Consider the following 55,266-nt stretch of genomic DNA (forward strand, 5'->3'; position numbering starts at 1 on the left):
GCTCACACCCGGGCGGGTGCTCGACGTCGGCTGCGGCGAGGGCGCGGACGCGCTCTGGCTCGCGCGCGGCGGCTGGCACGTCACCGCGCTCGAGGTCTCGAGCGTGGCGCTGGAGCGGGCGGCCGGGCACGCGCGGGATGCAGGCCTCGCCATTCACTGGGTGCACGCCGAAATGGCGCACGCGGCCCTCCCGCCGGCCTCCTTCGACCTGGTCTCCGCGCAGTACCCGGCGCTGCTGCGCACCCCCGACGCCGCAGCCGAGCGAGCGCTGCTCGCGGCCGTCGCACCCGGCGGCACACTGCTGCTCGTGCACCACGCGGGGATGGACACCCAGCACGCGGACGACAGCGGCTTCGACCCGGCCGACTACGTCTGGCCCCAGATGGTGGCCGCGATGCTTGACGACGACTGGGAGGTGGAGGTCGACGAGCAGCGCCCACGCCTTGCACCCGACGGCGGCGCCGGCGCCCACCACACCGACGACCTGGTCCTGCGCGCACGCCGACTGCGCTGAGGCCGCTCGTGCACGCTATCCGGCCCCTGACTTCAGCGACGTGCGCCAGGAACGCGGTTGCCGGTCGGACGGTTCGGGGGAGACTGGTGATGACTCGTGTCGGAAGGAGGAGTTGGCATGGGCAGGACGTACCTGCACGCAGTGGCCTCACTGGACGGCTACATTGCCGATGAGCGCGACGACGTGGGGCCGCTCCACGACTGGTATTTCAAGGGCGACCATCCCCTCGTCGACGAAGACCATGCCGATGTTCACGGTGCGCCGTTCCGGGTCTCAGCGGCCTCGGCCGACTACGTGCGCGGCATGTGGTCGCGCCAGAAGGTCCTGGTTATCGGGCGGCACCAATTCGACCTGACCAACGGCTGGGAGGGCCACCCGCCGGCGAGCGACCACGTCGTGGTCGTGTCTCACCGCCCGCGGCCGGCGGGCTGGCACCCCGAGGCGTCGTACCACTTCACCACCTCGGTGGAGGAGGGAATCGCCCGAGCACAGGAGTTGGCCGGCGAGGGCGAGATCGGTGTGGGCGCGGGTGAGGTCGGCGGGCAGGCGCTGTCGCTGGGGCTCATCGACCACGTGGCGATCGACCTCGTGCCGGTTGTCTTCGGCCGGGGGAAGCCGTACTTCGGGACGCTCGCCAACGGCCACCTGATGCTCGCGGATCCCGACGTGGTCATCCAAGGCGACAGGGTGCTCCATTTGCGTTATCCGGTGCATCGGTGACTCCAGATGTCACCTCTTCCAGCTCCGGATGTCGGGACCTCTCCTAGCTGCCGGACCGTGTTGATCAAGTCGGGCCGGCTACAGGCCGTGGACGGCAGGTTGCCAGTGACCTCCTGGCCGCCTCCCCGCACCGGTCCGCGGCGAGGCACTGCCTCAGCGTGCGACGTGATCATCGAGCATCCAGCGGCGGACCGCCAGGACCCGCGGCAGAGCGATGAGCCGTTGCGACGAACCGTCCTCACGCTCGACGACGAACACGCCGTCGGCTATCAGCTTGTCGAGCGTGTAGGTCGAGATCCCCAGCAGCGACGCGGCGACCCGCAACGGCACCGTCAGGCCGGCGAAAGCGTCCGTTTCGCCCCCGTGCTCGAACGACCGCAACGGCCGATTCCGTGGTCCCATTCCTGAACCCCCCTCTGGCCAGCCCTGTTGATGTTCCCTTCCTACCTCACAGCACTGACACAGCGGCAGTACGCCCCTCAGTCCGGCTACCAGAGGTGACGCCGCGCGAAGACGCTTTCCGCCAGGCCCGCAGACTCCCTGGCCCGGCGAACCCCGGCCTACCCGGACCGGTCGACCACACCGTCACCGCCGCCACCACGTCGCCCTGATCGTCGTACGCGACCAGACACACGGCGTCGGTGTACCGCAATTCGGCCGCCATCGGGGCCCGCGGATCCGCCGGGGGGAGACGTGACGCCATCCACGAAGGGTTCGTCACCCTGGGATGCGCGCTGATCTGCCGGCGACGCTTGCACTCACGCCAAAGGAGCTCGTGAGATGGCGTGTGGCGCCTGGGCGATCACCTTGGGCCGACGGGTATCACCGAACGCGGTGCAGCCGCAGCTGCGCGGGGACGGGGTCCGTCCAGAGCGGACGACCGAGGGAAGGGGGTCCCCTGAGACCCCCGCACGAGCGAGGGCCGTCGCCGGCATGTTCCGCACCGACGGAGCGGCGGTTGCCGTGAAGCTGCTGCTCGACGGCTTCAGCCAAGAAAGGGCGCCAGTGTCCGCGTGAACCACGCCGAATCGTGGAGCCGTGGAGCCGTGGAGCCGTGGAGCCGTCGAGCCAGGGACAGTGCCCGGCGCCGGGCTGCGCCGCCAACTTGGCATGCCCGAAGTGAGTGATCGCGTCGTGCTTCATCACGTGCAGATGGATCGAGACGGTCGGCGTAGGCCGGGGTGAGCACCGGTGATGGGGATCCTCGACATTGCGGCTCGGTCGTGACCCTTCCCGGCAGTACGTCCATCAGCCCGATGCCGCCCCGCCGGCGCCGGCGGGGCGGCATGTTGGCACTCGGATCACGCGACGCGGCAGGCAGTCCTGTAGTCGGGGCCCTCAGGCGTCCGGCGCGCTCAGCCACGCGCCGATGCCGGCCATCGCGGCGGGGCCGTAGTCCGAGCCGACGCTCTGGACCAGATCGGCGATGGTGACGGCCTGCAACGCCGACCGCCAGGCGGCGTCCGCCGCGGTCATCGCGCGGGCGATCGCGCACGGCACGGTGCACGACTCGGCCGGGGTGGCCAGGGGACCCCTCTGGCGGATCTCCGTGCAGGTGAACGCCTGGTCGGGACCGTCGACCGCTTCGACCACATCGAGCACCGTGATCGAGGCGGGCTCCCGGGTGAGCACGTAGCCGCCCGCCTTGCCCTGTACCGAACGCACGAGCCCGGCGCGAGAAAGCGCTTGCAGTTGCTTGGCCAGATAGCTCGCCGAGACGTCGTGCAGCTCCGCCAGCCGGGTCGCGGGAACAGGTTCCTGGGCTGACGTGAGCACGACGCAGCAATGCAGGGCCCACTCGACTCCGCCGGACATCTTCACTCGGTCACTCTAACGATGCTCTTGACTCGGACAACATACGTCCGAGTATAGTCTCGGATAGAACATGTCCGAGTTTAGGGCATGTGGCGTCCGCAGGGGGTCGCATGCCCTTGCGGGCACACTCCTCACGAAAGGCATTGTCATGAAGTTCGCGGTCATCGGCGGTACCGGGCTGATCGGGTCGCAGGTCGTCAGGAATCTGAACGCCGCCGGGCACGAGGCGGTGCCGCACTCGCCGTCCTCGGGAGTCGACGTCATCAGCGGCCAGGGACTGGACGAGGCGGTGGCGGGAGCCGACGTCATCGTCAACCTGACGAACTCACCGACCTTCGACGAAGCCTCCCCGGCCTTCTTCCAGACCTCGATGGACAACCTTCTGGCCGCGGCGAAGAAGGGCGGCGTCGGCCACTTCGTCATTCTCTCGATCGTCGGCGTGGACCAGGTGCCGGACCTGGACTACTACCGGGCCAAGGCACTCCAGGAGGACATCCTCGCCTCCGGACCGATCCCCTACTCGATAGTCCGCGCAACGCAGTTCATGGAGTTCATGGACGCCGTCTTGTCCTGGACCACCGACGGAGACACCGTCCGGCTGCCCGCCACGCCCATCCAGCCCATCGCCGCCAAGGACGTGGCCGACGCGGTGGCGAAGGTCGCCATGGGCGCCCCGCTGGGAGGCATCCGCAACATCGCCGGCCCCGAGATCTTCGCCCTGGACGAGCTGGGCCGGATCACCCTGGCCCACAAGGGCGACCCCCGCACCGTCGTCACCGACCCCACCGCCGGCATGTTCGGCGCCGTCAAGGGCGACGTCCTCACCGACAAGGACGCCCACCTCGCCGCCACCCGCTACACCGACTGGCAATCCTGAACCGCCCGCGAATCACGCACGGCATTGTGCGTCACGCCCCTGTGCGGTGACGCTGGATGGGCCGCAGTATCCCCGCCACCACGTTGGTGGTCCCGGCGTCGGCGACCATGGGGGAAGGCCGATCCGCACTGCTCCCGAACCCGATAGGTGCGGTCACGTTGTCCGGCACGGAAGTGTGGACAGCGCTGTGCCGGCAACGCCACCTATCGACCGGCTAGGTGCCGGGGTCCTCCGGTGGGGCGTCGAGTAGCTGCGGTCCGTTGTTGCGGACGCTGTTGACTGCGGTGGACACCGCCCGGGTGTCGAGGTGTCCGTCGGCGGGAGCGGCCAGCAGCGCCCGGAGCTCGTGGGGGTCCTGGTGGGTGGGGTCGAGCCAGGCCTCGTGGTCGGCCGGGGCGATGGCCAGGGGCATGCGCGGGTGGATCCGCCCGGCCGCGTCGGTGGCGTCGGTGGTGATGATGGTGCAGGTCATCCACCACGCCGCAGGGTCATCGTCCTCCGCGACCTCCGGGTCGCGCCAGAACTCGTACAGCCCGGCCATCGCCATCACCGCCCCGTCCTCGGGGGTGATGAAGTACGGCTGCTTGTGCGCCTTCGTGCTGTCCGTCGCCGGAACGGCCTGCCACTCGTAGAAGCCGTCCGCCGGCAGCAGGCAGCGCCGCTTGGCGAACGCGCGACGGTAGGCCGGCTTCTCGTGCACCGTCTCCATCCTGGCGTTGATCATCTTCGCGCCGACGCCCAGGCTCTTGGCCCAGGACGGCACCAGGCCCCAGCGCAGCGGCCGCAGCTGCCGCACCAGCTCCCCGCTATCGTGATCGGCGCGCTCCAGCACCGCCCACACGTCATCTGTCGGAGCGACATTCCAGCTCGGCGCGAGGATCTGTTCGGGATTCCAATTGGTGACCTGGAACAGAGGAGCCAGGGCCTGCGGGCTGCGGGTGGAGACGTATCGGCCACACATGAAACCCACCCTGCCACGCCCGCAGGCCCTCACCCAGCATTCCGTCGCCTTGTTGGGCTGTGGCCACGATCTCTGTGGGTCGACGTCGTGGCCCGCCGTCTTCCGGAGCGTGCCTACGGCGGCGAGCGCGGGGTACGTATGGCCGCCGATCCCATCGTCACCCACGGGCTACGCAACCGGATGCCTCCGTTGGTGTCGGCTACCCGTTTTCGCCGCGCTATGACGCGGAGCGCGAAACGAAGCGGTGCGCCCGTCGAAGGAGGTCGAGCCACGCCGGGGCGCTTGGCCTCGGCATCGCCTCGACACGAACCTCACCCACCGCTGACTGCACCACCCCTTCCACCACCAGGCCGGCCAGGCCGATGCTCGCCGTGAGCAGGAGCATGCGGCGTCAGGGGTGGTGTCAGGGGCGGCGGCAGGCGCCGGCCGTGGTGCCGGCTCCGGCGGGGCGGCAGATGTAGACGATGTCGGCCGCACGATGGCTGAGGTATCGGCCCACGCACTGGTTCGGCGTTGTGCGGCCGCGCTCTGCGCAGAACGCCACGGCCGCGCTCCCGTTCGCGTAGGGCCCGGGAGCGTAGACGACCCAGTAGCCTGCCCGGAGCGAGGCGAAGTCGTCGCTGCGCAGTACTACGGCCTCCGGGACCTGGCGGCGTACGATCGCCAGCTGTCGGTCACGGGCAGCCGGCCCCGAAGCGATCGGCTCCGACCACAGTTGGGCTATCCAGGTGTCGGCAGACGCCTCTCCGGCTGGACGGTTGTCGGCGGTCGCGGTGGTTGGTGCTGGGTCGGTCGTGCGCTCCGGCGCCCCGACGCTTGTCGGCAGGGTGGGGGTGGTGGCCGTGGCTTGTCTTCCGCTTGTGCTCGGGGTGGCGCTTGCGCTGGTGGCCAAGGAGGCAGGCGGCGCCTGACCATCGGCGCCCCCGGGTTGGCGGTCCCGCAGTGCGAACAGCAGGACGCCCACGAGCGCCGCGATGACGGTGACGGCTACGGCGGCGAGGACTTCGGGCCGCCTCCGTCGGATCGCGGATGCTGGTCGAAGGGCATCGATTTGCGTCGGCGGGTGCGCCGGCACCGAGCTCGGCGTGGCCGCTGCGGCCTGGGCAAGCATCGCATCCAACCGAGATGCGTCCGGCCTCATACCGGCGTCCTTCACCAGGAGTTCGGCCAGTACGAGCCCCAGCGGCCCAGCCCGCAGGGGCGGCGGTACCGGTTCGTCGAGAACGGCGGCGAGGGTGGCCAACGTGTTGGAACGTCGCAATGGGTTGACGCCCTCAACCGCAACATAGAGCAGCATGCCCAGCGACCACAGGTCAGAGGCTGGATTGCCCTCCTCGCCGCGGATCCGTTCGGGGGCCATGTATTCGGGAGTTCCGATGAGGTGGCCGGTCAGGGTCAGCGCCGTGGCGTCCTGCACGGCAGCGATACCGAAATCGGTGAGGACGGCCTGCCCGTCCGCGCGCAGGAGGACATTCGCCGGCTTCACGTCCCGGTGGTGGATGCCCACCGCGTGCGCGGCTCGCAGGGCCGCCAAGACGTTCCGGCCGATCCCGGCCGCGAAGTGCGGCACGAGCGGAGCGGTGGCGATGACCTCCTGCAATGAGGGCCCTGGCACCAGCTCCATGACCAGCCACGGATAGGGCCCGTCCTGCACGACTTGATGAATCGTCACCACATGTGGATGGCTGAGCCGCGCGAGCGCCCGCGCCTCGCGCAGGACCCGCTCGCGCAGGACAGGATCGGTGGCCGGGAGGTCCGCCGTCAGGACCTCCTTGAGCGCGACCTGGCGATGCAAGGTCATGTCCCTGGCGCGCCACACCGTTCCCATCCCGCCGGCGCCGAGCCGCTCCAGCAGCTCGAAGCGCCCACCGATGACATCGCCTGCGTCGCTCAACAGCCCACCCCCTCCACCCCTTCGGAGAGTAGCGGTGAGCCGCACATCAGGGAGGCTTCCGTCCACAAAGGGACCATTCCGGCACAACCTCGCAGTGCGGGCGGACCTGGTTCGCGTCTTCGTCCGTGCTCGCCCTCAGCCGGACAGCCGGTCAGCCGGTCAGTCGGGTCAGCTGATCTGCGCCGTGAAGCCGTCGTCAATGCCGTCGGTGTCTTGGCTGTTCGGCGGACATGTTCTCTCCGGGATGGACTCGGACGTGCTCAGCCGACACCGATCGTCTGTCGCTCGGGCTCGATCACGGCCACGACGCGCTCTTGCCCGCGGGGGTAGGGCGCACCGGTGTACTTCGTGAAGATTCGATCGATGATCGTCCAGGCCGCATCGCCCTCGAGCCAGTCGACGACTCGTCCACGGACGACAACGGGCTCGAACGGGTTGTCGGTCGGCGTCAGGGAGAGCGCGATCCGTGGGTCGCGCCGCAGGTTGCTCGCCTTGCGGCTGCCCGGCCCGGTGAGGATCACGACCTGGCCGCCTTCGGTGCCGATCCAGACGGGAACGCAGTGCGGAGCGCCGTCCGGGAGGACGCTGGCGAGGTGGGCTATCGAAGTACCGTCGAGTACACGGCGGATGTCGGGGTCAAGCATGTGGGTGCTCCTTCAGCGGGGGTTGTCGGCGCGCCATGCGACGTAGTCGGCGACCGCCGTGGCGACGTCGAAGGTCGGCGCGAAGCCGGTGTCGTGGGTTAGTCGGGTGGTGTCGAGGTAGGGGTCGTCGCCGGAGCCGTCCTGCCGGGACCTCGCTCCGGCGGTGCGCGGTGACGACGACCTCGTGTCCGAGGTCGACGAGCGCGCGGGCGGTGTGGGCGCCGATCATGCCCAGCCCGCCGGTGACGAGGATCATCGGACGACCTCGTAGTGGAGGTGGGTCACCCCGGGCGCCGGGACGGCCTCCAGCAAGCGCAGCTGGATGTGCTCGGGGAGGCTGTGGAAGTAGGGGCGGCCGGCGCCGAGCAAGACGGGCACCTGGTGCAGGATCAGCTCGTCGACCAGCCCCGCCTTCAGGGCTTCGGTCACCAGGACTCCACCCATGAGGGCGACGTCCTTGCCCTCGGCGGCGTCCCGGGCGGCCGCAACGGCGTCCGCCGGCCCGGTCGTGATCAGCGTCTGCCGGTCGGCCATCTGCGGCGCCGGCCGGTGGCTGAGGACGAACAGCGGCGCTGCCGGGTGCGGGGTCCCGTCGTCGCCGAACCGGTCGGAGTCCTCGTAGGTGTCACGGCCGGCGACGCTTGCGCCGACGCGACCGGCCAGCAGGACCTTGCGCGAGATGCCGAGGTCAGGGCGGGACTGTGGCCGCCGAGGACTTCATGGCGGCTCCGGGCGTTGGCCTCCCGGTAGCGCCGGTCGGACAGAAAGACGGTGACCTTCGCCAAACTGCTCACTGTCATGTCCGCTGCTTCCAGCACGGACAGTACGTTGTGCCAGGCCAGCCGGCACTGGCCGTCGAAGTCATCCGGGACGTGACCGTCGTTGTCTTCCGGGACCCCTGGCCGTAGGACCGTTGCTGTGAATCGATCGTGGTGATCTGCACGGCAGGCACGATAAGTGGGTCGGCTGTATGAGTCGAATGAGTTTCCACACGGTCACACGGTCACCCGGACACAACCGAGGGTTCGATGCTCAACAGGATCGGCAACCCGGCAAACCTATGCGGTCAGAGCGCCAGCCTGGCGTCGGGTCAGCTCTGTCCGGTTTCGGTCCACCGACGGAGCTTTTCCGGGTTGCGGACCGCCCAGATGCGAGTGATGCGGCCGTCGGTGAGGCTGAACGCTGCAACGGTCACGGTGTTGCCCGCGTGTTGGGCGACCAGGCCGGGCAGGCCGTTGACCGTCCGCTCCAGGAGCGTCAGCCCGGGAGCCTTACCGGCGATGTGGATCAGGTACTGGGCGATGCGCTCGCTGCCCTCGACCGGGCGGAGGACGGCGCCGACCAGGCCGCCGCCGTCGGCGATCATCGTGGCGTCGGGGTCGAGGAGGTCGACGAGGGCCCTGATGTCCTTGGCCTGCCATGCCTCCTTGAAATGCCGTACCAGACCGGCTTGCCCTGCTGCCGGAGCCGCCGGAGCCGCCTGCGCGGCGGGAATACGTCGACGGGCCGAGGAAGCCAACTGCCGGCAGGCCGCGGGCGTCCGGCCGAGGATCTCGGCGACCTCGGCGAAGGGGTACCGGAAGACGTCGTGCAGGATGAACGCGACGCGTTCGGCCGGCGTCATCGCCTCCAGTACGACGAGGAAGGCCATGTTCACCGACTCGTCCAGGGTGACCTGGTCGGCGGGGTCGGTCGGCTCGGCCCTGCCGCCGCCCGCCCGCCCACTGCACCATTCCGAACGGTCGGGCAACGGCTCGGGTATCCATTCACCGACATAGCGCTCGCGCCGGACCCGCGCCGAGCTGAGCATGTCCAGGCAGATGCGGCTGGCCACCGTCGTCAGCCAGGCGCCGGGCGACTCGATGGCCTCCTGCTGTTGCCGCGACATCGCGTACCAACGGGCGTAGGTCTCCTGCACGGCGTCTTCGGCCTCGGCCAGTGAACCGAGCAGCCGGTAAGCGAGATTGATCAGCTGGCGCCGCTCGCCGACGATGACGCTCAGCCCTGGCTCGGACCGACCATGCCCTGGCTCGGGCCGAGCATGCCCTCGCTCGGATGGGGTGCTCATCGCCGCGACCGCTCCCTGCTTCCGCTCATCGGTTCTTCTCGTCCGCTTCCGCCCTCGGGACTTCGACGAAACACCGCACCGGACTGTGAGGTCGGCGCTTCGCCTCACAATTCGCGGACCCGCGTCGTCGGACTACCGAGACACTACTGATCCACCGCCGCGAGGCAGAAGAGGGGACCGCGTCATGGCCACACAGACGACGGCAGTACAGGGCAGAGTCACGTTCGTGCAGGTCGCGATCGCCCTGCAGACCTTGGCCATCTTCTTCCAGGCGGTCACCGCCGGAATGCTGCTGTCCTCGTCCCACGGCGAGGCGCTGCACAGCGCCGGAGCGCGCGTGATGTACGGCGCATCGATGTTGTACGTGCTCGCCGCCATCCTGGCGTGGCGGCCGGGCGGCGGGGCGCCCCGCCCCATCCTGTACGCATCCGGCTTCCTCGGACTGGCCTCGGTGCAGGTGGTGCTGGGCGTCACGCACCGGCCGTCGCTCCATGTCCCCCTGGGCGTCCTGATGTTCGGCCTGAGTGTGCTGGCCCTGGGGCAGGCGCTGTCCACCCGCTGGTCGCAGCGCTCCGGCCCCCGGTCGTAGCCGCCGCGCGAACCACTGCCGCCACCGATGGGCAACCGCGGGCCCCAGTCCAATGACCGGGCCCGCACGGCTCAGGGGGTCTTGCCGATCCAGTGCATCCGCGCGTACTCCATGCCCGCATCGGGTCGGCGCCCACCAGGGGTTTTCGGGCGGGCGGCGGCCGGGCTGCCGAGGAGCGCCTACGGGCGTGGCGGGTGTCCGCCGAACGGAGGACCGCGCTGAGTGTCCTGCCTGGTTTGATCTTGTTTCGTCCGCACATAGTGCGGCATGACACGCACCAGAGTGGCCCTGGCTCTCGTTGCCGCCACCATGATCGCCGCAAGTCTTCCGGCCACCACGGGCGCCGTCGCCCTGTCGGGCGGCCCGCACAGCCCGGACGCCTGCGTCCGCTCCCCGGAGCCCCACTACGGGCCGGCCAAAAGAATCCTGGACATCGCCAAGCAGGGCAAGAAGCAGTACGGCCTCAACTCGGTGATCCTCAAGGTCGCCGTCGGCGGTCGTGACGTCATCACCTCCGCGCTCGGCGAGTCCATGACGGGCGTACCGGCCGAGCCGGACATGCACTTCCGGGCCGGTTCGGTAGGCATCGCCTTCATGGGCACCGCGCTGCTGCAGCTGGTGGACGAGCACGTGGTGAGCCTCGACGACCCGATCTCGCGCTGGCTGCCGGATGTGCCGCACGCCGACCAGATCACCCTGCGGATGCTCGGCTCCAGCACCTCGGGTCTGCACGACTACGTCACCGACCCGGCTTTCCTCGCCGAGCTCGGAGCCCACCCGTTCCGCCAATGGACCGCCGACGACGTGCTCGCCTACCCCTTCAGCCACCCGCTCTGGTACGCGCCGGGCACCAACTGGAGCTACTCGCACGCCAACTTCGTGCTGCTCGGCCAGGCCCTGGAGCGGATCACCGGCACCCCGCTGGACAAGCTGCTGGAGCAGCGCGTGATGGGCCCGCTCGGGCTGCACAACACGCAGAACAACGTCACGCCCGAGATCCCGGCGCCGGTGCTGCACGCCTTCACCTCGGAGCGCGGCACCTACGAGGAGTCCACCTTCTGGAACCCGTCGTGGACGACGGTGCGGGGCGCCGTGATCACCAGCAACATTTGCGACATGACCCGCTCGGCGCAGGCCATCGGCACCGGAGAACTGCTCTCGCCGAGCAGTTTCCGGACCCAGCTCGATCCGGGCACGGTCGGCCTCGGCGGTCCCACCAAGACCTGCCCGTCGACGGTGTGCCTCCACAACACCGAGGCGCTGCACTTCGGTTTCACCGTCCTGGTGGAGAACGGCTGGATCGTCCAGAACCCGTCCTTCTCCGGGTATGCGGCCATCCAGGCCTACCTGCCGAGCAAGCGCCTGGCCATCTCCGTCTCCGCCACCAAGGGCCCCGACTCACCGGACGTCAACAACGCCGCGGCGATCGCCTCGCAGATTGCCGCGGCGTTCGCGCCGGAAAACCCGCTCCCCAGCCCCAAGAGCGCCGGCTGACCGGAGCAAGGACCATGGGGCCCGGAGACCAGTAGCCATGGACACAGCGTCCATGGACTGTTTCTGCCTGAACGCAGCATCCCCGGGCCCCACTTGCTTCCTGGCGGGGGCTTTCGATGAAGTGGTGCGCGGCGGTCGAAACCCGGGCCGTGTGGCTCAATGCGGGTTTCTCTGAACTGAGAAGTCATCTCATTTGGTGAGTAGACGCGGGAGAATCGCGTCCTCAGGTAGCCTGCACGGCCATGGGTGAACTGATCTTGATCAGGCACGGCCAGACCGAATGGAGTCTGTCGGGCCAGCACGCCGGCCGCACCGACATTCCACTGACCGACGCCGGCGAGGCCGCAGCCAAGGCGCTCGCTCCGAGGTTGGCCCGGCGCCATCTGGTCGCGGTGTTCAGCAGCCCGCTGAGCCGCGCTATGCGGACGGCTGAGTTGGCGGGCCTGATCGGTGTCAGGCCCGACCCCGACCTGACGGAGTGGGACTACGGCGGCTACGAGGGCCTGAGCGCGGCGCAGATCCAGGAGACAAGGCCGGGCTGGGACCTGTGGCGGGACGGCGTGATACCCGGCGACGCCGCCCATCCTGGCGAGCAGCTCCAGCAGGTGGCCGCACGCACGGACGCCGTACTGGACCGGATCCGGCCGCTGTTGGGCGACGGCGACGTCGCCGTCGTCGCCCACGGTCATCTGGCGCGTGTGCTCACCGTGCGCTGGCTCGGCCTCGACGCATCAGCCAGCCGACTGCTCGGCCACCCTCATCCAGGCACTCTCAGCTTCCTGGCCACCGAGGGCGAGCAGCCGGTCATCTCCGCGTGGAACGTACCGTAGCGGCAGACCGGCTGGGCCACGCCGACCAGTCCAGCTCCCCGGGCGCCGTCAGGAGTCGACGGCTCCAGGAGCTGGACCCTGGCCGCGCTACCGGGGCGCCAACACACAGAACTCGTTGCCGTCGGGATCGGCCAGCATCACCCAGCTGACGTTGTCCTGGCCGGTGTCGATTCGAGTCGCCCCGAGGGAGAGCAGACGGTCGACCTCTGCCTGCTGATCACCGTGGAGGGGTGGAGCGACATCGAACTGCAGCCGGTTCTTGCCGGTCTTCGGAGCCAGCGGTGGACCACCCCACGTGATCTTTGGACCGCCGTGCGGCGAGCGAATCGCGGTTTCCTGGTCCTGGTCCCAGACCAACGGCCATCCCAGCGCTTTGCTCCAGAAGTATCCGACTTCCTGCGAACCGTCGCAGGCCAGCGCTCCGACGAATCCGCAGTCGGCAAGGAATTTGTTGCCCGGTGCGATGACGCAGAACTCGTTGCCTTCGGGGTCGGCGAGCACCACATGACCCTCCTCCGGGCGTTGGCCGACGTCGATATGATGCGCCCCAAGTTCCAGCGACCTGGCCACCGTCTGCTGCTGGTCCTCCAAGGATGTACTGGTCAGATCGAAGTGCATCCGGTTCTGGCCGACCTTCGACTCCTGGGTCGGAAGAAAGCGGATGCGGAACCCGGTGTCATCACTGGGCAGGAGGGAGACGCCGTCGTGCGGGTCGTCGACCATCTCCCAACCCAGGACCCCCGACCAGAACCGTGAGATGCGCAGCGGCTGCTGCGCATCGAAGCAGATCGCGAACAGTTGACAAGTCATACCTCTGCGCATCTCCGATCGGCGGACTGACCGCTGTCGACACGGTGCCTTGGCAGCCCCTCGCACGGAAGCCTAGGTGTGATCTGGTTCACCCGCAGCCGAGTATTCGACGGCACCCGGAACAGGCCGGCCACCAACGGGTGCCACCGCAGCTCGCAGAATGCATAGGACAGGCAGTCGCTCGCGTGTCCGTTGATTCATGCGGGCCGGGCCATGTCCACCATGAAGTCGTCTTCACAGCCTCTCGGTTGCACTCTTGCCGGCGAGAGGAATCCGCGCTGATGTCCGGATCCATCGCCTGATCTCTGATGGTCCCCGCAACACCCAATGATCAATGGCGGCTTCATCTGCCCGGATGCCACGTGGCCTGGTAGTCGACCCCGTCGATCAGGTAGCGGGGACCGTCGACGAACCGCCATGAGGTTCACCCAAGAGCCCGGTACTCAGCAGACGGTTGAGCGAGCTCAGGATGCTCCATCCAGTACCGGGCTCCGTGAATCGTGAGCATCGCCCAGTGCCATGCCTCGTCATGAAAGGCAAGTCCGCGGTACGGAGCATCGATCGGCTCGTAGGGGTAGTGCTCCAAGGCCGCTGCCGAGGCTTCCGGCATTGTCAGATTGCCGTGTCGCTGCATCACCCACGCGTAGCAACGCCGCTCCTCCTGCAGACACTCGAGGTACTCCGCCTCGCTCCACGTCATAGAGCGACCCTAGGGGTTGCCATAAGAAGCGACTTCCTGGTCGGGCAGGCGGCCGGGAAGCGTACGGCCCGTTGCGCGGGCGCGGGCTCGGGTGGCCTTCTGTCGTAGGTGGAGGGCATGGTCGTCCTGGGTGGGGCCGCCAGAGAACAAGGAGTCACTGTTCCAGCAGCTTCCGGTCCCGTTAGGGGGAGAGGCCACGTCAGTGTCTGCTCGCCGACATCAGCGCTCGCGAGCGCTGAGCCCTGAATGGTCACCCCCACTCCGTCGCCACGGGCGACGGCCCTCCCGAGCCGGCGAAGAGCCACCTGCGCTGGTGTCCGCGGGCCCCGTCGCCCGCCGGATCGGAACGGACACACTCGCCGCGATGACCGTGCGCCTGTCCCGCGCAGCGGTCGTGCTCGGGGTCCTGGCCGTGCCGGCCGTGCTCACCGACCTCGCCCACGACGCATCCAAAGCGGACGGCGGCCAAGCACTCCACGGCCGCGTTGGACCACCTGCCCAAGCTCCCCGCCAAGGAGGTCAGTGCGTCCACCTGGGTGTGGGGCACCACCGAAACCATCGCTGTCATCGCCGTGATGGTCGCCGGCTACTGGATCTCGGGAAATCTCGCCCGCCGCCGCACCGCCGCCGCAGCCGTCCAGGCAAGCATCCCGGGCGACCTCATCGAGGCGTGCGGTCAGGAGCGGAAGCCGATCAGGCCGAACCCGGGCCGCGCCGCCGCGTTCCGCATCCAGTCGAGGCACTGCATGACGGCTTCCACGACGTCGGGGTCCAGCGGCGGGGCGTGTCCTGACTCGTCGGCCGCCCGCTTGGTGGCCTCGAACTGCTCCAGCGCCTGCGCGATGCGATCGGGTGTCCACTCGCCGCAGCCGGGGATGTGCGTGGAGGGCAGGGAAGCGGGCAGATCGCTGTAGCCAAAGGCGTCCACGGACACGGCGGTGATGCCCAGGGCCTCCAGGCCCTGGTCGACCACCGACAGCCAAGCGCCCCGGTGCGGGGTGAAACAGGAGTTGTCCAGGAAGGATCCGGTGAGCGAGCACAGCCGCTTGTAGGCGTAGCCGTATTGGAAGGCGTGGCTCTTGTCGTCGCTGAAGGGCCCGCCGTGCACGACCGCGCGCTGTGCCTCGTAGGCCGTGGGGGCGCCTCGCTCGATCTCGTGGCTGAAGTAGTCGTCGTCGCCGGCCAGGTCGTCCGCGAACCTGTTGCGGATGACCTCGAGCAACTGGTCGTCGCGAGATCCGACCAGGGCGCGGGTAGCGGCCACGTCGAGCAGATAGACGCTGAGGGAAGAACTCATAGGGCAAATCTAGCCGCGGCCACTGACAAGCTTTGAGGGAGCCTCTGTTCAAGGCGGCGCGGTTTCGCGGCCATCACGGGCGCGGGCCGCCGCACTGCTCCATTGCCTTGACGCCGCTCACTCGGATGGGCGCCTGTCGCCGTGTCCCGACCGGAGGGAGCGGCGACGCGCGCCTAGGGTCGCTTCCACGCAGCAGCACATCAGGCAGATAGCGCCCACACTGTCCGCCCTCTGTCATCGGACGTGATCCGGTGGGTTCACCAGACCCAAGGACGTGATGGTGTGACACACAGGCCCGACTTTTTGATGATCGTCACAGACGAGGAACGCTTCAACGTCCCCCGGCCTGACGGCTTTCTCATGGCACCTGTCGAATGCCTAGGTCACGTCGGAGCGCCCCCGGGTCGACGTCTGACGCGCTGGAGCCGTACGGGTCCTCCGAGTTCAACGGCCGGGGGACATCGAGGCGGCACCTGGGCTGGGCTCAACGTGGACCCTGCGCTCGCCGGTCCCTGAGGCCTCATCCCGGGCGGGCGGACTCCAGCGGTCCAGGGTCCCAGGACCCAGGACCCAGGACCCAGGACCCAGGGGCCCACGGGACCAACGGCGATGAGTTTCGCCGTGATTTCCAGTCTGTACTTTCACACCCGATCAACGGTCCTCGAGGAGAGCAGCATGACCGTCACCTACACCTTCGACGTCTTTTCCAGCCTTGACGGCTACGGCGCCGCCAGCGCCAACTGGACCGGCTACTGGGGCAAGCAGGGCCCCGAGTTGCTCGACCACCGCCTTGCCTTGTACGGCCCGGAGCAGCGGATGGTCTTCGGGGCCAACACCTATCGGGCATTCGCGCAGATGCTGGCCTCGAGTACCGAGGAGTCCGATGTGCGTGACCCATGGGTCACTCGGATGAGGAACCTGCCGGCAACGGTGGTGTCGACGACTCTGGAAGGACCGCTCGACTGGCCGGATGCGACCGTCGTGAACGGTGACGCCGTCGACGTCGTCGCCCGGCTCAAGGAAGATTCCGAGGTGCCGTTGCGCTCGCACGGCAGCCTGTCGTTGAACCGGGCGCTGATGGCCGCCGGTCTGGTCGACCGCGTGCAGGTGACGCTCTTCCCCGTGATCACCGGTCAGACCGGACTGGACCCGATCTTCGCGGGTGCGGCCGACTTCGACCTGGAGCTGATCGAGAACCGGACGCTCGACGGCAACATCCAAGAGCTCATCTACCGGCCCACCCTGCATGTCTGAGTCCGGTCATGCACCCCCCACCCCCGTCAAGCAGCCGAACTGATCCTGCGTGCCCTGAACGCCTACCAGCAGGGCGTGGCCAAGGCTCAGCTGGTCCTGACCTGCCGCAGCGGCCCCTACACCGCCCTCCAAGCGGTGCACGAGTGGGCGCACGACGCCGCTGATGGCCAGAGAGACGGGCATCAGGCGGTGGTTGTCGGGGCGGGCGACGAAGCGCCGGACGGAGGTATCAGGCAGGGGGTGTTGACGACGATGGACACTCCCTCTCCGGGCTTCGCGCTCTCCAGGAGAACGGTGTAGTGGTCGACCGCGCGGTCGCCCAGATGGTCGGCCCTGAAGGAGGCGGTGGGAACGGCGGACGGAGCCCCAGCCGAGGACTCCTCGTATCCGCTGATCCTGAGCCCCTCGCCCCCGAGCGCGTCCCTAACCTTGCGGACGACCTCGATGCGCTGGTCGTCCGGGACGTCAAGGTAGATGGCGGAGCTCAGCGTGTAGGGGGCCTCCGGCGCCGCCACGCCCATACCCTGGCACGCGAAGTAGCCATAGGTCGGCACGCCCGTGTTGCCCTGGCCCCCGGCCGTCTGCCGCACGTGGCCGAGCACCTGGTCCGCCCAGCTCAACGCCTCCTGCCTGGACTTGACGGCCGGCGGCTTGCGCGCCCCGTCCTTCCCCCCGCCGTTCGAGCCGACCGTGCACGCCCCGAGCACCAGTCCCCCCAGCGCCACCACCGCTGACGCGAACGCCAGCCGGGAGGCCGTCGCGAGCGGTGCGGCCATCGATCTTTCGAGCACGGTCGATACTCCCGATTGGAACGTGTGTACGTTTTGCCGGTCGGATGTTACGCGCAGCACAGGGTGGTGCGCATCTGAAAGGAAGGCTGACGGGCGGGAGCGGTCGTGTCGAAGGGGCTGGTCATGTCGCGGGGGTACCGGCCGAGTCTTACACCGACTCGATCTCTTCCAGGAACGGGATGATCGCATCGATGAAGTGCTCGTTGCGATCGCCGGCCACCATGTGCCCCGCGCCGGTCACTTCGACGCGCCGCGCGTTGGGAACCCGGTCACAGAACTGCTCGGCGATGTCTTCGCGCACCACGTCGCTGATGCCGCCGCGGACGAGCAGGATCGGCACGTCGGCGTGGCGCGCGGCGTCGAGGAGACGCTCCGCCATGCCGGGCGGGTCCATCCGGCCCTCGAAGCTGTCCAGCATCCGGGTGTCCCAGTGCCAGACCCAGCGATCGCCGTGGCGCCGCAGGTTGTTCCGTATCCCTTCGGAGTCCTCCGGGCGTGGGCGATGCGGCAGGTGGGCGGAGACCGCCGCGGCCGCTTCCCCGACGTCGGCGAATCCGTCCGGCCGGCGGCGCATGAACTCGACGATCCGGCGAAACCCGCGGGGATCCGGTCGATGGGCGACGTCGACAAGCACCAGAGCGCGAATCGCCGCTCTGGGTGCCTCTCCGGCGGCGAGCAGCGAACCCAGGCCTCCGAGCGAGGCGCCAATGAGTATCGGCCGGCCGCCGAGTTCGGCGACGAGCGCCCGGACGTCGTCAGCGAACAGGTCGAGGTCGTAGTCGCCATCGGCCGACCATTCGCTGGTGCCGTGCCCACGCAGGTCGGGGGCGATGACCTGCCACCCCAGGGTGGCCAGTCGAGGGCCGGTCCGATCCCAGGCGTGTCGCGTCTGGCCGCCGCCGTGCAGCAGGACAAGAGGTGGCGAGGACGCCTCGCCCCACACATCCGCCGTGAGCAGGATCCCGCCGCTGCCCACGAAGCTACGGGGCCGTGGCAGTGCGCCGGCCGTCATACCGCGCCTCGGGTTCGCAGCGGCGCCAGCAGCTGGTCGCGGTAGGGGTCCGCAGCGGCCGCGGCGAGCGCGACGTCCAGCGCGAACAGGGCGCGCGCGAGGAACCGGTCGTCATCGATCAGGGCGGCGACCCACTGATGCAGCGCCCCCACGCACGCGGTGGCGACAACGGCCGCCAACGCGTCAGTGTCGATGTCGGCGCGCAGGAGGCCTTGTGTCCGGGCCTCCGCCATCGCCTGGCGGAGCTGGGTGAGCGGACTGCGGTCGAGCACCAGGCCGCTCTCCTCCCAATCGCGCACCATGCGACGCGATACGGCCGGGTCGTCCACGAACAGCTGGACGGTCGACTTGACGACCTCCCGCGGGCCACCGGCTTCGAGCGCCGCCAGGCGGCGCTCGAGTTCGTCCATGAACCCGGCGGCGAGCGCCTCCCAGATCTTCTCGCGTGGTCCGATCAGGTTGTACACGGTGGCCGGGGCGACCTCCGCGCGCTCGGCGATCCGCTCGGTACTGATCACCGATTCCGGGCTGTCCCGCAGGAGTTCGCGCGTCGCGTCGAGGATCCGCAACCGTCGCCGGGCCTTGTGCTGCTCACGCAGCCCCCTTTCGACCGTCCGCATACGCGCACACCCCTTCGCCAAAACTTAGAGAGCAATCTAAATTTAGAGCTGCCTATGGATGTGGTCAAGCAGGGCTCACCTGCCCGCGGCGGATCCCTGGACAGGTCATGCAGACTTCAACCGGTGCGGTAGGCGCTGTGCAGCGCCGCTGCCGCCGGTGATGGCGCATGGCTCAGCGCCCGGTGGTGCCGTCGATGAGTTCGCGGAGGATGTCTGCGTGACCTGCGTGGCGACCGGTCTCCTCGATCATGTGGGTGAGCGCCCAGCGAACGCTCGGCGACGGTCCTGAACGTTCCGGCCGGGGGAGCGGTGCGCCGAGATCGGTGCATTCGTCGAGAACCCTGTTCGCGCGGTCGACGGTTGCCCGGTAGCGCGCGACGACATCGGCGACGCTGTCCTGAGAGGCAGCCTGGAACGTCGCTTGCCAGTCAGCGACCTTTCCGCCGAGAAACGTCACGCTCTCGACAGCGATCAGATGGCTGAGCAGGCCAAGCAGGCTCGTGCCCGAGGGCACTGCCGGTGTCCGGACCTGCGGTTCTGCGGCCCCCTCGACTTTCGTGGCGATCGAGGCACGCAGGTAGTCCAGGAATCCACGCAGGACGTCAGCTTCGCTGTTCGCGGTGCGGGGTGGAGGGGTGTCACGGCGGCGGGTGGCGGTGGGCACGGCGTTCGCCTTGGGTACTGCGTCGGAGCGCTCCATTGGGTTCCTTACCTTCGGGTTCCGGGTGGCCAGTCTCAGTCGGCGTGTCACCAAGTGGCGTCCTTCCTTGCCGTTTCGGCAAGCTGGTCGCATGGACCCTGCAATGGAAGATGTGCTGGAAGCGGTCGGACCGCGGCTGCGTGCGCTTCGGCTCAACCGCGACATCACCCTCGCCGATCTGTCCGCGACCACCGGAGTGTCCGAAAGCACTCTGTCCCGCCTGGAGAGCGGCCGGCGCCGGGCGACCCTTGAACTGTTGCTCCATCTGTCCCAGGCCTATGACGTCCCGCTGGACGATCTCGTGGGCGCACCGCGCGCCGGCGACCCCCGCATCCACCTGAAGCCGATCCGGCGGTTCGGGATGACGTTCGTACCCTTGTCCCGGCGGCCGGGCGGAACACAAGCCTTCAAGAAGTTCATTCCGGCGCGGCCGGAGCCCCTCGAGCCGACATTGCAGACTCACGAGGGCTTCGAGTGGCTGTACGTACTCAGTGGCACGCTGCGACTGGTGGTTGGAGAGCGTGATCTGACGGTGAAAGCGGACAACGCAGCCGAGTTCGATACCTCTGCGCCGCATTGGCTTGGAAGCGCAGACGGCGGAGCGGTGGAACTTCTCGTCCTGTTCGACATGCAGGGGACGCGCGCCCACGTGCCTGCCGACCGCACACCTCGGGCGAAGACGTAGCCCACATGGACGGGGCCGATCCGTGGCGGCTGCATCAGGTGCGACGGTGCCCGCAGCCGGCTTTCTCCGCTGTGAGCACCGAGATCCCAGTGAGGGGCTGGCCTTGTGGATCAAGATTGTTCATAGTGTCCTCGTCATGAACGCACTGCTTGGGTCGGGCTTGTAGTCCGCGAACGGTTCGCAATAGTCGAACCCGAACTTCTCGTACAACTTCCTGGCAGGGAGGAAGAATTCGGCCGCGCCGGTCTCCAGGCTCAGCCGAGTGAACCCCGCGTGTCGAGCCTCGGTGATGATGTGCGCCAACAGCAGGGAGGCGATCCCGCTCCGCTTACGTGCCGGCCTGGTACGCATCGCCTTCAACTCCGCGTGGCCCGTGTCGAGCCTCTTGATCGCGCCGCAGCCCACCAGGGAGTCACCGTCCAGGACTGACCAGAAGGTGATCTCGGGCTTGCGAAGCCCGTCGAGATCAAGGGCGTGCTTGCTCTCCAGCGGTGTAATGGACCGCATCTGTTGGACGTGCTCATCGAGGAACTGGGCGATCTCCGGGCCGGACAGGTCGTCTGCCACGATCTTCACTTTGCTCTCCCAGTCTTCGGGACCCCCGGCGCAGCAGGTACCTGTCGCGTTCCCTGGGCTGCGTGATGTCGGGGCTGATCTTCCGGTCGTTCGACAAGTCTCCCATCTGCGAATACGGCACCGGCCTGGACCACGCATGTCCCTGCCGGAACGGCGCGTCCGGACGAGCGGTCACGGCAGGGGCGGCACTTGGCCTGGAGCGCTACCAAGGGACGGACTCGCCATGGCGATCCAGGAACTGCAGGCCGGGGGCGCCGGTCCTGTGCTTCGAGGACGTCGACGACGGCCGGGATGCTCTCCTGGGCGGTGAGTGGCGCGTCGGGTCCGCCGAGCTGAGTCTGATTGTGGCCGGGGTCGATGAGCAGCTTGCCGCAGACGATCTGCTCGTCGAACACGGCTTCAGGGCTCTCACCGTGGAGGCGATCGCGCGCCGTGCCGGCGTCGGTCCTGCTCGCGATGCTGGGGCTGTTGCAGAACCGATGACGGTCTGCGCAGGCGCCGGAATTCGGACGCCGACGGCCAGCAGGAGTCCGGCTTGTCTGCGGCCTCGGGTCAGGTTCCACCGCTGCCGACGGCCGGATCCTGTCGGTCCGCGCGGAGCGCGGCGTTGGCGCGCAGCGTGGTGTTGCGATGCTCTCCGGGCGTGAGGCCGTACGCCGTACGGAATGCGCGGCTGAACCCCGCCGCGTCGGCCATGCCCCACCTCGCCGCGACGGCGCTCACCGGCAGGGAATGGAGGGCGGGTGCGGCAAGGTCGGCGTAGCACCGTTCGAGCCGTCGGCGCCGGATACTGGCGGACACCGTCTCCGGGCGACTGCGGAAGAGGTGGTGCAGGAGCCGCACGGAGATGTTGTGGCGCGCGGCGACGGCGCCCGGACTGAGCTGTGGGTCGGCGAGATTGTCGTCGATGAAGGTGTCGATGGCGGCCAGCAGGAGCTGATGCCGTGTCTCCGCGGGGAGTTGCTCCTGTGTGCCGATCCGCTCGGCCAGGAAGCCCGCCGCCAGGTCGATGCCAACCGCACCGAGCCGTTTGCTGCTCGATTCGTCCAGGACGGACGCCTCCTGGATGACGGATTGGAGGTACTGGGCGAGCACCCGGCCCATCCCTGACGCTGCGGGCATCCTGCGCGCGAACAGCTCCCCGATCCTCCTCTGGGGGAGGGGGACGAGTGCTTGGGGCAGATGCAGGATGACGGCACGAGACATACCGCTCTCAGGGCTCCCCATGGCATGGCCGCTGTAGGGGCGGGAGGAGGTCCACATTGCGAAGTCGCCCGCAGACAGGTGCGTTTCGCCACGATCCTGGGTGACGCGCATCGCACCTTCCAGGATCAGGGTGAGCTCGAGAGTCTCCGGGTCGGAGCGCCGGACGAGTTGCGCGGGGCGTTCCGACTTCAGCGGGGAGAACGTCATGGTGGTCACCTGGGCAGTGCCGAGTGTCAGGAAGCCCGCGTGGCCGGCGAAGTCCGGACCGCAGTCGCTGCTGATCCGGGTCGGTGCCACGCCTCGTCCCACGACCTCACGCCACCATTCGAATCTGTGCTCCGGTGGCAGACCGGCCGTGTCAATCTCCGCGTAGGCCATTGTCCTCCTCGTCCCGGTGATCGTCCCTCCCGCATCAGCTTGCGACCACGCGGGAGTGGCACCACGGGCGCGGTGGCGCTTCTGGCCGAACTCGCTCCCTTTTTCGGCCGGATGGGGCTCACAAAGCCACCCGCAGCCGCGCACACCGGGAACGTGGAGATCGCGGACAACGAGCTGATTGCGGCCATCGCGCAGATCGCGGCCAGGGGCCAGGGCCCTTCGTCTGGATCATTCAAGGGCGGCATGATGTCAGCCATGGCTTCTGAGGAACTGCAGACCAGCCCGTCGGATGACGCCCCGAGGGATCGCATGGCGTGCCCCCGCTGCTTCCAGCGGACATTGGAGGAACGGGCCAACTTCGAGATCTGCCCGGAGTGCGGCTGGGAGGACGACGGACAGGATGACGCGGACGCACAGATCGTCCGGGGCGGGCCCAATGGCCGGCTGAGCCTGACTCAAGCCCGGTTGGAATACCGGGAGGTAGCGGCCGAGGAGGACGATGAGTCCATGACGCGCAGCGGTGAGGGGCTGTGGTTCTCGGAAGCGCGACGTCGGTCCCAGACCTGACCCGCGCCATCCGCTGCCCAACGGCGCGAACGAGCCCGCGTCCGCAGCGAGAAGGGCGTCCGCTTCGGCGGCCGCCCCCTCACAGGGGCGGCCTGACTGTCCTTCAAATCCCAGGACACTGAGCAGGTCACGGACGAGTGGCCACCAGCAGATCAACCACGTAGGTCTCTTCCACCGCCTCGTCGGGGAAGAGCTCGCGCAGTCGCCCGCGCTCCTCGCGGAGAAAGGCACGCTTGTCGTCCTCGGCAAGGACAAGGAACGCCGAGCGGCTGCTGATGTTGGCCAGGTGCGTGTCGAGGGAGACCATACGGCTCCACCGCACCTGGCGGCGGGCGACCTGGAGCCCCGACAGGCCCGCGAGCCGGATGGCGTCGCTGTCGTCGGGACGCGCCCGAGAAGTCGGCTTCACTGCGCAGTGGCGCGCGATCCGCTGGTGCTGCTCTCGGACCCAGGGCACGTCGAAGGCGGTGGTGTTCCACCAGATCGCGAGCGCACCGCCCGGAAGCAGGACCCGCAGTGCTTCCGGGACCGAACGGGTGGTGTCGGTCCACTGCCAGGACTGTGCGTAGGTGATGAGATCACGGGAGGAGTCCGCGAGGGGAAGGGCGTTGCCGTCACCTCTGACGACCGGTACATCCGGGAGCATGGTGTGGAACCGGGCGGCCATGGCGCCGCCCGGCTCAACGCCGATCACGTCTGCCCCGCGCTCACGGAGCAGAACGGTGGCGATTCCGGTGCCCGCGCCGACATCGGCGACGCGGGTTCCCGCCAGGGGACGGCTCGTGAAGTGTTCGATGAAGTCAAAGAGCGCGGGCGGATACGAAGGCCGGCCGGCCGCGTACTGGTCAGCGGCCGCGTTGAACGAATGGGCGCGTGAGCTGGCGGTCATCCCCACATCATCGTCCCGTTGCCCCGTTGCCCCGTTGCCCCGTTGCCCTGTTGACCCGCTGACCGCCCACCCCCGGTGATCGTTTCCGGTCACCGCACCCGCTGATGGCTGTGGGTACGAGCCATCAGGTGGTGTCATTCCACCCACCCCGGACCGCCCGTGTGGTGGGGGTCGCTGTAACCCGTGGTGGTGCCTGTCCGCCCGGTGGCGTCAGTTGTGCCCACCGTGGGGTGAGGACAGCTGGGCCTGCCTCTTCTCGGCCTCGGTGACGAGGCGGTTCTCCTCCGGGGGGTATGAGTCGAAGAGCCTGCCCAGCGCACCCATCCGGGCCTGGAAATCGGCTCCCCAGGCAACCGCTGCCTGCCCCACCCAGGTATCGCAGCCCAGCAGATCAGTGACCTGCTTGATCGCGGCGCGGACGCGGGTGACCGACGCTTCGATCTTCTCCATATCCTGCCGGCACAGGGTGCCGAGGTTGTCCTCGTCCAGTACACCCATAGTGCTTTCCTTTCGTTCGGGGTCGTCGAATCGACACTGCCGGGCACGGGCACGCGGGCGATATGGGGATCGCGCAGGGGCGGAGTTTTTCGGCGGTTCAGCGCTTGATGGGCAGGGTTCCCACGCCGAACGACTTGATCATTTCCAGGTCGATCGCGTCCAGTGTCCTGTCGATCTCCGTCGTGTTGTGCAGCCACCACTTGTTGAACGCCGAGATGTCGTCTTGGGTTTTCAGGGTGATGGGTTCGCGCGCCCACTCGGGATGCTCGGCCGGGGGCGGGATCCGTCCGGAGCTGGCGAGGCCGTGCATGACCGCGAGGCGCATCGAGACGGCGTTGTCGTAGAATGTCGACTTGGCATCCTCGTCGACCTTGGAAGCGTTGTCCGTCGAGAAGTTGTCGGAAGCGCTGGCGAACGGCAGTCCACCCCAGATCGTTGCCTTGGCGTAATTGATCAAGGTGTCGGCATGGGGGATGCTGGCAACGAATCCTCCGACGGCATTGAGCCATATCGCGGAATTCTTGTGCGCTGCGTCGAGCAACTCCGCGTCGTCAAGATCCCGGTTCTTGCCCGCCATCGACACAGTGCCGCGCAACACGGCAAGATCCTGAAGATAGGCCGTGGCGCCCGGCCGCTCCAACCCCTGCGCCGCAGTCTGGGCCATGTTGGCGTGGACGGCGTTGACGATGTACCCGGCGTCAGCCTTGTTCTGCATGATCTCGCTGAGGAAATCCTGGGTGGTCGCGCGGCCGACCATGAGGGTGAACGGCTCGGCCCCGTTGTTGGTGGTCGTCTCTGCCTTCTGTAGATCCGTGAGGCTGTGCGAATCAGTGAAATCGGGCACGTAGTTGGCGAACAGCAGGGCCAGGGACTGTGTGACCGGAGCCGGAGTCCCGACGTACTGTGCCTTCCGGAACGGGTCCAGTCCCTTTTCGATATGGTATTCATTCGCGCTTGCATTGATGATATTCGCGGCGGCATTCGCGGAGGCCTCGCCATGATTCTTTCGGTCCGATGTCGCGGCGGTAATGACTGCTGCAGGCCATTTTCCGTCATCGAATGCCAGCGGGCCGGGGGTATGCCATAGATAACTGATCAGGGCCTGTGCGTGGTCCGGGCCCTTCGGGCCGGTGAGCAGTTGACGGGACGCATCCGGATTCTCGCTGACACGCTGCATCAGGACGATGGAGGGATCATTGGCATCGATACCGCGCAGGTTGTCCGTACGGCCCGTCAGATCCGTTCCGCTGACGTGATCGGTGCGAAGACCGAGGGATTCGTACCACGCATGCGGGTCACCGGCGTACGAGCCGTCCCGGAGGTAGGCGGCCGGCTCGTAGTACTGGGGGCGCATCTGCCGTGTCGAGCGCCAGTCGAGCATGGCGCCACCGACGGCGGAGAGCACGTCCGCGTCCCATGCGGCGCCGGGCGGACCGTACTTGAAGAGCATGCCGACCGACCACATGTCGCCGTGGTCCGGGCTGGTCAGCTTGGCCAGACAGTTCTGCGGCAGCTGGATCCCGCCTTGCCGGGCGAGCGTGGTAGCTGCCTGCACGCCTTGGCCGAACTGGGCGAGAGCCGCCTCGGATTCCTTGTTCAGGACGACGCCGTCATGCGTGCCGTCCTGTTGGTGCAGGATCCCGGCCGCACGGGCTGCCTGGTCCATCCCGCCGGTGCCCATGAAGGCCTGGAGATAGGCGGGGTCGTCCTGGTGGTCGGCCAAGGACCGGGCGATGTCCAGGATGGTGGCGCGGGAGTCCGGCTTCTTCGGGTCGTCCATGGCTGCCTTGAGGTCCAGCGCTTCCTTCTGGGCCTCCTGGGATGTGTTGATCGCGGCGATGTCCCACGGGATGGTGGCCCAGTCCCCGTTGTTCGGGCCGGTGAGCCGCCTGCCGTGCAGGAGGTTGAGCGCGGCGTCGGCGCGGCGCGCCATGTTGCGGGCGTCGGCGCGTACCTGATTGGCCTGCTGTGCGAACAGCGATTGGTTCACGCCACCGTGCCAGATGCTGAATATCCGTGGGATGGTCGCTCCCTCGCGGTCGAGGGTGTCCGCCAGATCCTTCAACCGGTCGGCCAGCAACCGCACCCGGTGCGGATCGACTCCCGCGAAATCACTCACGCCGCGTTCTCCGATTCTCAGCAGCCGGTCAGGACGGTCTGCCGGTGGTATGCCTGCCACCGGTACGCACGGGCGGAACGGCACGATGGGCCACGTTCACGGTCCGCTCACGTAACCGGCAGTCTGGCCCCCCGCGGTCGGCCCGGTCATTGGCACCCAGCGCAGGAAATCTTGCCGCTGCGTGCAAGGGCGCGGCTGCGCGGTCCGCGGTCCGGACTTTCAGGTGCGCTCGATCGGCCCGGCCGGCGAGGGTGTGGTCGTGCTCGCGTTGTCCGGCGAGCTCGATTGCGACGTGGAGCCGGTGCTGGACGACGTTGCGGGCCGCAGGTCCTCGATTGCGGGGGCGGCCGCGGCACCCCATGACTACTTCTTTATGGCCGCGTCCTCGCCGTCTTGACATTCTCGTAAGGGGCGAGTGCGCGGAGGTACGCCTCCAGCTCTGCGGCTCCGGTCAGCATCGCCCGCCCGCGGGCGGACAGCCGACCGTGCCAGTCGCACAGTGCGGCCTGCAGCGGCTCCAGCCCGCCGGCCGCCCGCACCTGGGCGATCAGCGGAGCGATCTGCTCCAGCAGATAGCCGCCCCGCCTGAGTTGGTGGGCCAGCCGGACGTCCCGTACGTCGGCCTTGTCGTAGACGCGGTACCCGGTCCGCGGGTCGCGGCGCGGGCGCACCAGCCCGGCGCGCTCCCATTTGCGCAGCGTCGCGGGCCGGATTCCGAGCTTCCCTGCCAGCGGCCCGATGAACGTGCCGCCAAGACCGGACATCGCGGCCGGCTCGGACCCCACATCCGGCTCGGGCGCCGTGGTGGGGTCCAGGTCGCGGAGGGCGCTCTCCACGGCCTGGAGGGTCCGCCGGTCGTCGAGGAGTTGGGCGTGGCTCTCGTCGATGAGGCGGAACGCCTCATCAACCGCGCCCTGGTTGACGGCCCGCATGATCGACGTCGCCGTCCGGTGGCCGTGACCGGGCACCAGGGCAAGAAACGCGCGCAGGGCGCCCGCGTGCAGTGGGGTATAGGTGCGGTAGCCGTGGGGTGTGCGACCGGCGGCCGGAAGGATGCCGGCCTCCTCGTAGTTCCTGACCGCCTGCGTGGACAGACCGTGCCCGCGCGCCAGATCAACCGGCCTGAGTCGCTCACCGCTTTGAAGGTTTCGCCCCATGAGCCTGACGATATCGCGTGAAAGTTTCAACCGAAAGTTCAACGATACCGTTGAAGGCATGGCGACTGACATCAAGGACACCGCCCACGCCGTCGAGGCTGCCGCCGTCATGAGGCTGCTCCCGGCCCGGCCCCGACTGCTCGCCCTGGGCGAGCCCACCCACGGCGAGGACACTCTGCTCGGCCCGCGCAACGAGCTCTTCCGGCAGCTCGTCGAGGAGGAGGGCTACCGGACGATCGCGATCGAGAGCGACTGCGTTATGGGCCTGGTCGTGGACGACCACATCACTTCGGGCACGCGCTCTCTCGACGAGGTCATGGAGCACGGATTCAGCCACGGCTGGGGCACCTCCGCGGCCAACCGCGAGCTCGTGCGCTGGATGCGCGCCTACAACGACGGCCGGCCCGCATCCGATCGGCTGCGCTTCGCCGGTTTCGACGGCCCGCTGGAGATCACCGGCGCCGCGAGCCCCCGACAGGCCATCACCGCACTCCACGGCTACCTCTCGACCCGGGTGGACGCGAACCTGCTCCCCTGCACCCGGGAAACGCTCGACAGCCTGCTCGGCGCGGACGACCGGTGGACCAATCCCGCCGCGATGATGGACCCGGCCCAGTCCGTGGGGCAGTCGGCCGAGGCCGGCCACCTGCGGCTGCTCGCCGACGAACTGGTGGCGCTGCTCGACGCGCAGACGCCGCACCTGCTCGCGGCGACCTCGCCGGACGACTGGGACCGGGCGCGCCTGTACGGGCGCACCGCGACCGGCCTGCTGCGCTACCACCACGCGATGGCCGACACCTCACCGGCCCGCATGACGCGGCTGTGCGCGCTACGGGATCTGATGATGGCCCACAACCTCCTTGCCGTCGCCGCTCGCGGCCCGGCACTCGTCCACGCGCACAACTCCCATCTCCAGCGGGAGAAGAGCACGATGCAGATGTGGGAGGGGCCGGTGGAGTGGTGGAGCGCCGGTGCGCTCGTGAGCGCCCAGCTCGGCGAGGGGTACGCCTTCGTGGCCACGGCCCTCGGCACGATCCGCCACCACGGAGTGGACACGCCGCCGCCGGACACCGTCGAAGGACTCCTGTACGCGCTCCCGGAGGACCGCTGCCTCATCGACGCCCCGCGGCTGGCCACCGCCCTCGGCGACACGCGGCCCGCGCCCCGCGAATCCCCCTGGTTCGGCTACTCCCCGCTTGACCCGGTCCACCTGGCGGACAGTAACGGCATCGTGTTCGTCAAGGACGTCTCGCAGAGCTAGTGCCACCATCAGCAGCCCGGCCCGTCCGGCCTGTCGAGGCGCCTCGGATGCGCGGGAGGCGTTCCGGCCGTCAACGGCGAACGCGACATGTCCGCGCGGCACACCACCGTTCACCTCGGGATGTCCGGACGGCGTTTTCACGTCCCGGGGTCAGCGCAGTACGGCCGCCAGCAGGTCGGCGCCCAGCGCTGTCAGGTCGGGCAGATTGAGGGTGTAACGGACGTAACGACCGTCGCGGCGGGCCGTGAGCAGGCCCGCGCGGCGCAGGACAGCGAGGTGGCGGGAAACCTCCGGGGGCGTGAGTTCCCAGGCGTGGGCCAGTTCACGGGTGGTGTGCGGGCCGCGGGCCAGGGTGCGCAGCAGCCGCAGGCGTACCGGATGTGCGAGTGCCTCCAGCCGTCGTGTGACCGTTTCCAGCGAGACCGGCTCTGATGGGCTCGGCTCGGCCACGGGGTACTGCACCACCGGCTGCCACCCGGGCGCGTGGACCGCCACCAGGTGCGGGCGGCCGAAGACAGTGGGGATGAAGGTGACTCCGGCGCCGTGGGCGGCGGTCGCCTTGTCCTGCAGTTTGTCCACGATGATGCAGCCGCCGTCCGGTGCCAGGGTGACCGCGCCGGAGACGGATGCGAGTGCCGCCCCGATGCCCTGGCGTTTCAGCAGGTCGTTCTTCAGACGCAGGTCGGTGGCGAGCTGTACGGCGACGTTCGTCCAGGCGGCGTCGAAGAAGGCCTCGGCGCACTGTTCGAGGGTGTGGCGCAGCCGCGCCCGCACAGCGGTCGGGTCCGCGAGCAGCCGTTCCGCGAAGGCCTCTTGCAGTGTGCCGCGGGCCTGCGCCAGGTCCAGGGCCCGCTCGCGCGCGGTCGCGTCGGTGAGCGGCGACGGCGCGGCGAAGTGGACCCGGTTGCTGCCGCATGTGGTGACGAGCGCGGCGGTCACATACGTTTCGTCGTCGATCCGGTCCACGTCGTCCAACTCCTCGGCGAGGGTCGGTCGAGGTCGGGCGGGGACCAGGAAGTCGGCTTGTGAGGAACGCCAGAGGAACTCCGCCTCCCGCAACCGCTCGGCCAGCTCCGGCCGCAGCCCGGCCCAGACATTCGCGGCCCAGCCGGCGAGTTGTGGGTGATGCCCGGGTTCGGCCAGCACGTGCAGCATCGCGGTCAGCTCGGCCAGCGGGGAGGCGGCGAACCGCAGTCGTTCGGAGGGCAGGCCGCTGATGTCGATCCTCAAGGTCACGCCCTCATCATCACTGACCGGATGGCCGGCGACGGCGTCGATTGACGGTGTCCGTCAACCGACGTGGCCGGCCCGGCGGCCGAACGCACCGTTGCCGCTATGGCAACCACCACCAAGATCCAGCCCCGCGCCCTCGTCCGTGCCTCCGGAGGCCCCCGCTATGCCGTCGCCCTGGCCGTGGACGCGCTCGGCACCGGCCTGCTGCGGCCCTTTCTGCTGCTCTACGGGGTGACGGTGCTGCGGCTGTCCGCGCCGGACACCGGCATAGCCATGACGGTCGGCGTCGTCATGGGTCTGGTGTGCATGCCGGCGGTGGGCCGATGGCTGGACCGGGGCGCACGCAGCACGGTTGTGGCGGCGTCGATGCTGGTGCGGGTGCTGGGTGTGGCGCTGCTGCTGGCCACTCCGGCGGGGCACGTCTGGCTGTTCGCGACGGCGGCGCTGTTCCTCGGCATCGGCAACCAGGCCTGGCCGGCCGCCCACGCGGCTCTCGTGGCCACGGTCGCCCACGGTCGGGAACGCGACACCGCTCTCGCGGCAGGCCGCGCCCTGCGCAACGCCGGCCTGGGCGTGGGCGCGCTCCTCGCCACCGCATGCCTGGCGGGCGGCACCACCGCATTGCAAGTGCTGGCAGCCGTCACCGGGCTCGCCTATCTCACTGCCGCGGCCCTGGCGTGGTCGGTCCACCTCCATGCGCATCCGGCCGCAACACCCGTCAAGGACAGCGACGACGTGCCCGCACCCCGGATGCGCGCGCTGCTGGCCGCCAACGTGATCTACGCCTTCTGCCTCAACATCCCCGAAATCGCGCTCCCTCTGGTCCTGGTGACACAGTTGCACGCATCCCCGGTGTGGTCGGCAGCCATCTTCGTGGCCAACACGGTGCTGGTGGTCTCCCTGCAGATTCCGCTCACCGTCCTGATGTCCCGCTTCTCCCGACGGACCGTGCTCGCTCTCGCCGGCGTGGTACTCACCGCGTCCTACCTCGGCTTCCTCGCGGCCACCTCACTGGGACACGGGTGGGGTGCCCCGGCCGTCGCCACGGTGTCCGTGGTCTGCACGGTCGGCGAGATCATCTATGCCGGCAGCGCCACCGCGCTCGTCACCGTCCTCGCCCCGGCCCATGCCCTGGGACGCGCCCTGGCCCGCTTCGGGCTCTCAACGGGCCTCGGCCTCGCCGTCTCCCCGGCCGTCATCACCGCTCTGGCACCCCACGGTTCGGCCGCCCTGTGGGGCAGCCTCGCCGCTGCGACGCTCCTCTCCGCCGGCGCCGTTGCCACCGAGAAGGATCGAGGAGCGCTGCTCAGCGGTTGATGCCGCCGGGCGCGAACAGGCTCGTGAGCTCGGCAAGCGCCCCCGGCGACGGCTGGGAGCGGTGGCGGACGATCGCAGGCCTCGTGTGTCGGCGAGCACCTGACACCTTCAGGCCATCAGCACATCGAGGTGGTTTACGGAACAGGATGGACGACATGACCTACGAGCACACCCCCTTGAACAGATGGGATCCCGCGTCCCTTGCCGAAGTCGCTGACCGGTTCTGCGACCTGAAGACTCCCTGGTGGGTGGCGGGTGGCTTCGCCATTGAACTCGCGGTGGGCCACCGCATCCGAGAGCACGGCGACATTGACGTCCTGCTACTGCGGCGCGATCAGATCGCCGTGCAACAGGCTCTGCCGGGCTGGAGGTTGTGGGCCGTCGATCCTCCGGGGAGGCTGCGCCCGTGGGCATCCGGCGAGGCTCTTCCTGAGAGCGTTCATGACATCTGGTGCCAGCCAGGGCCAGACGAACCCTGGCGCATCCAGATCATGCTCGACGAAGCCCATGACCAGGAGTGGGTATCACGCCGTGATCCGCGAGTACGCCGTCCGATCGACACGCTCGGCCTGATCTCTGCCGACGGTATCCCCTACCTCGCACCGGAGGTGCAACTCTTCTACAAGGCCAAGGAGCCGCGGCCCAAGGACGAAACAGACCTCGACGCTGTCCTGCCCACGCTCACTGACACCCAGCGACACTGGCTCGCTCACGCCATCACCCAGGCTTACGGACCGCATCCGTGGGCCGACCGGCTCCAGTGATGATCCCAACATTGGCGACTCGCCCGGGATCCCTGGTGGTCCCAATTCGCCGGCGTCTACTCCGAGGGACCAAAGCACTTCCACAGTTGACGCTTCCGACGGATCGAGCACCTGCCATGCGCGACCTGCTGTTGCCGCTGTTCCCGAAGCCGCGACCACTACGGTCAGGGCCCAGTCTGTGGGGTGGTGTCGGAGGGGTAGCGGCGACGATATCCCGGAGCAGGCACACGGATCCCGAGTGGTGACAGAGGTCGGATCCGCTGCCCTTCTCCGTGCTGACGACACGCCAGTCTCCCGTCGCGTGCGTTAGATGCACAATGATCGACTGCTGGGTCTGCGAGTTGATCGTCGTCACCAGAGCGGTGTTGTCGCTGGGCAGTTTCCACGAAGCGGCCTGCCATTTCTGCGCGGTGGCGAGCCGATCGGCCAGCGCGGGGTTGTTCGCGGCGAAGCGCCCGGTCATGAAGAACGTCGCCGGTACCCGCCGGGCCCACAGCGTCCTCAGGATCGCCTCGGCGCCGTCCGCCACAGCCGCATTGAGCTGGCGATGTTCCACACGCCGAAGGCGATCAGCGCCGAGCCGAAGGACGCGCCGGCGAACACGCTGGGCATTCGGCGCGTCATGTTCGCCGTCGACGACATCGAGGACGTCGTTGCCCGCTTACGCACCCACGCGCCGAACTCGTCGGCGAGCTGGCCCAGTACGAGGACAGCTATCGGCTCTGCTACGTGCGAGGCCCCGAGGGCATCATCGTCGGACCAGCCGAGCAGCTCAGCTGAAGGCTGCCGAAGGGACCGTGCACCGAAGCATCGTCCGGGCACCCGCGCCTGGACCTGCGCCGGCCGCGTACGTACCCGCGAGCTCCCCCACCGCCACCTCTGACGACCCTGTACCCCGTGCCACTCAAAGCTTCTCGACCCCCGCGTCCTGCTCGAAACTCTTGGCTTCCCTTTCGCCAGGGCTCCAGGGCCCACCTCTGGATCATCCGGACAGCGGTCCCCGGCGGGGGAGTCAGTCTCGGACACCGGGATCAGTCCGGCCTGAGCGGCGGAGTCTCTCAATGCCTGGACGACGGCGGAAACGAGGGGCTCGGGAGCCGAGCGGCGGAACAGCGCGGTGATCCTTCGGTGGCCGACGACCGGCACGGCGGGCACCGAAACGGGCGCCGGCGGTGTCCCGCCGAGTGCCAGAGTGGGCACGACGGCCGCTCCCGCACCCGCTGCCACCATGGCCAGGACGGTGGGGAACTCCCTGCAGGTGTGGTCGCGGCGGGCGGTGAAACCGTTGTCGGCGCAGATCCGCAGCAGTGCCCGGCCGCAAGCGGTGTCCTCAGGGCCGGCGACCCAGGGCCGGCCGGCCAGGTCCCGGATCGAGGCCGGCTGCGGCCAGCTTGTGGGCGTCACCACGCGGTACTCGTCGTCGGCCACGGGTGAGGAGGCCAGACCATGCCCGTCGGAGGATTCGCCACTGTCGCCGTCGTGCTCGGTGACGACCATGTCGCAACCGCCGGTGCGCAGTTCGCGGAGAGCCGCAGGGCCTTCCAGCTCGACCACTCGCGGCTCCAGGTCGGGATACGCCTCCACGATCGCGCGCAGCGCCGGCGCGACCAGGTGGCAGATCGCCGTGGAGAACGCGGCGATTGTGACCGGTCCGGCCACGCGGCCGCTGAGTTCCGTGAGCTCACGTCGCGCCTCGGCCAACTCCTGTTCGATGCGTTCCGCGCGCGCGGCGAGCACCCGTCCGGCGGGAGTGAGCCCGACTCTGCGTCGTGAGCGGTCCACGAGCGGCAGGCCCACCTCCCGCTCCAGCTGGACGAGCTGCTGAGAGACGGCGGACGGGGACAGATGCAGCAGTTGGGCCGCGTCCATGACGCCCCCGCGCAGAGCGACCGCACGCAGGACACGCAGCCGCCTGGGGTCGAGTTCCATCCCCTGATATTCGCAGGGAATCCCGGCGTTTACGCCAGGCGGGAATGCGATCCTCGGCCTGGAGGCGCGCAGCGCCGGAGTTCGCTGCGTTGTCAGTGGCGCCCGCTATGTTGATCGGGTTGACGAGAGGGGGGTGGGCTGGGTGATTCGTGCGTACAAGTTCCTCATGCGGCCCACCGTGCGCCAGGAGCAGGCGCTGGGCGAGATGTTGCGGGATCACTGCTCCCTCTACAACGGGGCGTTGCAGGAACGCCGTGACGCCTGGCGGCACGTTTCGAAGACGAGCGTCAAGTACGGGATGCAGTCCGCGCAGCTCAAGGACATCCGGGCGTTCGACCCGGAGCGGCAAGGGCGCTGGTCCTTCTCGTCGCAACAGGCGACCCTGCGCCGCCTCGACAAGGCGATGCAGGCGTTCTTCTGCCGCGTCAAGGCCGGGCAGACGCCCGGCTACCCGCGCTTTCGCGGGCAGAACTGGTTCGACACGGTGGAGTTCCCGAAGGACGGCGATGGCTGCCGGTGGGACTCGCTCCCTGGCCACGCCACCCGCGTCCGCTTCCAAGGCGTCGGACACGTCAAGGTCAACCAGCATCGCCCGGTGGTGGGCAAGGTAAAGACCGTCAGCGTCAAGCGCGAGGGCCGCAAGTGGTTCGTCGTGCTGACCACCGAGCAGGCGAAGCCCGAGCCGCTGCCCAAGACCGGATCGGTCATCGGCATCGATCTGGGCATAGCCAGCTTCCTCGCCGACTCCAACGGTCAGTTCGTACCCAACCCCCACTTCGGCCGTCGTCATGCCGACGCCCTCGCCGAGGCCCAGCGGGCACTCAAGGGATTGCCTCGCGTCCGCCGGGACAAGCGGACGAAGAAGCACCGCCGGGCCGTGGAGAAGGTCGCCGCCCTGCACGGCAAGGTCCGCCGTCAACGCCTGGACCACGCGCACAAGACCGCGCTCGACCTCATTCGGGAACACGACCTCATCGCGCACGAAGACCTCAAGATCCGCAACATGAGCAAGGCTCCCGCGCCGAAGCCCGACCCTGAACAGGCAGGCGTCTTCCTTCCCAACGGGGCAGCGGCGAAGGCCGAACTCAACCGCAGCATCCTCGATGCGGGTTGGGGGGTGTTCCTCGCGATCTTGACCAGCAAGGCTGAAAGCGCCGGCCGGACGATTATCGCCGTGGACCCCCGCAACACTTCCCGGACCTGTCCCTCATGCGGGCACGTCTCAGCGGAGAACCGCACCACTCAGGAGAAGTTCCACTGCCTCGCCTGCGGCCACAACGCGCACGCTGACACGGTGGGCGCTCTCAACGTTCTACGGGCCGGGCTGGTCCGCTGCGACGCCAACCCGGCGTAACAGGAAGCCCCGTCATTTATGGCGGGGAGGAGTCACAAGCAGAACTGTAGTGGTACTTCAGAAAATCGTGATTGAAATAAAGCAAGGCTTCACTGATCATCGGAGTATGGAAACCATTGAGCAATGGCGCGTGCAGTTCGACGCCGATGTCGTCTTCGCCAACGGCGGAGCCCTTCAGACCCAGGGGTTCCGACTGGACGTGCCGGGTCCGGACATCAGTGACCAGGAGGTCGGGGAGCTGCTCGTGCGCCACCTCGGCCTGCTCATGGTCGGCGAGGTACGGATCAGCGAGCGGCAGATGCTGCGCGAGCCCCACAAGGGATCTCGCGGCGCGGAAGGGAGCGCTTCCTCCGGGGGACGGACCGTGGACCTGAGCCATCCGATCCGTCAGGGCATGGTGACCCTTCCGGGGCTGCCGGGACCCGAGATCGGCGAGCACCTGTCCCGGGAGGCCTCCCGCGGCACCTATGCGCCGGGCACCGAGTTCTCCATCGGACACATCGCGATGGTGGCCAACACCGGTACGTACGTCGACGCCCCCTTCCATCGCTTTGATGACGGGGACGACCTCGCCGCGCTGCCGCTGGAACGGCTGACCGACCTCGACGGCATCGTGGTCCGGGTGACGGGCACCGAGGGGCCCGCGGTCGACCGGGCGCTCCTGCTGCCGCACGACGTGACCGGCAAGGCCGTGCTGATCCACACCGGCTGGGACCGGCATTGGGGCACCGAGCAGTACGGCATCGGTCACCCCTTCCTGACCGCCGAGGCGGCGGCTTGGCTCGCCGACCGGAGGCCGGCCCTCGTGGGGATCGACTCGCTCAACATCGACAGCACAAAGGACGGGACCCGGCCCGCCCACACCCTGCTGCTCGGCGCGGGCATCCCCGTGGTCGAGCACCTGCGGGGGCTGGAGCAGCTGCCGCCCCACGGGTTCCGCTTCAACGCCGCACCGCCGGCGGTCGAGGGCATGGGCACCTTCCCCGTCCGGGCCTACGCGCTCGTGGACCAGGACCGGTAGTCCGTTCCTTCTGATGAGGCCTGTCGCGAAAGTGGATCAAGGGGCTCGTCCCGACTCCGATACGGCTCGTGTGATGCTGACGTCATGACTGATCAACCCGAGGTTGTTGTCGTCCGCCGGCCAGGCCGGCGCCCTTCGGACGAGAGCGGGTTGGCTGAGCTGTTGTTGGCCTACCATCTGCGGACGGAGGCGGAGAAGGGCGAGGCCGTTGCCGGTGTGGACGGGTTGCCGGAGCGCTATCGGACAGAGGTCGTGGACCCGCAGACCGCCTTCGTCGACGATGTCGTGCTGGTGGCGTTGAGCGGGGACACCGCTCTGGGCTGTCTGGTGGTGACCGCCCCCGTCGATGGTCGGGCAGAGGTGAAGAGGCTGTGGACGGACCCGGCATTCCGGGGCCGGGGTGTCGCGTCCGCGCTGATCGACACCGCGCTTACGCATGCCGCGGAGAGCGGCGTCAGTACCGTTGGGCTGTCGGTGTGGAAGTGGCGGACGGGTGCGATTGCCCTGTACGAGCGGCTCGGGTTCACCGTCGTTGAGTCGTGGGACGAGCGGGATCAACTGGTGTGCATGGAGCGCGCTTTGTGAGTAGTCCGAGCCATCACGACGTATAGCGCGGTCGGGCAGGATCCGGGTGGCTACAACATCACGTGCTTGACCCGGGTGTAGTCGAGCAGTCCGGCGAGTGACAGGTCGCTGCCGTAGCCCGAGTGCTTGACGCCGCCGTGCGGCATCTCGGAAACCGTCGTGCCGTGAGTGTTGATCCACACGATCCCGGTGTCCAGTGCCCGGGTGGCGCGCATCGCCCGCTGGTGGTCACTGGTCCATACGCTGGCCGCCAGGCCCTGCGGCACGCCGTTGGCGAGTCGGAGGGCTTCGGTCTCGTCGGCGAAGGACTGCACCGTGACGACGGGGCCGAAGACCTCCCGCTGCACGATCTCATCGGCCTGGCGTACCCCGGCGACGACGGTGGCCTGGTGGAAGAAGCCGGGCCGGGACAGGGCGGAACCGCCTGCCACGATCCGGGCATGGTCCGGCAGCCGGTTCAGCAGGTCGCGTACCGAGCTGAGCTGCGCGGCGCTGTTGAGCGGGCCGAAGGAGGCGTCAGGTTCCCCGGGGGCGCCCGGGAGTTGTCGTCCGGCCTGTTCGGTGAAGGCGGTCAGAAACGCGTCGTACACCCGGTGGTGGACGAGGATCCGGGTGGCTGCCGTACAGTCCTGGCCGGCGTTGTAGAAGGCGAGTGGGGCCAGTTGGCGGACGGCGTCGTCGATGTCGGCGTCGTCGTACACCAGGACCGGTGCGTTGCCGCCGAGTTCCAGATGGACCCGCTTGAGGTCCGCGGCGGCCGCCGCGGCGATCTCCTGGCCCGCCCGTACGCTGCCGGTGACCGCGATGAGCCGGATCGCCGGGTGACCGACCAGCGCCCGTCCGGTGTCGCGGTCGCCGCAGACGACGTTGAGCACCCCCGGTGGCAGGAACTCGGCCGCGATCCGCGCGAGCAGCGCCGTGGAGGACGGTGTGGTGTCGGCGGGCTTGAGTACCGTGGTGTTGCCTGCGGCCAGGGCCGGGGTGAGCTTCCAGACCGCCATCATCAGCGGGTAGTTCCACGGGGTGATCTGCGCGCACACCCCGACCGGTTCCCGGCGCAGCACCGATGTGCGGCCCGGTGTGTACTCGGTGGCGGCGCTGCCGGGAAGGCCGCGCGCGGCGCCGGCGAAGAACCGTACGGTGTCGATGATCGCGGGCAGTTCGTCCGTACGGAACAGCTCCGGCGGCTTGCCGGTGTCGGCCACCTCCGCAGCCTTGAAGTCCTCCGCGTGCCGTTCCATGGCATCCGCGATCCGCAGCAGCGCGCGCTGACGCTCGGCGGGCGTGGTCAGCGACCAGTGCTCGAAGGCGGCCTGGGCCGCTGCGCACGCCGCATCGACGTCGACGGTGTCCGAGAGCGGCGCGCGGGCGTTGATCTGCCCCGTGGCGGGATCGATGAGCCGGGTGGTGGCTCCTGAGGCGGCAGGTACGTCGGCTCCGCCGATGTGGTTGGTCACGACGGTGAGCGGGCGGGTGTCAGCCACGGCGCAGCGCCTCCTGTGCGGCGGCGCGACCGGTACGGACCGCACCCTCCATGTATCCGGCGACCCACTGGTCGGAGCCGCATACGTAGAACGGTGGCTCGTGCGTGCCGTGCAGCGGGCCCACCGCCATCACCTCGCCCGGCGACCACTGGGTGACGTACCCCTGGGTCCACGGATCGGTGCCCCACAGCCGCAGGTAGCAGGCCTCGGGTCGCAGGGCCCGGTCCCCGAACAGTCCCGCGATCTCGCCGAGCAGTTCCGGGGTGCGCAGATGGGCGGGGGTGCCGAGCAGGACACCGTAGCGTTCGGGCGGGACGAGAGCCGACAGGATTCCTTCCCCCTGCGGCCAGGTGGAGCCGAGGGTTCCCTCGGATTCTGACAGGCCGTTGCGTCCGCCGGCACGCCAGAACGGTTCGGTGTAGACGGCGGCGAACTTCGCCGTCACGGCGTTGCGCTGACGGTGCAGCGAGGCGAGGCGCTCGTCACTGACACCGGTGACGGCGACCGAACGCAGCGGGCCGACCGGCAGGGCGCTGACCACCGCGCCCGCGGTCAGGATCTCGCCGGTGGCCAGGCGGACCGCGCATCGGCCGGGCCGGATGTCCACTGCCGCCACCGGCGACCCCAGACGGACGCGGAAGTGCAGTTCGCGCGCCATCACCGCGGCCATCGTCGCCGATCCCTCGGCCAGGCGCAGGCCCTCCCAGTCCTCGTAGTCGTAGTGTCCGGAGCTGGGCACGGCTGCGTTCTTGCGCAGCGCGGCGAGCAGTGAGGTTCGTTCGTAGGATCCGCCGGCCAGGCTGAGCTGGCCGATCTCCCACAGCCGTACGACCGCGGGTGAGGCGTGACGCGCGCGCAGCCAGCCACCCACCGAGAGCCGGTCCAAGGTGGCCGCCTCCTGGTGCGACCAGGGGTCGTCCGGATCGACGGTCTTGGCCATGGCCACGAATTCGGCGGTGAGTTGCTCGTGCTGCGCCTGGTCTCCGGGCCCGAACCAGTTGGGCGGGTCGCCGGCGGAGTTCGTCTCCGGCGTGGACCGGGTGATGAGTCCCGGCTCGGCCACGTAACTGGGAACCAGCTCCAGGCCGAGTTCCGCAGCCAGTGCCAGGTACGAGGTGTGTGCGCGACCCACGACCTCTCCGCCGAGCTGGACCTGGCGTCCGTCCGGCAGTGCTGCCTGCTCTACTCTTCCGCCCACCCGGTCCCGGGCTTCCAGGATCAGCACGTCCGCGCCGCCTGCCACCAGGTCCCGGGCCGCGGCGAGTCCGGCCAGGCCGGCGCCGAGCACGATGACGTCATGGTTCATCTCGTTCAGTCCTTGTCTTGGTGTTCGGCGCCGTCGACCGCGCCCGGGCACGCCGCCCTGCCGGCCCGGCGGAGCCCATGGGTTGGGAGCCCAGGGCCCGGGGGCCGGCGGGGCGGTGCGCGGGATCCGTGCGGCGGTGTGCTCGTGGCGGGACGGTCGGCCGGGGTGGGGCGATGTTTCCTGGAGCGGCGGGGGAGCCGCGGCTCAGCTCAGAACGAGGCAGTGTTCGGGTTTCCAGCCGAGTTCTACGCTCTCGCCGCCGCTCCACCGGTCCTCATTGCGGGACCGCGCGGTGTTCTGCTCCAGCGCCGACAGTGTGACCCCGGGTGCGAGTTCGATCAGGTAGGTCGTCGTCGGCCCGGAGTACACGGTCTCCCTGATCACTCCGCGCATCACTGACATGCCGGGCTCGAAGTCGGACAGCCAGATCTTCTCCGGTCGGATGGACATGCTCACCGCGCTGCCCTCGGCGATGCCGTCGCGGCGGCCCACGGGTAGCGACAGCCCCTGCTCGAGCACGATGTCGCCGCCGCGGTAGGTCCCCGTCATCAGGTTGGAGGTGCCCATGAACGAGGCGACGAAGCGGCTGGCGGGATGCTCGTAGACGTCCTCGGGCGTGCCGCACTGTTCGACGTGGCCCGCGTTCATCACTGCCACCCGGTCGGACATGGTCAGGGCCTCGTCCTGGTCGTGGGTGACGAACACGAAGGTGATGCCGACCTCGCGCTGGATCTGCTTGAGCTCCACCTGCATCTGGCGGCGCAGTTTCAGGTCCAGGGCGGCCAGCGGTTCGTCGAGCAGCAGTACAGCCGGCCGGTTGACGAGTGCGCGGGCCAGGGCGACCCGCTGTCGCTGGCCTCCGGACAGGGTCGCGGGCTTGCGCTTGGCGAGCCCGCTGAGCTGGACCAGGTCCAGCATGTCGCCGACGCGTTGCTTGATTTCGGCCTTGGGCACGCGCTTGCGTTTGAGGCCGAAGGCCACGTTGTCGGTGAGGCTGAGATGGTCGAACAGCGCGTAGCTCTGGAAGACGGTGTTGACGTTGCGCTTGTTCGGCGGCAGTGCCGTCACGTCTTCCCCGGCAAGCAGCACGGCGCCCTCGGTGGGGTCGGAGAACCCGCCGATCATGCGCAGTGAGGTGGTCTTGCCGCAGCCCGAGGGGCCGAGCAGGGAGAAGAACTGGCCTGCCGCGATGTCGAGGGTGACGTCACGGACGGCGTAGGAGTCCGCGAACTGCTTGGAGACGCCGTCGAGCCGGACTGCGGGAGTCGTGTCCATGGGTGTCACTTCCCTGAGAGGAGATCGAGGCCGCCGCGACGGCCGAACAGGCGGGGAATGGTCAGGGCCAGTGCGATCAGTCCGATGGATCCGGCCAGCATCAGCGTTCCCAGGGCGTTGATGGTGGGCTGTACCCCGAAGCGGATCGCCGAGTAGATCCGCACGGAGACCGGCTGGGGATCGACTCCGGTGGTGAAGTAGGCCAGGACGAAGTCATCGAAGACCAGCGCGAAGATGAGGACCGCGCAGGCCAGGACTGCGGGCAGCAGGGCCGGCAGGGTCACCAGTCGTAGTGCCTGCCACCTGGTTGCGCCCAGGTCCATCGCGGCTTCTTCCACTTCGGGGTTGAGGGCGGCGACGCGTGAGCGCAGGATCACGGTCACGTAGGAGATGGAGAAGGTGATCTCGGAGATCATCACCGTGCCCATGGACAGGGTTATGCCCAGCCCTTTGAACAGCAGCATCGACGCCACCCCGGTGACGATCTCCGGTGTGATCAGCGGGACCAGCAGGACCAGGCCGGCCAGGGAGCCCAGGCGGCTGCGGCAGCGTACGAGTCCCAGGGCCAGCGCCCCACCGAGCACGATGGATCCGGCCATGGCCACCAGCGAGATCTTCAGGCTGGCGCCGAGCGAGCCGAGCAGCACGCCGTCGTGGAGAAAGGCGCGGTACCAGCGCAGGCTGAAGCCGCCGAAGACGGTCAGCGACTTCTTGGAGTTGAAGGAGTACAGCACCACGACGACGATGGGCAGGTAGAGCAGCGCGAAGAACAGGGCCGTGACCGCGATGGCGAAGCGGGGCCTGCGCTCGGCGCCGCGGCGCCGAGCCCGCGGGCGACGGGCCGGTGGAGGCGGGGCTTGAGCAGGCACAGCGGTGGTGGAAGGACTGTGTACGGTCATCGGCGGGCCTCCGCCTCGTCCTTGCGGGTGCGCCGCAGGTAGCCGAGCATGCCGATCAGCAGCACCAGCATCAGCATCATGGTCAGGGCGGAGCCCAGCGGCCAGTTCTGGCCCTGGAAGAACTTGTCCTGGATGAGATTGCCGATCATGATCTGGTCCGGTCCCCCCAGGAGTTGTGCGCTGACGAAGTCGCCCATGGCCGGCAGGAAGACCAGGACCAGGCCGGCCACCGCGCCCTGGCGGGTCGCCGGGAGCGTGACGTGGAAGAACGTGCGGACCGGACCGCCATACAGGTCGCGGCCTGCCTCGATCAGGGAGACATCCAGGCGTTCCAGGGCCGCGTACAGGGGAATGATCATGAAGACCACGAATCCGTAGACCAGTCCGGCCACGACGCCGAAGCCCGTATTGAGGATCTTCGTCCCGGAGTCGGCCAGACCCAGCTTGCGCAGGGTGGTCAGTACGGGCCCGTCGTCGGAGAGCACCACCGACCAGCCGTACATGCGCACCAGGTAGTTGGCGAAGAACGGCACGACGATCGCCGAGATGAGCGCGTTCTTGAACCGTCCGCCGTGCAGGGCGATCGTGTACGCGACCGGGTAGGCCACCAGCAGGCAGATGACGCAGGTCAGCAGGGCGTAGCCGAGGGAGCGCAGCATGACGCCCGCGTAGGCGGGGTCGGCCAGCGCCCGGATGCTGCTCAGGTCGAATCCGAACCGGGGGTTGCCGAGGTCATCGGTGGTGCCCACGGCGAGGGTGGCCACCAGGAGCAGGGAAGCGATCAGGAAGCCGGTCATCCACAGGGTGCCGGGGACCATGAGCCAGGTCCACAACCGGGCGCCGCCGGCGGAGGGGCCGGGCAGTGGGCGCCGTGCGCGCTTGAGTCTCAGCATCTCAGCCGGCCTTCACATGGGTCCAGGCGGTGTCCCGCGCGTCTTCTTGCACGCGGGTGCCGTTGCGGAAGAACAGGTCCGCCTTGAGGTCGTCGTCGGTGACGATGCACTCGGGGAAGGGCTTGACGAGCGCGGCGTAGACGTCCTCGGTGCCGACCACCGGCATGGGTAGCCGATGTACTCGATGTTCTTCTTGACGTTCTCCGGGCGGAGCATGTAGTCGATGAAGAGCATCGCGGTCCCGGGGTGGCGGGCGTTGGAGGGGATGGCGTAGCAGTCGGAGTTGATCGGCGTGCCCTCCTTGGGGGCCTGGAAGCCGAACACGGAGGGGTCCTTGGCCTGGTTCAGCATCGCGGCCATGTCCCCGCTCCAGGCCTGGGTTATCGCCGCGTTGCCGTTGAGCAGGTTGTTGTAGCTGTCGCTGGAGAAGCCGCGCAGACTGGGGCGCAGTGTCTTGAGCAGCGAGGTGATGCGGTCCAGGTCGCCGGTGTCGCTGGTGCTGATGCCGAGGCCGAGTTTGAGCGCCGCCATGCCGAGGACCTCGTCACGGTCGTCGAGCAGGAACGTCTTGCCCTTGGCCTTGCGGTTCCACAGGTCTTCCCAGGAGCCGGTGAGGTCGCCGATCTGGTCGCGTCGCCAGCCGATGCCGGTCTTGTAGACGGTGAACGGGACGGTGTGGGCGGATCCCGGGTCGTACCAGGGGTCGGCGAAGTAGGCGTGCTTGCCGAGGACGGACTGGCTGTGGGTGAGCTTGGCGTGGTCGATCCGGTGCAGTTTTCCGCCCCGGGCAAGCCGCTGGGCCCATTTGGCCGTGGGGAAGATGATGTCGTACTGGTTGCCGGCGTTGATTTTGGCGACCATGCCTTCCATCGAGTCGAAGTTCGACTGGATGATCTTGACGCCGTATTCCTTGCGGAAGCCGTCGAAGACGGCCGGGTCCACGTAATCGGCCCAGTTGAAGTAGACGAGGTCGCCGTCGACGCGCACATCGATCGGTGCCCGGTCCTGGTCGTCGGAGCTCTTCACGGGCGCGAACCCGCAGCCGCCCAGTGAGGCGGCACCCGCGGCGCCGAGCGCGCCGAGGGCGGCCGCTCGCAGCAGGGAGCGTCGTGATGGTGGAGGTACCTCGGGGGACACGGATCGTCCTCTCCGTAGTGGAATGGCACAGCTCCAGGGCTGGACCGGCTGTGGGCTCACGGAGGCCCTGTCTCCGCAGTAAGGAAAGCCGGTCTGGGGACGTGCGTGCGGCGCCGGACCCGGCGATGTCAGCCGGTGGCGGGTAACACGGCGCGGGACGCCGGCAGGCCGGTGACGGGCGTCGACTGCCGGCACCGGGCCGGGACGCCGGTCACGGTCGCTTCCCCTCGATGTCGTTGCGCAGCCGGCGGGCGAACCAGCCGACGGCGGCCTCGCGGCGCGACAGCGGTCCGGGCTCGTACCCCGGTGTGCTGAGCCCTGCCTGGACGCGTGCGACCAGTTCGGCGTCCTCGTCGTTGGTGATCCAGCCGATGTGGATGTTCAGCCGCCTGGCGAGCCGGGTGCGGGCGCTCGTGCCCTGGCGGGTGTAGAAGCCCCCCGGCAGGGCCGTGCGGTCCTGCGCGGTGGGCAGCGCGGTCCAGGCGATCACATGGTCGGGGTAGAGGTCGATCAGGGTGTTCGGGTAGATCACCGCGTAGCGCCATACCCGCCGGTCGGCCTTGGCCAGGCCGGGCATGGGGGAGGCGACCCACTGGTAGAGGCGCTCGGCCCAGTTCGAGGAGGGCTTGTCGCGCAGTGGGGACTCGAACAATGCGTACGACTCGGTGATGTCGACGGTGTACCCCTGATAGTCGAGCAGTCGCATCAGCCCCGGATGGGCGACGGGCACGTGGTAGCCCTCCAGGTAGTTGTCGACGACCACCTTCCAGTTGGCCTTCTGCACCTCGGCTCCGGCGAGGTCGTGGATGCGGCCGCGGCCCACCGGTACGAGTCCTGGCCCGGTGTAGTGCCCGATGGCCTCGGCCAGGCCGGCGCACTGTTCCGCCAGCGGCACCGCGTCGGGGTCGAGGTTGACGAACACGAAGCCGAGGAAGGACTCGACGCGGACAGAATGCAGGCCCAGGCGCGGCTTGTCCAGGCAGGGGATCTGCCGGGCCTCGGGGGCGCCGACCAGGGATCCGTCCAGCCGGTAGGTCCAGCCGTGGTAGGGGCAGCGGATGGCTTTGCCGGCCGGTTCGGGCGAGCTGACCAGCTGGGTTCCGCGGTGCCGGCAGACGTTGAGGTGGGCGGCGAGGCCGCCGTCCTCGGTGCGGACCACCAGGACGCTCCGGCCGGCCGCGGTGGCGGACAGCCGGGCGCCCGGACCGGGAAGGTCGGTCTCGTGGCAGATGAGCTGCCAGGACTTGGCGAAGACGAGTTCGGTCTCGGCCGTGGCGATGGCGGGGTCGGTGTAATAACGCGCGGGGAGTGCTTGCCCGGGGGAGTTCTCGGCGGTGCCCGGAGCGCCGTCGGCGACGGGTGCCTGGGTGGTTGGGGGCTGCATCGGATCCTCCTCCACGCCGCAGCGGCGGCGATGGGTGGTGAGGCTGCGCAGGGGTGACGGCCGGCAGGGGACCGGGCCGGGCGTGACCGCACTGACTAACTGGTCAGTCAGACTGGAACCAATCCTCGCCGATGTCAAGGATTGCGGACTGGCTAACTAGTTAGTTAGTCTCGAAGCAGTCGAGCCGCTGACGACCCCCGTATGTCGCACCGGCCCCCTACGCACCGGGCGGTCATCACAGGGCCGGTCCCGGCACCCGGACCGGCACCCGGCCGGTGCCCCCGCAAGACCACCGGCCGGGTGTCCCAGGAGAAGCCGACACCGAGACGCCGAAACGCACCGCGGACCGGGTCCAGCCCGGGCCACAGCGCCTCGGTGGGCGGCAGCCCGCACCGCGCTCACTGCCACCGGCACGCACCTTGTCCCACCCACCGCGAACCATCCGCCCGCCTCGGTCCCACCGAGACCGGCCCTTCGTACCCGGAGGCACGCATGAGCTGTCGTCGGCATCTGGTCTGGCTCGGCCTCACCCCCGAGCCGGAGCGGGAACTGCCCGCCGTGGTGGCAGCCTTGCGCTCCCGCACACCCGGCTCCCGCACACCCGGCTCCCGCACACCCGGTTCCCGCACACCCGGTTCCCGCACACCGACCGGCACACCGGCCGGCCTGGCCGAAGCCGAACGGCAGCGGGTGCAACAGCTGATCCTGCGCGGCACCCAGCACAGCTGGCTCCGCTACCTCGCCGAGGTCACCGCCCTGGTGGTCGACGCCGCGGACACCCCCGCCCACGGCGATCGCGAGGCCGCACTGACCGCGGGAGACGTCGTACTCGACCACCACCGGATGCTCATCGGCCTGCCCGGGCCCGGATACGAAGCCACCGCCGCGCAGCGGCAGGCACTCGAAGAGGCGTTGCGGCGCCTCAGGAACCGCACCCCGAACGAAGGCGCCGCATGACCGAGATCCTTTCCCTGATGCCCCCGGGGCAGCGCCGCCTGCTCACCGCACAGCCGCCCGGGGGCGAGGACCTCAGCGCCTACCTGGCGACCGGCGGCTACCCGGCCGCACCCGACCCCCGGCGGCTGCTCGACCGCGTCGCCACCCGTGGCCTGCGCGGACGGGGCGGGGCGGGATTCCCCACCGCCGACAAGCTCCGGTCAGTGCGGGACGCGCCGCACCGGGCGGTCGTGGTGGCCAACGGCGAAGAGGGCGAGCCCGGCTCGGCGAAGGACCGTTGGCTGCTGCGCTCCCGGCCGCACCTCGTCCTCGACGGACTGCGCCATGCCGCGTCCATGACCGGAGCCGCGCGCGGCTACGTCTACCTGTCCGACGCCGCCGCGGCCGACAGCATCCGACGGGCTCTGGCCGAGCGGCCGCCGAGTACTCCCGTCGAGGTCGTCGTGACCGAGCACACCTACGTCGCGGGTGAGGAAACAGCCGTGGTGCGCCGGATCGACGGCGGTCCCGCGCTGCCCACCGCCAAACCCCCGCGCCCGTTCGAACGAGGCGTCGGCGGTGCGCCGACACTGGTGGCCAACGTGGAGACCCTGGCCCGACTCGCTCTGCTGGCCGCCGCCCCGGGTACCGCTACCGCGGCCGACTCCTACCTGGTGACCCTCTCCGGCGGCCGGACCGAACCGGTACTGGCCGAGGCGCCGACAGGCACCGTCTTGAAGGCACTGGCCGACGCCCATGCCTCCGGGAGCGCCACCGCGGTGCTCATGGGCGGACTGTTCGGCGGGCTGTTCGGCGACGGCTGGCAGGACCTGCGGCTGGACCACGACGAGCTCGCGGCAGCGGGCACGGCGCTCGGCTGCGGGGCGATCCGGTTCCTGTTCCCGCAGGACTGCCCGGTGGGGGCAGCGGCGGACGCCGCCGGGTTCCTCGCCGCGCACAGCGCCCGGCAGTGCGGCGTCTGCGTCTCCGGTACGCAGGCCCTCGCCGGCGCCCTGGCCGCACTGGCACGCGGACAGGCGTCCACCCAGGACACCGACAACCTGCAGCGCTGGTCCGCCGGCCTGCCCCGCCGCGGAGCGTGCGGTCTGCTCGACGCAGCCGCACGCACCGCCGGGACCCTGCTGCACCACTTCCCGCACCTGGTCCGGTCGCATGTGGAGGCACCCTGCCCGGACTGCGCCATCGCTCCGCCCGACGGCGGGAACCGCCTGACGGTGGCCGCTCCCTGAGCGGACCCAGCTGCCCCCCAACCGCCGCACTGCCGCCCGAACCCCCAGGACCGTCCCGATTTCTTGAGGAGCACCCATGAAACTCCAGCTGGACTCCACGCTCTGCCAGGGCTACGGCCTGTGCCATGAACGCGCCCCGGAACTGGTCGGGATCGACGAGTGGGGCTACGCCCACCTGACCGCCGCAACCATCCCCGGCGCCACCGCCGAACAAGCCGCCGAAGCGGTCACCTCCTGCCCCAACGCCGCACTGCGACTGGTGAAGTGACCATGGGACGTGACCTGTCGGCCCTGTTCGACCCCATCTCGGTGGCCGTCGTCGGAGCCAGTGACGACCCGGCCAAGTACGGCCACGCCATAGCCGCCCAAGCGGTGCGCGCCCCGCACCGCCGCCCAGTGCACCTGGTCAACCGGCGCGGCGGAACGGTGCTGGGCCGGACCGCGGCCAGCAGCCTCGCCGCGATCGGCGAGCCCGTCGACCTGGCGGTGATCTCCGTCCCGGCCGCGGGGTTCGAAGCAGCCGTCGATGAGGCCCTGGCCTGCGGAGCCCGCTCGATCGTGGCCATCACCGCCGGCTTCGCCGAGACCGGACCGGCCGGACGCGAACGCCAGCGGGCCATCGCCGAGCGGGTACGCGCGGCCGGGGCGGTCATGGTCGGACCCAACTGCCTCGGCATCGCGGACAACACCACCGACCTCCATCTCGCCTCCGACCACTTCACCCCCGGCGGAGTGGCGCTGCTGAGCCAGAGCGGCAACCTCGCCCTGGAGCTCCAACTCCGCTTCGGGGCGCACGACCTGGGCTTCTCCCGGTTCGTATCGCTGGGCAACCAGGCAGACGTCACACTCGTCGACCTCCTCGCCGACTGCGCCCTGCATGAAGGCACCCGGGCGATCGCCGTCTACGCGGAGGACTTCGCGGACGGCCGCGCCTTCGCCGAAGCGGCCGCCGCAGCCGGCAAACCGGTCGTCCTGATGACCGGTGGCCGTGGCGACGCCTCGGCCCGCAGCGCCCAGTCGCACACCGGAGCGCTGACGACATCCGCGGATGTCGTCACCGCGGCGTGCCGCGACGCGGGCATCGAACTGGTCGCCACACCCCGCGAGCTGACCGTCGTCCTGGCCGCCCTGGACAGCGGTCGGCGGGTCCGGTGCCACCGGGTCGCGATCCTCACCGACGGCGGCGGCCACGGCGTCATCGCCGCCGACGCCGTCGAAGCCGCGGGGCTGACGGTGCCCGAGCTCGAACCGGCCACCCAGGACGGCCTGCGGGCCACGCTGTGGGAGCAGTCGGCGGTCGTGAACCCGGTCGACCTGGCCGGCATGGGCGAGCAGAACCCCGCGTCCTACGCCGCCGCGGTGGCCACGCTGCTGGACGCCGAGGAGACCGATGCCGTACTGATGACCGGATACTTCGGCGGTTACGCGGCCGGCGACGGCGGCCTCGGCGCAGGCGGGACGGCCCTGGCGGCCGGTGAGACGGCGGCGGCGCGGGCGATCGCCGCCCACCAGCGCACCGTCGCCACACCCCTGGTCGTCCAGTCGATGTACCCCCGGTCGTCCAGCTGCCGGACCCTGGCATCGGCGGGAATCCCCGTCTTCGACGCTACCGAGGACGCCGCCCGTGCGCTGGCAGCCCTCACCGCGCCGCCGCACCCGGCGTCGTCGGGAATCCTCCCGCTGCCGGCGGCCGCCGAGCCCCTGCGCGAGACCGGCTACCTGGCGACCCGCCGCGCGCTGGAGACGGCGGGAATCCCCTTCCCGGCGGTGCGCGAGGTGCGAGACCAGGAAGAGTTGCTCGCCGCCGCCGACGAGATCCCCGGCCCCTACGTCCTCAAAGCCCTGCACCTGCTGCACAAATCGGATGCCGGCGGGGTGGCACTGAACCTGTCCGGCCGCGACGCCCTGCTCGCCGCCTTCCGTGAAATGCACGGTCGGCTCGGCGCGCCCGCGTACTCGGTGGAGTCCATGGCCGACCTCTCGGACGGGATCGAACTCATCGTGGGCGTCAACCGTGATCCCCGATTCGGGCCGGTCGCCATGGTGGGCCTCGGCGGCGTCCTCGCCGAGGCACTGCGGGACGTCGCGTTCGCCCTGGCCCCCGTCTCCGCCGAGCGTGCCCGGACACTTCTGCGCAGTCTCCGCACGGCCACCCTGCTCGACGGTGTACGCGGCAGGCCCGCTGTGGACGTGGCCGCCGCGGCCGAAGCCATCGAAAGGATCACGGCCTTCGCCGCCGCCCACCCCGAGATCGCCGAGCTGGAGATCAACCCGCTTCTGGTCCGCCCCGACGGCGTGCTCGCACTGGACTCACGAGCCGTGCTCGCCTGACGGCACCCCACCACCCGGCGACCAGTGGCCCGGCACACCAGCCGCGGCCCCTCCCGAACCCTCACCGCCGCCCACGAACCCCCACCGCGGACCCCGGACCACCTCGTCCCGGACCACCCGGACCACCCGGACCAGTCGGCCCGCCCATCCGCAGCCCTGCCCACGCCATCCCTCAAGCCCCTGAAGAGGCCCTCATGGATATGCGTTACACCACCGAACAGGCCGACCTCAAACAGCGCGCCGCCGCCTACGCGCGGCTCCTGATGGGCTACGAGGATCAGTCGGAGACGGCCGGCGGCCCCCTGCCGAAGGAGACGGTCGTCGAGTTGACCCGCGCGGCCATGGACGCCGGGGTCTACGCCATCAACATGCCCGCCGAGTGGGGCGGAGCCGGGCTGAGCCTGCTCGACCAGGTCATCGTCGAGGAGGAGTTCGGCAAGGTGACCAACTGCCTGTGGGACATTCCCTGGCGCCCCGCCAACGTCCTGGCCTACGGCGACGAACGCCAGCGGGAGAAGTACCTGTTGCCGGTCATCCGCGCGGAGCGGTTCGATGCCTTCGCGGTGACCGAGCCCGGTGCCGGATCCGATCCGTCCTCGGGGACCAGCACCGCCACCCGTACGGAGGGCGGCTGGCTGCTCAACGGTGAGAAGTGGTTTGTCACCTGCGGTGACATCGCCGACTTCCTGCTGGTCCAGGCGGACGCCGGCCCGGAGCGGGCTCCGACGTTGTTCTTCGTCGACAAAGCCGCCGCCGGAGTGACGATGACGCGGGTCCCGCAGTTCATGCACAGCGCGGTGAACGGGCACCCGGAGTTCACGTTCACCGATGTCTACGTCGGCGACGAGGATGTGCTCGGCGGCGTCGGCGGGGGTTACGCCCTGACCAAGGAGTGGTTCACCGACGAGCGGCTGATGATCGCCGCCCGGACGGTCGGCGCCGCACAGCGCGCTCTGGAGCTGGCCCGGGACTGGGCACTGGGCCGTGAGCAGTTCGGCTCCCGCATCGCTGATTTCCAGCTGATCCAGGGGATGCTGGCCGACTGCGCCGTGGACATCGCGGTCAACCGCGCCTACACCCACCAGGTCGCGTGGGAGGCCGATCAGCCGTCCACCGACCGCAAGAGCCTGCACGCCAAGGCCGCCACCGCCAAGCTCTCGGCGAGCGAGGCCGCGGGCCGGGTGATCGACCGGTGTCTGCAGATCTTCGGCGGCCGCGGCTACGACCGCTCCTACCCGGTGGAGCGCATGTACCGCGAGGTCCGGGTGGACCGCATCTGGGAGGGCACCTCCGAGATCCAGCGGCTCATCATCGCCAACGAGCTCATCAAGCGCGGCACCGGAGTCCTGGCCCTGCCCACCCCCTGACCCCGACCGTCACCGTCCACCGCACCCCACCGGCCCATCACACTCGCGAGGAACCACATGGACTTCCGGCTCACCGAACGTCAGATACAGCTCAAGACCGCCGCGCGCTCCCTCACCGAGTTCATCACGCAGTACGAGACCGACTGCGAGACGGACAACGGCCTGTCGCCCCAGGCCCATGCCGCCGTCCGCGACGCCGTTCTCGACTCCGGCCTCCAGGCGGTCAACATGCCAATCGAGTGGGGCGGTGCCGGACTCACCATCGCCGAGCAGGCCACCGTCCAGGAAGAACTGGGACGCCTCACCGGAGCGTTGTGGGACATGGTCTGGCGCCCGGCCAACGCGCTGCGCTTCTGCACACCCGAGCAGCGCGAGCGCTACCTCATCCCGGTCATCAACGGGCAGCGCCGGGACTGCTACGCGGTCACCGAGCCCAACGCCGGGTCCGATCCGCAGAATCTGGCCACCACGGCCACCAGGACCGCATCGGGTTGGGTGCTCAACGGTGAGAAGTGGTTCGTCACCGTCGGAGACCACGCCGACTTCATGATCGTGCTGGCGGCCGCGGGGCCCGAACGCGCCCCCACGCTCTTCCTCGTCGACAAGGACACGCCCGGGATCGAGATGACCCGCGTGCCCCGCTTCATGCACACCTTCGTGTACGAGCACCCCGAGTTCATCTTCACCGATGTCCAGGTGGGCGAGGACGCCGTCCTTGGTGGCATCGGCGAGGGCTACGACATCACCCGCTCCTGGTTCACCGAGGAGCGGCTGATGATCGCGGCGCGCACCATCGGCGCCGCCGAGCGCGGGCTGGAGTTGGCCCGGGACTGGGCACTGGGCCGTGAGCAGTTCGGCTCCCGCATCGCTGATTTCCAGCTGATCCAGGGGATGTTGGCCGACTGCGCCGTGGACATCGCGGTCAATCGCGCCTACACCCACCAGGTGGCCTGGGAGGTCACCGGATCGACGGAGGAGAACCGGAAGGCCCTGCACGCCAAGGCCGCCATCGCCAAACTCTCGGCGAGTGAGGCGTCGGGCCGGGTGATCGACCGGTGTCTGCAGATCTTCGGCGGCCGCGGCTACGACCGCTCCTACCCGGTGGAACGCCTGTACCGCGAGCTCCGGGTGGACCGCATCTGGGAGGGCACCTCCGAGATCCAGCGGCTCATCATCGCCAACGAGCTCATCAAGCGCGGCACCGGAGTCCTGGACCTTCCCCAATCGCGGTGACCTCTGCCGGGAGCCGACCCGGTTCCGCGTAACGCCCGGGGGCGGCCCCGCACAGGGGCCGGCCCCGGGCAGCCGATCGACACACCACACCCCGACACACCATGAAGGAGAACCGATGGCCGACATCGAACGGGTGGGCATCGTAGGGTGCGGACTCATGGGCTCCGGCATCGCCGAGGTCTGCGCGCGAGCCGGAATCGATGTGGTCGTCGCGGAGACAGGCCCGGCAGCGGCCCGGGCCGGCCGGGACCGGATCGCGCGGTCCCTGGAGCGTGCCACAGGCCACGGCAAGCTCGACGCCGCCGACCGCGACGCCGCACTGGCACGCATCACGGTTGTCGCGGAGCTCGACCCGCTGCACGACCGCGACCTGGTCATCGAGGCGGTCGCCGAGGACGAGCAGACCAAGGTCGCGGTGTTCACCCGGCTCGACGCCGTGGTCACCAGGCCGGACGCGATACTGGCCACCAACACCTCCTCCATCCCGGTGATTCGCCTGGCGGCCGCCACCTCCCGGCCCGAGCAGGTGGTCGGCGTGCACTTCTTCAATCCGGTCCCGGTGCTGCGGCTGGTGGAACTCGTGCCCTCGCTCCTCACCTCCGCAGCCACCATCCACCGGGCCGAGACCTTCGCCCGCGACACCCTCGGCAAGGAGATCGTGCGCGCACAGGACAGGGCGGGCTTCGTCGTCAACGCACTCCTCGTTCCGTACCTGCTCGCCGCCGTGCGCCTGGTCGAGTCCGGTACCGCCTCCATCGAGGACATCGACCGGGGGATGGTCCTGGGGTGCGCCCACCCGCTCGGTCCACTCGCGCTGACCGACCTGATCGGCCTGGACACCACCCGTGCCATCGCCGAATCGATGTACGCGGAGTTCAAGGAACCCCTGTATTCACCGCCGCCGCTGCTGTCCCGGATGGTCGAGGCGGGCCTACTCGGGCGCAAGACGGGACGCGGGTTCCACACCTACGCATAGCCGAGCCCGGTCCGGCCGCCGCGGCCGCCCCACCAGGGCCGTCAGGCGCGCCCCCGGTCCCGGTGGTCCAGATCATGGGAGAGGATGGTCAGGTCACCGCGCAGACGACAACTGGGGAGCACAACCGTGGCCACGAACGGGCGCACGACGGAGACCCGCGAGCGGATTCTGTCCGCCGCCTGCCAAGTGATCGCCGAGACCGGGTTCGAGAAGATCCGGATGTGGATGGTGGCGGAACGCGCCGGGGTGTCGACCGCTCTGCTGCACTACCACTACAAGACCCGCGACAAGCTCTTCACCGAGGCGATGACCCACTCGTTCGCCAACACCACCGTGGATCTCGAGCGTGACGCGGACTCGGTGGCACCGTCGGTCATCCTGGCCCGCATCGTGCGGAGTCTGCTGCCCATGGACCCCGAGCTGCGCCAGGACTGGCGTCTGTGGCAGGAACTGTGGGTGCGGGCGCTGCGCGACGAGGAGACGCAGCGGTTCGCCGTCGATCTGTACGACCAGCTCCAGGAGTGGGTGGCCGGCGCGCTGAACCGAGGAATCCAGGCGGGTGAATTCACCACGACCGACGTCGCCGGCCTCAGCACCCACATCCTCGCGCTGTGCGACGGCTACGGCATCCGACTCATGCTCAGTGATCCGGCGGTCACCTCCGACAGCGCGCTGAACGCTGTTTGGGGAGCGATCGCCGCCGCGCTGGGGATTACGCCGACCTTCCCGGCGATCTGAACCCGGCTGCGTGCCGGGATGTCCAGTGTCGTGTTCGCCACGATGTGATCCGCAAAACCCCATTCGCGCACTGTTCACCGCTACACGCTGTTGCCTAGGATGGCACCTTGAGTGAGTGGAGCAAGTGGAGCGTGCCGGCACGGCACGATGGGGGCCTGATGAGCTACAGCGACAAACCGTTGCCCGTGACGGTCGACGTGAGCGTGCCCAGCGTGGCGCGAATGTACGACTTCCTTCTCGGCGGGAAGGACAGCTATCCCGTTGACCAGGAGGCATGCGCTCTTCTGCTCGAGGAGGTGCCCAGTACCAAGGCTCTGGCGGTCAACAACCGGCACTTCCTGCAGCGGGCCGTGCGCACCCTGGCCGCGGAGCACGGCATCCGCCAATTCGTCGACCACGGGTCGGGCCTGCCCACCCAGGACAATGTCCACCAGGTCGCCCAACGTGTCGATCCCGCCAGTCGTGTTGTCTACATCGACAACGACCCGATGGTCATGGCCCACGGGCGGGCCATCTTGGAGGAGAACACCTCCACCACGGTCATCCACGCCGACATGCGCGACACCGACGCCATCTTCGAGAATCCTGACACCCGGCGGCTCATCGACCCGAACCAGCGCACCGCCGCATTGTTCGTCTCCGTCCTGCACTGCATCCCCGACCGGGACGATCCCGCCGGCTTGGTGCGCCGGGTCGCGGAGCGCCTGGCCCCGGGCAGCTTCCTGGTGGTGTGCCAACTCGTCAGCGATGACCCCAAGATCCGGGACTTCGTCACCACGTTCATGGACGAACAGACGCACGGCAACTGGGGCCGGGTCCGCGAAGAGAAGGACGTGCGGGACTTCGTGGCCGGCATGGACATCCTCGACCCGGGCCTGGTGGAAGTCTCCACTTGGCGCCCGAACAGCGACCTGCTTCCGCGTCAGAC

55 protein-coding genes and 3 pseudogenes (2 of these 58 running past the window's edge) are annotated in these 55,266 nt (G+C 69.2%); 26 read left to right on the top strand and 32 right to left on the bottom strand.

From position 1 onward, the window contains the following. Both AC07DC_RS16255 and AC07DC_RS16260 read left to right on the top strand, forming a co-directional pair. Window positions 1-514: the 3' portion of a class I SAM-dependent methyltransferase gene (locus AC07DC_RS16255; protein WP_478915040.1), read on the top strand. 167 nt of this gene lie to the left of the window's left edge; the window shows 514 of its 681 coding nt (coding positions 168-681); the start codon falls outside the window, past its left edge; it ends in the stop codon at window positions 512-514. A 117-nt stretch (window positions 515-631) separates the two neighbouring features. Continuing rightward, window positions 632-1,234 (top strand): dihydrofolate reductase family protein, encoded by a 603-nt coding sequence (locus tag AC07DC_RS16260; RefSeq protein ID WP_478915041.1) that lies wholly within the window; start codon window positions 632-634, stop codon window positions 1,232-1,234. 153 nt (window positions 1,235-1,387) lie between these two features. Here the strand turns inward: AC07DC_RS16260 and AC07DC_RS16265 are convergent, their stop codons facing one another. Both AC07DC_RS16265 and AC07DC_RS16270 read right to left on the bottom strand, forming a co-directional pair. Further along, entirely contained in the window at window positions 1,388-1,615 is a 228-nt protein-coding gene (locus AC07DC_RS16265) for a hypothetical protein (protein ID WP_478915042.1), read from the bottom strand. A gap of 957 nt (window positions 1,616-2,572) precedes the next feature. Next, on the bottom strand, window positions 2,573-3,049 hold the full coding sequence (locus AC07DC_RS16270) for an RrF2 family transcriptional regulator (RefSeq protein ID WP_478915147.1): 477 nt from the start codon (window positions 3,047-3,049) through the stop codon (window positions 2,573-2,575). A 148-nt stretch (window positions 3,050-3,197) separates the two neighbouring features. Here AC07DC_RS16270 and AC07DC_RS16275 point away from each other — a divergent pair, with 148 nt between their 5' ends. After that, window positions 3,198-3,926: an SDR family oxidoreductase gene (locus AC07DC_RS16275; protein ID WP_478915043.1), complete on the top strand. Its 729-nt coding sequence runs from the start codon at window positions 3,198-3,200 to the stop codon at window positions 3,924-3,926. 214 nt (window positions 3,927-4,140) lie between these two features. Here AC07DC_RS16275 and AC07DC_RS16280 read toward each other — a convergent pair whose 3' ends face one another. The 7 genes and pseudogenes from AC07DC_RS16280 to sigJ all read right to left on the bottom strand — a co-directional run bounded on the left by AC07DC_RS16280 (window position 4,141) and on the right by sigJ (window position 9,493). Continuing rightward, a complete protein-coding gene (locus tag AC07DC_RS16280; protein ID WP_478915044.1) occupies window positions 4,141-4,887 on the bottom strand; it encodes an SOS response-associated peptidase in 747 nt (248 codons plus the stop codon). A 403-nt stretch (window positions 4,888-5,290) separates the two neighbouring features. Beyond that, window positions 5,291-6,781 (bottom strand): serine/threonine-protein kinase, encoded by a 1,491-nt coding sequence (locus AC07DC_RS16285; protein ID WP_478915045.1) that lies wholly within the window; start codon window positions 6,779-6,781, stop codon window positions 5,291-5,293. 260 nt (window positions 6,782-7,041) lie between these two features. Next, the gene (locus tag AC07DC_RS16290) at window positions 7,042-7,425 is read right to left on the bottom strand and encodes a PPOX class F420-dependent oxidoreductase (protein ID WP_478915046.1); all 384 of its coding nucleotides are present in this window, start codon (window positions 7,423-7,425) and stop codon (window positions 7,042-7,044) included. Beyond that, entirely contained in the window at window positions 7,418-7,681 is a 264-nt protein-coding gene (locus tag AC07DC_RS16295) for an NAD-dependent epimerase/dehydratase family protein (protein ID WP_478915047.1), read from the bottom strand. The genes AC07DC_RS16290 and AC07DC_RS16295 overlap by 8 nt, the downstream gene beginning before the upstream one ends. Beyond that, entirely contained in the window at window positions 7,678-8,106 is a 429-nt protein-coding gene (locus AC07DC_RS16300) for a dihydrofolate reductase family protein (protein WP_478915148.1), read from the bottom strand. Before AC07DC_RS16300 ends, AC07DC_RS16295 begins: the two co-directional genes overlap by 4 nt. Next, window positions 8,082-8,309, bottom strand: a pseudogene (locus tag AC07DC_RS16305) (RidA family protein); the annotation flags it as partial. The pseudogene AC07DC_RS16305 and the gene AC07DC_RS16300, both read right to left, overlap by 25 nt. Before the next feature lie 206 nt (window positions 8,310-8,515). Further along, window positions 8,516-9,493, bottom strand: coding sequence for an RNA polymerase sigma factor SigJ (gene sigJ / locus AC07DC_RS16310; protein WP_478915048.1), 978 nt, complete (start codon window positions 9,491-9,493; stop codon window positions 8,516-8,518). A 184-nt stretch (window positions 9,494-9,677) separates the two neighbouring features. Between sigJ and AC07DC_RS16315 the strand changes: the two genes are divergently transcribed. From AC07DC_RS16315 to AC07DC_RS16325, 3 genes are all read left to right on the top strand, one after another. Continuing rightward, window positions 9,678-10,082 carry a hypothetical protein gene (locus AC07DC_RS16315; protein WP_478915049.1) on the top strand — a complete coding sequence of 135 codons (405 nt, stop codon included), beginning with the start codon at window positions 9,678-9,680 and terminating at the stop codon, window positions 10,080-10,082. Between the two features lie 267 nt (window positions 10,083-10,349). Continuing rightward, a complete protein-coding gene (locus AC07DC_RS16320) occupies window positions 10,350-11,576 on the top strand; it encodes a serine hydrolase domain-containing protein (RefSeq protein WP_478915050.1) in 1,227 nt (408 codons plus the stop codon). 242 nt (window positions 11,577-11,818) lie between these two features. Then, window positions 11,819-12,406 (top strand): histidine phosphatase family protein, encoded by a 588-nt coding sequence (locus AC07DC_RS16325; protein ID WP_478915051.1) that lies wholly within the window; start codon window positions 11,819-11,821, stop codon window positions 12,404-12,406. 87 nt (window positions 12,407-12,493) lie between these two features. Here the strand turns inward: AC07DC_RS16325 and AC07DC_RS16330 are convergent, their stop codons facing one another. The 4 genes from AC07DC_RS16330 to AC07DC_RS16345 form a co-directional block, all read right to left on the bottom strand. Next, window positions 12,494-13,216, bottom strand: a complete 723-nt coding sequence (locus AC07DC_RS16330) for a VOC family protein (RefSeq protein WP_478915052.1) — start codon at window positions 13,214-13,216, stop codon at window positions 12,494-12,496. Between the two features lie 424 nt (window positions 13,217-13,640). Next, window positions 13,641-13,916, bottom strand: a complete 276-nt coding sequence (locus tag AC07DC_RS16335; protein WP_478915053.1) for a hypothetical protein — start codon at window positions 13,914-13,916, stop codon at window positions 13,641-13,643. 250 nt (window positions 13,917-14,166) lie between these two features. Beyond that, window positions 14,167-14,484, bottom strand: coding sequence for a hypothetical protein (locus AC07DC_RS16340; RefSeq protein ID WP_478915054.1), 318 nt, complete (start codon window positions 14,482-14,484; stop codon window positions 14,167-14,169). 108 nt (window positions 14,485-14,592) lie between these two features. Then, complete coding sequence (locus AC07DC_RS16345; RefSeq protein ID WP_478915055.1) at window positions 14,593-15,213, bottom strand: DUF7691 family protein; 621 nt, start codon at window positions 15,211-15,213, stop codon at window positions 14,593-14,595. 675 nt (window positions 15,214-15,888) lie between these two features. On the opposite strand from AC07DC_RS16345, the gene AC07DC_RS16350 reads away from it, so the two are divergent. Then, entirely contained in the window at window positions 15,889-16,467 is a 579-nt protein-coding gene (locus AC07DC_RS16350; protein ID WP_478915056.1) for a dihydrofolate reductase family protein, read from the top strand. Between the two features lie 182 nt (window positions 16,468-16,649). On the opposite strand, the gene AC07DC_RS16355 is transcribed toward AC07DC_RS16350, so the two are convergent. From AC07DC_RS16355 to AC07DC_RS16370, 4 genes are all read right to left on the bottom strand, one after another. Beyond that, a complete protein-coding gene (locus tag AC07DC_RS16355) occupies window positions 16,650-17,258 on the bottom strand; it encodes a hypothetical protein (protein ID WP_478915057.1) in 609 nt (202 codons plus the stop codon). Window positions 17,259-17,406: 148 nt separating this feature from the next. Further along, window positions 17,407-18,234 (bottom strand): alpha/beta fold hydrolase, encoded by an 828-nt coding sequence (locus AC07DC_RS16360; RefSeq protein ID WP_478915058.1) that lies wholly within the window; start codon window positions 18,232-18,234, stop codon window positions 17,407-17,409. 32 nt (window positions 18,235-18,266) lie between these two features. Continuing rightward, window positions 18,267-18,890, bottom strand: a complete 624-nt coding sequence (locus AC07DC_RS16365; RefSeq protein ID WP_478915059.1) for a TetR/AcrR family transcriptional regulator — start codon at window positions 18,888-18,890, stop codon at window positions 18,267-18,269. 172 nt (window positions 18,891-19,062) lie between these two features. Continuing rightward, window positions 19,063-19,554, bottom strand: a complete 492-nt coding sequence (locus AC07DC_RS16370) for a DinB family protein (protein ID WP_478915149.1) — start codon at window positions 19,552-19,554, stop codon at window positions 19,063-19,065. Window positions 19,555-19,681: 127 nt separating this feature from the next. Between AC07DC_RS16370 and AC07DC_RS16375 the strand changes: the two genes are divergently transcribed. Next, on the top strand, window positions 19,682-20,275 hold the full coding sequence (locus tag AC07DC_RS16375) for a helix-turn-helix domain-containing protein (RefSeq protein WP_478915060.1): 594 nt from the start codon (window positions 19,682-19,684) through the stop codon (window positions 20,273-20,275). 120 nt (window positions 20,276-20,395) lie between these two features. On the opposite strand, the gene AC07DC_RS16380 is transcribed toward AC07DC_RS16375, so the two are convergent. Continuing rightward, window positions 20,396-20,851: a GNAT family N-acetyltransferase gene (locus AC07DC_RS16380; RefSeq protein WP_478915061.1), complete on the bottom strand. Its 456-nt coding sequence runs from the start codon at window positions 20,849-20,851 to the stop codon at window positions 20,396-20,398. A gap of 65 nt (window positions 20,852-20,916) precedes the next feature. Between AC07DC_RS16380 and AC07DC_RS16385 the strand changes: the two genes are divergently transcribed. Further along, window positions 20,917-21,498 carry a helix-turn-helix domain-containing protein gene (locus tag AC07DC_RS16385; RefSeq protein WP_478915150.1) on the top strand — a complete coding sequence of 194 codons (582 nt, stop codon included), beginning with the start codon at window positions 20,917-20,919 and terminating at the stop codon, window positions 21,496-21,498. On the opposite strand, the gene AC07DC_RS16390 is transcribed toward AC07DC_RS16385, so the two are convergent. Next, window positions 21,404-22,435, bottom strand: a complete 1,032-nt coding sequence (locus AC07DC_RS16390) for an AraC-like ligand-binding domain-containing protein (protein WP_478915062.1) — start codon at window positions 22,433-22,435, stop codon at window positions 21,404-21,406. The two genes, AC07DC_RS16385 and AC07DC_RS16390, sit on opposite strands and share 95 nt — an antisense overlap. Window positions 22,436-22,507: 72 nt before the next feature. Here AC07DC_RS16390 and AC07DC_RS16395 point away from each other — a divergent pair, with 72 nt between their 5' ends. After that, complete coding sequence (locus tag AC07DC_RS16395; RefSeq protein ID WP_478915063.1) at window positions 22,508-23,002, top strand: CPCC family cysteine-rich protein; 495 nt, start codon at window positions 22,508-22,510, stop codon at window positions 23,000-23,002. A 127-nt stretch (window positions 23,003-23,129) separates the two neighbouring features. Here AC07DC_RS16395 and AC07DC_RS16400 read toward each other — a convergent pair whose 3' ends face one another. The 4 genes from AC07DC_RS16400 to AC07DC_RS16415 form a co-directional block, all read right to left on the bottom strand. Then, on the bottom strand, window positions 23,130-23,891 hold the full coding sequence (locus AC07DC_RS16400) for a class I SAM-dependent methyltransferase (protein ID WP_478915064.1): 762 nt from the start codon (window positions 23,889-23,891) through the stop codon (window positions 23,130-23,132). 210 nt (window positions 23,892-24,101) lie between these two features. After that, on the bottom strand, window positions 24,102-24,389 hold the full coding sequence (locus AC07DC_RS16405) for a hypothetical protein (RefSeq protein ID WP_478915065.1): 288 nt from the start codon (window positions 24,387-24,389) through the stop codon (window positions 24,102-24,104). Between the two features lie 97 nt (window positions 24,390-24,486). Then, complete coding sequence (locus tag AC07DC_RS16410; RefSeq protein WP_478915066.1) at window positions 24,487-26,508, bottom strand: hypothetical protein; 2,022 nt, start codon at window positions 26,506-26,508, stop codon at window positions 24,487-24,489. Window positions 26,509-26,879: 371 nt separating this feature from the next. Continuing rightward, window positions 26,880-27,665, bottom strand: a complete 786-nt coding sequence (locus AC07DC_RS16415) for a TioE family transcriptional regulator (protein WP_478915067.1) — start codon at window positions 27,663-27,665, stop codon at window positions 26,880-26,882. Between the two features lie 58 nt (window positions 27,666-27,723). Here AC07DC_RS16415 and AC07DC_RS16420 point away from each other — a divergent pair, with 58 nt between their 5' ends. Next, a complete protein-coding gene (locus AC07DC_RS16420; RefSeq protein ID WP_478915068.1) occupies window positions 27,724-28,926 on the top strand; it encodes an erythromycin esterase family protein in 1,203 nt (400 codons plus the stop codon). A gap of 150 nt (window positions 28,927-29,076) precedes the next feature. On the opposite strand, the gene AC07DC_RS16425 is transcribed toward AC07DC_RS16420, so the two are convergent. After that, the gene (locus tag AC07DC_RS16425) at window positions 29,077-30,162 is read right to left on the bottom strand and encodes a DUF5937 family protein (protein WP_478915069.1); all 1,086 of its coding nucleotides are present in this window, start codon (window positions 30,160-30,162) and stop codon (window positions 29,077-29,079) included. A 99-nt stretch (window positions 30,163-30,261) separates the two neighbouring features. Here AC07DC_RS16425 and AC07DC_RS16430 point away from each other — a divergent pair, with 99 nt between their 5' ends. The 3 genes and pseudogenes from AC07DC_RS16430 to AC07DC_RS16440 all read left to right on the top strand — a co-directional run. Further along, a complete protein-coding gene (locus AC07DC_RS16430; protein ID WP_478915070.1) occupies window positions 30,262-31,476 on the top strand; it encodes an MFS transporter in 1,215 nt (404 codons plus the stop codon). A 155-nt stretch (window positions 31,477-31,631) separates the two neighbouring features. After that, window positions 31,632-32,240, top strand: coding sequence for a nucleotidyltransferase domain-containing protein (locus AC07DC_RS16435; protein WP_478915071.1), 609 nt, complete (start codon window positions 31,632-31,634; stop codon window positions 32,238-32,240). Window positions 32,241-32,766: 526 nt separating this feature from the next. Beyond that, window positions 32,767-33,020 (top strand): annotated as a pseudogene (locus AC07DC_RS16440) (VOC family protein); the annotation flags it as partial. A gap of 279 nt (window positions 33,021-33,299) precedes the next feature. On the opposite strand, the pseudogene AC07DC_RS16445 reads toward AC07DC_RS16440, so the two are convergent. Beyond that, a pseudogene (locus AC07DC_RS16445) lies at window positions 33,300-34,169 on the bottom strand (LysR family transcriptional regulator); the annotation flags it as partial. A gap of 142 nt (window positions 34,170-34,311) precedes the next feature. Here AC07DC_RS16445 and AC07DC_RS16450 point away from each other — a divergent pair. The 3 genes from AC07DC_RS16450 to AC07DC_RS16460 all read left to right on the top strand — a co-directional run bounded on the left by AC07DC_RS16450 (window position 34,312) and on the right by AC07DC_RS16460 (window position 37,129). Next, on the top strand, window positions 34,312-35,523 hold the full coding sequence (locus AC07DC_RS16450; protein ID WP_478915072.1) for an RNA-guided endonuclease InsQ/TnpB family protein: 1,212 nt from the start codon (window positions 34,312-34,314) through the stop codon (window positions 35,521-35,523). Between the two features lie 106 nt (window positions 35,524-35,629). Then, on the top strand, window positions 35,630-36,544 hold the full coding sequence (locus AC07DC_RS16455; protein WP_478915073.1) for a cyclase family protein: 915 nt from the start codon (window positions 35,630-35,632) through the stop codon (window positions 36,542-36,544). An 84-nt stretch (window positions 36,545-36,628) separates the two neighbouring features. Then, window positions 36,629-37,129: a GNAT family N-acetyltransferase gene (locus tag AC07DC_RS16460; protein WP_478915074.1), complete on the top strand. Its 501-nt coding sequence runs from the start codon at window positions 36,629-36,631 to the stop codon at window positions 37,127-37,129. Window positions 37,130-37,179: 50 nt separating this feature from the next. Here AC07DC_RS16460 and AC07DC_RS16465 read toward each other — a convergent pair whose 3' ends face one another. From AC07DC_RS16465 to AC07DC_RS16495, 7 genes are all read right to left on the bottom strand, one after another. Further along, window positions 37,180-38,613, bottom strand: coding sequence for an aminobutyraldehyde dehydrogenase (locus tag AC07DC_RS16465; RefSeq protein ID WP_478915075.1), 1,434 nt, complete (start codon window positions 38,611-38,613; stop codon window positions 37,180-37,182). Next, window positions 38,606-39,919: a flavin monoamine oxidase family protein gene (locus AC07DC_RS16470; RefSeq protein WP_478915076.1), complete on the bottom strand. Its 1,314-nt coding sequence runs from the start codon at window positions 39,917-39,919 to the stop codon at window positions 38,606-38,608. Before AC07DC_RS16470 ends, AC07DC_RS16465 begins: the two co-directional genes overlap by 8 nt. A 204-nt stretch (window positions 39,920-40,123) precedes the next feature. After that, on the bottom strand, window positions 40,124-41,194 hold the full coding sequence (locus AC07DC_RS16475) for an ABC transporter ATP-binding protein (RefSeq protein ID WP_478915077.1): 1,071 nt from the start codon (window positions 41,192-41,194) through the stop codon (window positions 40,124-40,126). A 5-nt stretch (window positions 41,195-41,199) separates the two neighbouring features. After that, entirely contained in the window at window positions 41,200-42,093 is an 894-nt protein-coding gene (locus AC07DC_RS16480; protein ID WP_478915078.1) for an ABC transporter permease, read from the bottom strand. Continuing rightward, entirely contained in the window at window positions 42,090-42,986 is an 897-nt protein-coding gene (locus tag AC07DC_RS16485) for an ABC transporter permease (protein WP_478915079.1), read from the bottom strand. Before AC07DC_RS16485 ends, AC07DC_RS16480 begins: the two co-directional genes overlap by 4 nt. A gap of 12 nt (window positions 42,987-42,998) precedes the next feature. Next, window positions 42,999-44,123: a polyamine ABC transporter substrate-binding protein gene (locus tag AC07DC_RS16490; protein ID WP_478915080.1), complete on the bottom strand. Its 1,125-nt coding sequence runs from the start codon at window positions 44,121-44,123 to the stop codon at window positions 42,999-43,001. A 211-nt stretch (window positions 44,124-44,334) separates the two neighbouring features. Further along, window positions 44,335-45,507 carry an aromatic ring-hydroxylating oxygenase subunit alpha gene (locus AC07DC_RS16495; protein ID WP_478915081.1) on the bottom strand — a complete coding sequence of 391 codons (1,173 nt, stop codon included), beginning with the start codon at window positions 45,505-45,507 and terminating at the stop codon, window positions 44,335-44,337. 492 nt (window positions 45,508-45,999) lie between these two features. Between AC07DC_RS16495 and AC07DC_RS16500 the strand changes: the two genes are divergently transcribed. The 9 genes from AC07DC_RS16500 to AC07DC_RS16540 form a co-directional block, all read left to right on the top strand. Next, window positions 46,000-46,464 (top strand): hypothetical protein, encoded by a 465-nt coding sequence (locus AC07DC_RS16500; protein ID WP_478915082.1) that lies wholly within the window; start codon window positions 46,000-46,002, stop codon window positions 46,462-46,464. Further along, window positions 46,461-47,693 carry an NADH-ubiquinone oxidoreductase-F iron-sulfur binding region domain-containing protein gene (locus AC07DC_RS16505; protein ID WP_478915083.1) on the top strand — a complete coding sequence of 411 codons (1,233 nt, stop codon included), beginning with the start codon at window positions 46,461-46,463 and terminating at the stop codon, window positions 47,691-47,693. Before AC07DC_RS16500 ends, AC07DC_RS16505 begins: the two co-directional genes overlap by 4 nt. A 76-nt stretch (window positions 47,694-47,769) precedes the next feature. Beyond that, window positions 47,770-47,961, top strand: a complete 192-nt coding sequence (locus AC07DC_RS16510; protein WP_478915084.1) for a ferredoxin — start codon at window positions 47,770-47,772, stop codon at window positions 47,959-47,961. Between the two features lie 2 nt (window positions 47,962-47,963). Next, on the top strand, window positions 47,964-50,024 hold the full coding sequence (locus AC07DC_RS16515) for an acetate--CoA ligase family protein (protein ID WP_478915085.1): 2,061 nt from the start codon (window positions 47,964-47,966) through the stop codon (window positions 50,022-50,024). A 194-nt stretch (window positions 50,025-50,218) separates the two neighbouring features. Beyond that, window positions 50,219-51,391, top strand: a complete 1,173-nt coding sequence (locus AC07DC_RS16520; RefSeq protein ID WP_478915086.1) for an acyl-CoA dehydrogenase family protein — start codon at window positions 50,219-50,221, stop codon at window positions 51,389-51,391. 57 nt (window positions 51,392-51,448) lie between these two features. Next, on the top strand, window positions 51,449-52,624 hold the full coding sequence (locus tag AC07DC_RS16525) for an acyl-CoA dehydrogenase family protein (RefSeq protein ID WP_478915087.1): 1,176 nt from the start codon (window positions 51,449-51,451) through the stop codon (window positions 52,622-52,624). A gap of 115 nt (window positions 52,625-52,739) precedes the next feature. Beyond that, complete coding sequence (locus AC07DC_RS16530) at window positions 52,740-53,600, top strand: 3-hydroxybutyryl-CoA dehydrogenase (RefSeq protein WP_478915088.1); 861 nt, start codon at window positions 52,740-52,742, stop codon at window positions 53,598-53,600. 126 nt (window positions 53,601-53,726) lie between these two features. Next, window positions 53,727-54,338 carry a TetR/AcrR family transcriptional regulator gene (locus tag AC07DC_RS16535; protein ID WP_478915089.1) on the top strand — a complete coding sequence of 204 codons (612 nt, stop codon included), beginning with the start codon at window positions 53,727-53,729 and terminating at the stop codon, window positions 54,336-54,338. Window positions 54,339-54,496: 158 nt separating this feature from the next. Beyond that, window positions 54,497-55,266, top strand: the 5' portion of a protein-coding gene (locus tag AC07DC_RS16540) for an SAM-dependent methyltransferase (protein WP_478915151.1). The gene runs 46 nt beyond the window's last position; 770 of the gene's 816 nt are visible here — the first part of the coding sequence; the start codon lies at window positions 54,497-54,499; the stop codon falls past the right edge of the window.

The organism is Streptomyces sp. NPDC045021 (assembly GCF_056432645.1).

What these genes read in the sequence shown, in the direction of transcription:
- AC07DC_RS16260 (WP_478915041.1), top strand. Translation starts at nt 632, where the DNA reads ATGGGCAGGACGTACCTGCACGCAGTGGCCTCACTGGACGGCTACATT.
- AC07DC_RS16270 (WP_478915147.1), bottom strand. Translation starts at nt 3,049, where the DNA reads ATGTCCGGCGGAGTCGAGTGGGCCCTGCATTGCTGCGTCGTGCTCACG.
- AC07DC_RS16275 (WP_478915043.1), top strand. Translation starts at nt 3,198, where the DNA reads ATGAAGTTCGCGGTCATCGGCGGTACCGGGCTGATCGGGTCGCAGGTC.
- AC07DC_RS16280 (WP_478915044.1), bottom strand. Translation starts at nt 4,887, where the DNA reads ATGTGTGGCCGATACGTCTCCACCCGCAGCCCGCAGGCCCTGGCTCCT.
- AC07DC_RS16290 (WP_478915046.1), bottom strand. Translation starts at nt 7,425, where the DNA reads ATGCTTGACCCCGACATCCGCCGTGTACTCGACGGTACTTCGATAGCC.
- AC07DC_RS16295 (WP_478915047.1), bottom strand. Translation starts at nt 7,681, where the DNA reads ATGATCCTCGTCACCGGCGGGCTGGGCATGATCGGCGCCCACACCGCC.
- sigJ (WP_478915048.1), bottom strand. Translation starts at nt 9,493, where the DNA reads ATGAGCACCCCATCCGAGCGAGGGCATGCTCGGCCCGAGCCAGGGCAT.
- AC07DC_RS16315 (WP_478915049.1), top strand. Translation starts at nt 9,678, where the DNA reads ATGGCCACACAGACGACGGCAGTACAGGGCAGAGTCACGTTCGTGCAG.
- AC07DC_RS16320 (WP_478915050.1), top strand. Translation starts at nt 10,350, where the DNA reads ATGACACGCACCAGAGTGGCCCTGGCTCTCGTTGCCGCCACCATGATC.
- AC07DC_RS16325 (WP_478915051.1), top strand. Translation starts at nt 11,819, where the DNA reads ATGGGTGAACTGATCTTGATCAGGCACGGCCAGACCGAATGGAGTCTG.
- AC07DC_RS16330 (WP_478915052.1), bottom strand. Translation starts at nt 13,216, where the DNA reads ATGACTTGTCAACTGTTCGCGATCTGCTTCGATGCGCAGCAGCCGCTG.
- AC07DC_RS16335 (WP_478915053.1), bottom strand. Translation starts at nt 13,916, where the DNA reads ATGACGTGGAGCGAGGCGGAGTACCTCGAGTGTCTGCAGGAGGAGCGG.
- AC07DC_RS16340 (WP_478915054.1), bottom strand. Translation starts at nt 14,484, where the DNA reads ATGACAGCGATGGTTTCGGTGGTGCCCCACACCCAGGTGGACGCACTG.
- AC07DC_RS16345 (WP_478915055.1), bottom strand. Translation starts at nt 15,213, where the DNA reads ATGAGTTCTTCCCTCAGCGTCTATCTGCTCGACGTGGCCGCTACCCGC.
- AC07DC_RS16350 (WP_478915056.1), top strand. Translation starts at nt 15,889, where the DNA reads ATGACCGTCACCTACACCTTCGACGTCTTTTCCAGCCTTGACGGCTAC.
- AC07DC_RS16365 (WP_478915059.1), bottom strand. Translation starts at nt 18,890, where the DNA reads ATGCGGACGGTCGAAAGGGGGCTGCGTGAGCAGCACAAGGCCCGGCGA.
- AC07DC_RS16375 (WP_478915060.1), top strand. Translation starts at nt 19,682, where the DNA reads ATGGACCCTGCAATGGAAGATGTGCTGGAAGCGGTCGGACCGCGGCTG.
- AC07DC_RS16385 (WP_478915150.1), top strand. Translation starts at nt 20,917, where the DNA reads ATGTCGGGGCTGATCTTCCGGTCGTTCGACAAGTCTCCCATCTGCGAA.
- AC07DC_RS16390 (WP_478915062.1), bottom strand. Translation starts at nt 22,435, where the DNA reads ATGGCCTACGCGGAGATTGACACGGCCGGTCTGCCACCGGAGCACAGA.
- AC07DC_RS16400 (WP_478915064.1), bottom strand. Translation starts at nt 23,891, where the DNA reads ATGACCGCCAGCTCACGCGCCCATTCGTTCAACGCGGCCGCTGACCAG.
- AC07DC_RS16405 (WP_478915065.1), bottom strand. Translation starts at nt 24,389, where the DNA reads ATGGGTGTACTGGACGAGGACAACCTCGGCACCCTGTGCCGGCAGGAT.
- AC07DC_RS16415 (WP_478915067.1), bottom strand. Translation starts at nt 27,665, where the DNA reads ATGGGGCGAAACCTTCAAAGCGGTGAGCGACTCAGGCCGGTTGATCTG.
- AC07DC_RS16420 (WP_478915068.1), top strand. Translation starts at nt 27,724, where the DNA reads ATGGCGACTGACATCAAGGACACCGCCCACGCCGTCGAGGCTGCCGCC.
- AC07DC_RS16430 (WP_478915070.1), top strand. Translation starts at nt 30,262, where the DNA reads ATGGCAACCACCACCAAGATCCAGCCCCGCGCCCTCGTCCGTGCCTCC.
- AC07DC_RS16435 (WP_478915071.1), top strand. Translation starts at nt 31,632, where the DNA reads ATGACCTACGAGCACACCCCCTTGAACAGATGGGATCCCGCGTCCCTT.
- AC07DC_RS16455 (WP_478915073.1), top strand. Translation starts at nt 35,630, where the DNA reads ATGGAAACCATTGAGCAATGGCGCGTGCAGTTCGACGCCGATGTCGTC.
- AC07DC_RS16460 (WP_478915074.1), top strand. Translation starts at nt 36,629, where the DNA reads ATGACTGATCAACCCGAGGTTGTTGTCGTCCGCCGGCCAGGCCGGCGC.
- AC07DC_RS16470 (WP_478915076.1), bottom strand. Translation starts at nt 39,919, where the DNA reads ATGAACCATGACGTCATCGTGCTCGGCGCCGGCCTGGCCGGACTCGCC.
- AC07DC_RS16475 (WP_478915077.1), bottom strand. Translation starts at nt 41,194, where the DNA reads ATGGACACGACTCCCGCAGTCCGGCTCGACGGCGTCTCCAAGCAGTTC.
- AC07DC_RS16480 (WP_478915078.1), bottom strand. Translation starts at nt 42,093, where the DNA reads ATGACCGTACACAGTCCTTCCACCACCGCTGTGCCTGCTCAAGCCCCG.
- AC07DC_RS16485 (WP_478915079.1), bottom strand. Translation starts at nt 42,986, where the DNA reads ATGCTGAGACTCAAGCGCGCACGGCGCCCACTGCCCGGCCCCTCCGCC.
- AC07DC_RS16495 (WP_478915081.1), bottom strand. Translation starts at nt 45,507, where the DNA reads ATGCAGCCCCCAACCACCCAGGCACCCGTCGCCGACGGCGCTCCGGGC.
- AC07DC_RS16500 (WP_478915082.1), top strand. Translation starts at nt 46,000, where the DNA reads ATGAGCTGTCGTCGGCATCTGGTCTGGCTCGGCCTCACCCCCGAGCCG.
- AC07DC_RS16505 (WP_478915083.1), top strand. Translation starts at nt 46,461, where the DNA reads ATGACCGAGATCCTTTCCCTGATGCCCCCGGGGCAGCGCCGCCTGCTC.
- AC07DC_RS16510 (WP_478915084.1), top strand. Translation starts at nt 47,770, where the DNA reads ATGAAACTCCAGCTGGACTCCACGCTCTGCCAGGGCTACGGCCTGTGC.
- AC07DC_RS16515 (WP_478915085.1), top strand. Translation starts at nt 47,964, where the DNA reads ATGGGACGTGACCTGTCGGCCCTGTTCGACCCCATCTCGGTGGCCGTC.
- AC07DC_RS16520 (WP_478915086.1), top strand. Translation starts at nt 50,219, where the DNA reads ATGGATATGCGTTACACCACCGAACAGGCCGACCTCAAACAGCGCGCC.
- AC07DC_RS16525 (WP_478915087.1), top strand. Translation starts at nt 51,449, where the DNA reads ATGGACTTCCGGCTCACCGAACGTCAGATACAGCTCAAGACCGCCGCG.
- AC07DC_RS16530 (WP_478915088.1), top strand. Translation starts at nt 52,740, where the DNA reads ATGGCCGACATCGAACGGGTGGGCATCGTAGGGTGCGGACTCATGGGC.